Annotated in this window: 47 protein-coding genes, 1 pseudogene and 1 riboswitch (2 of these 49 only partly in view); of the genes and pseudogenes, 28 read left to right on the top strand and 20 right to left on the bottom strand. The window is 69.7% G+C overall.

Annotated features, from left to right (window positions below; genetic code table 11):
* The 3 genes from gyrB to dnaA form a co-directional block, all read right to left on the bottom strand.
* Window positions 1-577: the beginning of a DNA topoisomerase (ATP-hydrolyzing) subunit B gene (gene gyrB, locus WG923_RS04080; protein ID WP_340349658.1), read on the bottom strand. Its footprint begins 2,048 nt before the window's first position; 577 of the gene's 2,625 nt are visible here — the first part of the coding sequence; the start codon lies at window positions 575-577; its stop codon lies beyond the left edge, outside the window.
* Window positions 578-764: 187 nt separating this feature from the next.
* Window positions 765-1,871, bottom strand: a complete 1,107-nt coding sequence (dnaN, locus tag WG923_RS04085; protein WP_340349659.1) for a DNA polymerase III subunit beta — start codon at window positions 1,869-1,871, stop codon at window positions 765-767.
* A 233-nt stretch (window positions 1,872-2,104) separates the two neighbouring features.
* Window positions 2,105-3,520, bottom strand: a complete 1,416-nt coding sequence (gene dnaA, locus WG923_RS04090; protein WP_340349660.1) for a chromosomal replication initiator protein DnaA — start codon at window positions 3,518-3,520, stop codon at window positions 2,105-2,107.
* A 182-nt stretch (window positions 3,521-3,702) separates the two neighbouring features.
* On the opposite strand from dnaA, the gene rpmH reads away from it, so the two are divergent.
* The 4 genes from rpmH to yidC are packed head-to-tail and all read left to right on the top strand — an operon-like array spanning window position 3,703 to window position 6,351.
* The gene (gene rpmH, locus WG923_RS04095; RefSeq protein ID WP_027101598.1) at window positions 3,703-3,837 is read left to right on the top strand and encodes a 50S ribosomal protein L34; all 135 of its coding nucleotides are present in this window, start codon (window positions 3,703-3,705) and stop codon (window positions 3,835-3,837) included.
* Window positions 3,838-3,881: 44 nt separating this feature from the next.
* Window positions 3,882-4,394: a ribonuclease P protein component gene (locus WG923_RS04100; RefSeq protein WP_340349661.1), complete on the top strand. Its 513-nt coding sequence runs from the start codon at window positions 3,882-3,884 to the stop codon at window positions 4,392-4,394.
* Window positions 4,395-4,396: 2 nt separating this feature from the next.
* Entirely contained in the window at window positions 4,397-4,657 is a 261-nt protein-coding gene (gene yidD / locus WG923_RS04105) for a membrane protein insertion efficiency factor YidD (RefSeq protein WP_340349782.1), read from the top strand.
* Window positions 4,654-6,351 (top strand): membrane protein insertase YidC, encoded by a 1,698-nt coding sequence (gene yidC, locus WG923_RS04110; RefSeq protein WP_340349662.1) that lies wholly within the window; start codon window positions 4,654-4,656, stop codon window positions 6,349-6,351. Before yidD ends, yidC begins: the two co-directional genes overlap by 4 nt.
* A 77-nt stretch (window positions 6,352-6,428) precedes the next feature.
* Here yidC and WG923_RS04115 read toward each other — a convergent pair whose 3' ends face one another.
* A complete protein-coding gene (locus WG923_RS04115) occupies window positions 6,429-8,234 on the bottom strand; it encodes a PKD domain-containing protein (RefSeq protein WP_340349663.1) in 1,806 nt (601 codons plus the stop codon).
* A gap of 206 nt (window positions 8,235-8,440) precedes the next feature.
* Here WG923_RS04115 and mnmE point away from each other — a divergent pair, with 206 nt between their 5' ends.
* A complete protein-coding gene (mnmE, locus tag WG923_RS04120) occupies window positions 8,441-9,937 on the top strand; it encodes a tRNA uridine-5-carboxymethylaminomethyl(34) synthesis GTPase MnmE (protein WP_340349664.1) in 1,497 nt (498 codons plus the stop codon).
* Between the two features lie 235 nt (window positions 9,938-10,172).
* Here the strand turns inward: mnmE and WG923_RS04125 are convergent, their stop codons facing one another.
* Complete coding sequence (locus WG923_RS04125) at window positions 10,173-11,264, bottom strand: hypothetical protein (protein ID WP_340349665.1); 1,092 nt, start codon at window positions 11,262-11,264, stop codon at window positions 10,173-10,175.
* Window positions 11,265-11,700: 436 nt separating this feature from the next.
* On the opposite strand from WG923_RS04125, the gene WG923_RS04130 reads away from it, so the two are divergent.
* The 3 genes from WG923_RS04130 (at window position 11,701) to WG923_RS04140 (ending at window position 15,679) form a co-directional block, all read left to right on the top strand.
* A complete protein-coding gene (locus WG923_RS04130) occupies window positions 11,701-13,920 on the top strand; it encodes a hypothetical protein (protein ID WP_340349666.1) in 2,220 nt (739 codons plus the stop codon).
* Between the two features lie 204 nt (window positions 13,921-14,124).
* Complete coding sequence (locus tag WG923_RS04135) at window positions 14,125-14,616, top strand: Crp/Fnr family transcriptional regulator (RefSeq protein ID WP_340349667.1); 492 nt, start codon at window positions 14,125-14,127, stop codon at window positions 14,614-14,616.
* A gap of 172 nt (window positions 14,617-14,788) precedes the next feature.
* Entirely contained in the window at window positions 14,789-15,679 is an 891-nt protein-coding gene (locus tag WG923_RS04140; protein WP_340349668.1) for a hypothetical protein, read from the top strand.
* A 13-nt stretch (window positions 15,680-15,692) separates the two neighbouring features.
* Here WG923_RS04140 and WG923_RS04145 read toward each other — a convergent pair whose 3' ends face one another.
* Complete coding sequence (locus tag WG923_RS04145; RefSeq protein WP_340349669.1) at window positions 15,693-16,247, bottom strand: adenine phosphoribosyltransferase; 555 nt, start codon at window positions 16,245-16,247, stop codon at window positions 15,693-15,695.
* Window positions 16,248-16,249: 2 nt separating this feature from the next.
* A complete protein-coding gene (locus WG923_RS04150) occupies window positions 16,250-18,238 on the bottom strand; it encodes a cation:proton antiporter domain-containing protein (protein ID WP_340349670.1) in 1,989 nt (662 codons plus the stop codon).
* A 46-nt stretch (window positions 18,239-18,284) separates the two neighbouring features.
* Here WG923_RS04150 and WG923_RS04155 point away from each other — a divergent pair, with 46 nt between their 5' ends.
* The 4 genes from WG923_RS04155 (at window position 18,285) to WG923_RS04170 (ending at window position 21,319) form a co-directional block, all read left to right on the top strand.
* On the top strand, window positions 18,285-19,298 hold the full coding sequence (locus tag WG923_RS04155; protein ID WP_340349671.1) for a KpsF/GutQ family sugar-phosphate isomerase: 1,014 nt from the start codon (window positions 18,285-18,287) through the stop codon (window positions 19,296-19,298).
* A gap of 1 nt (window position 19,299) precedes the next feature.
* Window positions 19,300-19,845, top strand: coding sequence for a KdsC family phosphatase (locus tag WG923_RS04160; protein WP_340349672.1), 546 nt, complete (start codon window positions 19,300-19,302; stop codon window positions 19,843-19,845).
* Window positions 19,842-20,471, top strand: a complete 630-nt coding sequence (gene lptC / locus WG923_RS04165; RefSeq protein WP_340349673.1) for an LPS export ABC transporter periplasmic protein LptC — start codon at window positions 19,842-19,844, stop codon at window positions 20,469-20,471. The genes WG923_RS04160 and lptC overlap by 4 nt, the downstream gene beginning before the upstream one ends.
* Window positions 20,472-20,545: 74 nt before the next feature.
* Window positions 20,546-21,319: an SDR family oxidoreductase gene (locus tag WG923_RS04170; RefSeq protein WP_340349674.1), complete on the top strand. Its 774-nt coding sequence runs from the start codon at window positions 20,546-20,548 to the stop codon at window positions 21,317-21,319.
* Window positions 21,320-21,460: 141 nt separating this feature from the next.
* On the opposite strand, the gene WG923_RS04175 is transcribed toward WG923_RS04170, so the two are convergent.
* The 3 genes from WG923_RS04175 to WG923_RS04185 all read right to left on the bottom strand — a co-directional run bounded on the left by WG923_RS04175 (window position 21,461) and on the right by WG923_RS04185 (window position 24,120).
* A complete protein-coding gene (locus tag WG923_RS04175) occupies window positions 21,461-21,994 on the bottom strand; it encodes an RNA recognition motif domain-containing protein (RefSeq protein WP_340349675.1) in 534 nt (177 codons plus the stop codon).
* Window positions 21,995-22,267: 273 nt separating this feature from the next.
* A complete protein-coding gene (locus WG923_RS04180; protein ID WP_340349676.1) occupies window positions 22,268-22,687 on the bottom strand; it encodes an RNA recognition motif domain-containing protein in 420 nt (139 codons plus the stop codon).
* Between the two features lie 230 nt (window positions 22,688-22,917).
* Window positions 22,918-24,120 (bottom strand): ammonium transporter, encoded by a 1,203-nt coding sequence (locus WG923_RS04185; RefSeq protein WP_340349677.1) that lies wholly within the window; start codon window positions 24,118-24,120, stop codon window positions 22,918-22,920.
* Window positions 24,121-24,240: 120 nt separating this feature from the next.
* Window positions 24,241-24,384, top strand: a riboswitch (yybP-ykoY riboswitch).
* An 89-nt stretch (window positions 24,385-24,473) separates the two neighbouring features.
* Here WG923_RS04185 and WG923_RS04190 point away from each other — a divergent pair.
* The gene (locus WG923_RS04190) at window positions 24,474-25,031 is read left to right on the top strand and encodes a TMEM165/GDT1 family protein (protein WP_340349678.1); all 558 of its coding nucleotides are present in this window, start codon (window positions 24,474-24,476) and stop codon (window positions 25,029-25,031) included.
* Here WG923_RS04190 and WG923_RS04195 read toward each other — a convergent pair.
* The gene (locus tag WG923_RS04195; protein ID WP_340349679.1) at window positions 25,005-25,901 is read right to left on the bottom strand and encodes a formate/nitrite transporter family protein; all 897 of its coding nucleotides are present in this window, start codon (window positions 25,899-25,901) and stop codon (window positions 25,005-25,007) included. The genes WG923_RS04190 and WG923_RS04195 overlap by 27 nt on opposite strands.
* Before the next feature lie 128 nt (window positions 25,902-26,029).
* On the opposite strand from WG923_RS04195, the gene metX reads away from it, so the two are divergent.
* The 6 genes from metX to otnI all read left to right on the top strand — a co-directional run bounded on the left by metX (window position 26,030) and on the right by otnI (window position 31,730).
* Window positions 26,030-27,199: a homoserine O-succinyltransferase MetX gene (gene metX / locus WG923_RS04200; RefSeq protein ID WP_340349680.1), complete on the top strand. Its 1,170-nt coding sequence runs from the start codon at window positions 26,030-26,032 to the stop codon at window positions 27,197-27,199.
* Window positions 27,200-27,278: 79 nt separating this feature from the next.
* The gene (gene metW / locus WG923_RS04205; protein WP_340349681.1) at window positions 27,279-27,863 is read left to right on the top strand and encodes a methionine biosynthesis protein MetW; all 585 of its coding nucleotides are present in this window, start codon (window positions 27,279-27,281) and stop codon (window positions 27,861-27,863) included.
* Between the two features lie 82 nt (window positions 27,864-27,945).
* Window positions 27,946-28,464, top strand: a complete 519-nt coding sequence (locus WG923_RS04210) for a chromate resistance protein ChrB domain-containing protein (RefSeq protein ID WP_340349682.1) — start codon at window positions 27,946-27,948, stop codon at window positions 28,462-28,464.
* The gene (chrA, locus tag WG923_RS04215) at window positions 28,461-29,855 is read left to right on the top strand and encodes a chromate efflux transporter (RefSeq protein WP_340349683.1); all 1,395 of its coding nucleotides are present in this window, start codon (window positions 28,461-28,463) and stop codon (window positions 29,853-29,855) included. Before WG923_RS04210 ends, chrA begins: the two co-directional genes overlap by 4 nt.
* A gap of 43 nt (window positions 29,856-29,898) precedes the next feature.
* Window positions 29,899-30,909, top strand: a complete 1,011-nt coding sequence (denD, locus tag WG923_RS04220) for a D-erythronate dehydrogenase (protein WP_340349684.1) — start codon at window positions 29,899-29,901, stop codon at window positions 30,907-30,909.
* 14 nt (window positions 30,910-30,923) lie between these two features.
* The gene (otnI, locus tag WG923_RS04225) at window positions 30,924-31,730 is read left to right on the top strand and encodes a 2-oxo-tetronate isomerase (protein WP_340349685.1); all 807 of its coding nucleotides are present in this window, start codon (window positions 30,924-30,926) and stop codon (window positions 31,728-31,730) included.
* Window positions 31,731-31,809: 79 nt separating this feature from the next.
* Here the strand turns inward: otnI and WG923_RS04230 are convergent, their stop codons facing one another.
* Window positions 31,810-32,268, bottom strand: coding sequence for a DUF421 domain-containing protein (locus tag WG923_RS04230; RefSeq protein WP_340349686.1), 459 nt, complete (start codon window positions 32,266-32,268; stop codon window positions 31,810-31,812).
* Window positions 32,269-32,379: 111 nt separating this feature from the next.
* On the opposite strand from WG923_RS04230, the gene WG923_RS04235 reads away from it, so the two are divergent.
* Complete coding sequence (locus WG923_RS04235; protein WP_340349687.1) at window positions 32,380-32,973, top strand: IMPACT family protein; 594 nt, start codon at window positions 32,380-32,382, stop codon at window positions 32,971-32,973.
* 130 nt (window positions 32,974-33,103) lie between these two features.
* Here the strand turns inward: WG923_RS04235 and WG923_RS04240 are convergent, their stop codons facing one another.
* A complete protein-coding gene (locus WG923_RS04240; protein ID WP_340349688.1) occupies window positions 33,104-33,874 on the bottom strand; it encodes a DUF72 domain-containing protein in 771 nt (256 codons plus the stop codon).
* Window positions 33,875-33,996: 122 nt separating this feature from the next.
* On the opposite strand from WG923_RS04240, the gene WG923_RS04245 reads away from it, so the two are divergent.
* On the top strand, window positions 33,997-35,463 hold the full coding sequence (locus WG923_RS04245) for a M20 family metallopeptidase (RefSeq protein ID WP_340349689.1): 1,467 nt from the start codon (window positions 33,997-33,999) through the stop codon (window positions 35,461-35,463).
* A gap of 70 nt (window positions 35,464-35,533) precedes the next feature.
* Complete coding sequence (locus WG923_RS04250; RefSeq protein WP_340349690.1) at window positions 35,534-36,382, top strand: alpha/beta hydrolase; 849 nt, start codon at window positions 35,534-35,536, stop codon at window positions 36,380-36,382.
* Here the strand turns inward: WG923_RS04250 and WG923_RS04255 are convergent.
* Together WG923_RS04255 and WG923_RS04260 are read right to left on the bottom strand one after the other, a co-directional pair.
* Window positions 36,345-37,523, bottom strand: coding sequence for an MFS transporter (locus WG923_RS04255; protein WP_340349691.1), 1,179 nt, complete (start codon window positions 37,521-37,523; stop codon window positions 36,345-36,347). The genes WG923_RS04250 and WG923_RS04255 overlap by 38 nt on opposite strands.
* 17 nt (window positions 37,524-37,540) lie before the next feature.
* On the bottom strand, window positions 37,541-38,524 hold the full coding sequence (locus WG923_RS04260; RefSeq protein ID WP_340349692.1) for a LysR substrate-binding domain-containing protein: 984 nt from the start codon (window positions 38,522-38,524) through the stop codon (window positions 37,541-37,543).
* 439 nt (window positions 38,525-38,963) lie between these two features.
* Here WG923_RS04260 and WG923_RS04265 point away from each other — a divergent pair, with 439 nt between their 5' ends.
* Window positions 38,964-42,302, top strand: coding sequence for an HAD-IC family P-type ATPase (locus tag WG923_RS04265; protein WP_340349693.1), 3,339 nt, complete (start codon window positions 38,964-38,966; stop codon window positions 42,300-42,302).
* Between the two features lie 49 nt (window positions 42,303-42,351).
* Entirely contained in the window at window positions 42,352-42,852 is a 501-nt protein-coding gene (locus WG923_RS04270) for a universal stress protein (protein ID WP_340349694.1), read from the top strand.
* 184 nt (window positions 42,853-43,036) lie between these two features.
* Here the strand turns inward: WG923_RS04270 and WG923_RS04275 are convergent, their stop codons facing one another.
* A complete protein-coding gene (locus WG923_RS04275) occupies window positions 43,037-43,744 on the bottom strand; it encodes a 16S rRNA (uracil(1498)-N(3))-methyltransferase (RefSeq protein WP_340349695.1) in 708 nt (235 codons plus the stop codon).
* 4 nt (window positions 43,745-43,748) lie between these two features.
* On the bottom strand, window positions 43,749-44,825 hold the full coding sequence (locus tag WG923_RS04280) for an aminoglycoside phosphotransferase family protein (RefSeq protein WP_340349696.1): 1,077 nt from the start codon (window positions 44,823-44,825) through the stop codon (window positions 43,749-43,751).
* 65 nt (window positions 44,826-44,890) lie between these two features.
* Here WG923_RS04280 and WG923_RS04285 point away from each other — a divergent pair, with 65 nt between their 5' ends.
* Genes WG923_RS04285 through rsmA form a run of 3 tightly spaced genes read left to right on the top strand, consistent with a single transcriptional unit; the run spans window position 44,891 to window position 49,500 of the window.
* A complete protein-coding gene (locus WG923_RS04285) occupies window positions 44,891-47,311 on the top strand; it encodes an LPS-assembly protein LptD (protein WP_340349697.1) in 2,421 nt (806 codons plus the stop codon).
* A gap of 9 nt (window positions 47,312-47,320) precedes the next feature.
* A complete protein-coding gene (locus WG923_RS04290; RefSeq protein ID WP_340349698.1) occupies window positions 47,321-48,685 on the top strand; it encodes a peptidylprolyl isomerase in 1,365 nt (454 codons plus the stop codon).
* Between the two features lie 35 nt (window positions 48,686-48,720).
* A complete protein-coding gene (rsmA, locus tag WG923_RS04295) occupies window positions 48,721-49,500 on the top strand; it encodes a 16S rRNA (adenine(1518)-N(6)/adenine(1519)-N(6))-dimethyltransferase RsmA (protein WP_340349699.1) in 780 nt (259 codons plus the stop codon).
* Between the two features lie 438 nt (window positions 49,501-49,938).
* On the opposite strand, the pseudogene WG923_RS04300 reads toward rsmA, so the two are convergent.
* The 3 genes and pseudogenes from WG923_RS04300 to WG923_RS04310 all read right to left on the bottom strand — a co-directional run.
* Window positions 49,939-50,361: pseudogene (locus WG923_RS04300) on the bottom strand (barstar family protein); the annotation flags it as partial.
* A gap of 37 nt (window positions 50,362-50,398) precedes the next feature.
* A complete protein-coding gene (locus WG923_RS04305) occupies window positions 50,399-50,812 on the bottom strand; it encodes a ribonuclease (protein WP_340349700.1) in 414 nt (137 codons plus the stop codon).
* Window positions 50,813-51,031: 219 nt separating this feature from the next.
* On the bottom strand, window positions 51,032-53,341 hold the full coding sequence (locus tag WG923_RS04310; protein WP_340349701.1) for an NADP-dependent malic enzyme: 2,310 nt from the start codon (window positions 53,339-53,341) through the stop codon (window positions 51,032-51,034).
* A 261-nt stretch (window positions 53,342-53,602) separates the two neighbouring features.
* Here WG923_RS04310 and WG923_RS04315 point away from each other — a divergent pair, with 261 nt between their 5' ends.
* Window positions 53,603-56,781, top strand: the 5' portion of a protein-coding gene (locus tag WG923_RS04315; RefSeq protein WP_340349702.1) for an NAD-glutamate dehydrogenase. It continues 1,636 nt past the right edge of the window; the window shows 3,179 of its 4,815 coding nt (coding positions 1-3,179); it begins with the start codon at window positions 53,603-53,605; the stop codon falls past the right edge of the window.

Genomic DNA, 56,781 nt, shown 5'->3' on the forward strand with positions numbered 1-56,781 from the left:
GGTCCTTCTCCTCGTGCACCTCGCCGCTCAGCGTGGGCACGCCGCGGCAGAACTCCAGCACGTGCACCTTGCCGTCGCGGCGCACCGTCACGCGCAGCATCTTGGACAGCGCGTTCACGCAGCTCACGCCCACGCCGTGCAGCCCGCCGGAGACCTTGTAGCTGTTCTGGTTGAACTTGCCGCCGGCGTGCAGCTCGGTCAGCGCGATCTCGGTGGCGCTGCGCTTGGGCTCGTGCTTGTCGTCCCACTTGATGCCGGTGGGGATGCCGCGGCCGTTGTCGGTGACGCTGATCGAGTTGTCGGTGTGGATGGTGACGACGATGTCGTCGCAGTGCCCGGCCAGCGCCTCGTCGATGGAGTTGTCGACGACCTCGAACACCAGGTGGTGCAGGCCCGTGCCGTCGGAGGTGTCGCCGATGTACATGCCCGGGCGCTTGCGCACCGCTTCCAGGCCTTCGAGGATCTGGATGGAGCTCGCGCCATAGGCGTCGCCGCTGGGCACCGGCGCGCCGGTTGCCGTGAACTTCGGGGCTTCACCGTCGTCCTGGGGGGCGGGGGTGGGAGTGTCTTGGGCCATAACCTGCTTTTCAAAAACTCTTCGGGCGCGCGTTCCGCGCCGGGGATCCGTAGGCTGCCGGTGAGCTGCGCGAACCCCAGCGCCTGCGCGCATCGCTGGGGTTCGGCGCTTCGCGCGCTCACCGCCAGCCTGCGGGATGCCAGCCCCCGCGAAACGCCATCGACGCCGGGCGCCGGTGCCGATGGAATCAGATGCGCATCGGCATCACCACATACTTGAAGCTCTGGTTCTCGGGGATCGTGAACAGCGCGCTGCTGTTCGCGTCCGCCAGTTCCATCTTCACCATGTCCTGGTCCATGTTCGCCAGGGCGTCGATCAGGTAGGTGACGTTGAAGCCGATCTCGATGGCGTCGCCGGCGTAGTCGATGTCGAGTTCGTCCACCGCTTCTTCCTGCTCCGCGTTGTTGCTCGCCACGCGCAGCGTGCCGCCATCGAGGTTCAGGCGCACGCCCTTGAACTTCTCGCTGGTCAGGATCGCGGTGCGCTGCAGGCTCGCCAGCAGCGGCGCGCGGCCCAGGGTGACGGCGTTCTTGTGGTTCTTCGGGATCACGCGGTTGTAGTCGGGGAACTTGCCCTCGACCAGCTTGGTCACGAATTCCATGCCGCCGAAGGCGAACTTGGCCTGGTTGCTGGCGAACTGCATCTCGATGGCGCCCTCGGCATCCGACAGCAGGCGCTGCAGCTCCAGCACCGTCTTGCGCGGCAGGATCACTTCCTGGCGGGGCACTTCCACATCGAGCGTGGCGCTGGCGTAGGCGAGGCGGTGGCCGTCCGTGGCCACCAGCGAGAGCTGCTTGCCCTCGGCCACGAACAGGATGCCATTGAGGTAGTAGCGGATGTCGTGCACCGCCATGGCGAAGGAGACCTGGTTCAGCAGGTCCTTCAGCGTCTTCTGCGGCACGCTGAACTGCGGGCCGAAGCTGGGGGCTTCCTGCACCAGCGGGAAGTCTTCGGCCGGCAGCGTCTGCAGCGTGAACTTGCTCTTGCCGCCCTTCAGGACGACCTTGTTCTGCTGCGACTCGATGGTGACCGTCTGGTCGCTGGGCATGGTGCGCAGGATGTCGATCAGCTTGCGCGCGCCGATGGTGGTGGTGTAGCTGCCGGCGTCGCCGTCGAGGTCCGCCGTCGTGCGGATCTGGATCTCGAGGTCGCTCGTCGTGAACTGGAGGTCGCGGCCGGTCTTGCGCACGAGGACGTTGGCGAGGATGGGCAACGTGTGCCGTTTCTCCACGATGCCGGCCACCGACTGCAGCACCGAGAGCAGTTTTTCTTGCGTTGCCTTCAGGACAATCATGTCTTCCTCTGTTCGTGATTCGGTTTTGGTCTTCGGCGGTGGCCGGAATTACGTATTTTCGCCTGTTTTGACGGGGGGTTACCGAGGCTGGGCAGGGGGCGTGGAGCGCTGGGGTTCGCGCGCTTCGCGGCTCACCGCCAGCCTACGAAAACCTTCAACACTGGGGGATCCCGTAGGCTGGTGGTGAGCCGCGCCAGCGCGCGAACCCCAGCGCTTCTTCTCCCCCACCCGACTCATCCCTTCAGCGTCTGCTCCAGCACATGCAGCTGCTGGTTCAATTCCGTCAGCTGCTGCCGCTCCGCCGAAATCTTGCGCACCGCGTGCAGCACCGTCGTGTGGTCGCGGCCGCCGAACAGCTCGCCGATCTCGGGCAGGCTCTTCTGCGTCAATTCCTTGGCCAGGTACATCGCGATCTGGCGCGGGCGGGCGATCGAGGCCGGGCGCTTCTTCGAGTACATGTCGGCGACCTTGATCTTGTAATAGTCGGCCACCGTCTTCTGGATGTTTTCCACGCCGATCTGCCGGTTCTGGATCGACAGCAGGTCGCGCAGGGCCTCGCGCGCCAGGGCGATCGAGATCTCCTTCTGGTTGAAGCGCGAATAGGCCAGGATCTTGCGCAGCGCCCCCTCGAGCTCGCGGACGTTGGAACGCACGTTCTTGGCCACGAAGAAGGCGACTTCCTCGGGCATCTCGGCGTTTTCCTGCCGGGCCTTGTTGATCAGGATGGCCACGCGCATTTCCAGCTCGGGCGGCTCGATCGCGACCGTGAGGCCGGAATCGAAGCGGGAGATCAGGCGCTCGTGGATGTCCGCCAGGCCCTTCGGATAGGTGTCCGACGTCATCACGATATGGCTCTTCTTGGCCAGCAGGGCCTCGAAGGCGTTGAAGAATTCCTCCTGCGTGCGGTCCTTGTTGGCGAAGAACTGCACGTCATCTATCAACAGGAGATCGAGCGAATGATATTTGTCCTTGAATTCGTCGAAGGTCTTGCGCTGGTAGGCCTTGACGACATCCGAAACGAACTGCTCCGCGTGGATGTAGAGCACCTTCGCCTGGGGCCTGTCGGCCAGCAGCCGGTTGCCCACGGCATGCACCAGGTGGGTCTTGCCCAGGCCCACGCCGCCATAGATGAACAGCGGGTTGTAGAGCTGCCCGGGGGTGCCGGCCACGTGCATCGCGGCCGCGCGGGCCATGCGGTTGGCGGTGCCTTCGACCAGGCTGTCGAACGTCAGGGCGGTGTTCAGGCGGGTCTTGAAGGCCGACGAGGCGGCGTCTTCCTCGCTGTCCGTCGGCTCCGCGACGGGCGCGTTGGCCGCCACCACCGAGGGCGTGGGATAAGCCCTGGTGCTGTTTTCGCGCTGAGTGATCGCTAACTCAAGCTGGACCGGCTGGCCATAGAGCTTTTCCAGCACGGCGCTGATGCGGCCGGCGTACTGGGCCCGGATCCAGTCGAGCTTGAACCGGTTGGCCACGTGCAGCGTGACCTTGGAGAAATCCTCCGTGACCTGGGCCGCGAGCGGCTTGATCCAGGTGTTGAACTGCTGTTCCGGGAGGTCTTGCGCCAGCTGCTCGACGCATGCCTGCCAGAGGCTGTCTCCTGCCTCCAGGCTGGGTGCGGCCGCCAGCCTGCCGTGTTGCCCCTCGCTCATGTTGCCCCGTCGCTCCTGTGGATTAGTTTTCGCGCACGAAACAGCGCATTCTATGCGTCTACACCTTATCCACAAAGCCGCGCGCGCATGGCCCGACAGCCGTCGTGAAGGGTCTTGACATCGCGTTTGATTGCCGGGGCTGCCCGTTTCTGCGAGAATGCCGGGTTTTCCCGAGAACCAACATGAAACGCACCTACCAGCCTTCCAAAGTGCGCCGCGCGCGAACCCACGGTTTCCTCGTTCGCATGAAGACGCGTGGCGGCCGTGCCGTCATCAACGCCCGCCGCGCCAAGGGGCGCAAGCGCCTGGCCGTCTGAGCGGCATCCGCGAAGCAGAGCGCCAGAGCCTGCGCCTGCCGACCGTGCAGCGGCTGAAGACCCGGGCACAGTACGAGGCAGCGATGGCAGGCGGCACAGTCTCCCGGACGCCGCATTTCGTGCTGCACCGCGCGCCCCTGGCCGCGTCGTCGTCCGAATCCTCCGAGGCCCCCGCTTCCTCCACCGGCGCCGCAGGCGCCGTTGCCGTGCCTGGGGCCAAGGGCCGCCGCGCGAAAGTGCTGTTCCCGGTCGTCGACGACGCCTGGATCGGCGCGGTCGTGCCGAAGCGCTGGGCCAAACGCGCGGTCACCCGCAACGGCATCCGGCGGCAGATCTACAACGTGAGCGAAACCTTCGCGTCGCGCCTGCCCGCAGCCGCCCACGTGGTGCGCCTGCGGACGGACTTCGCACGCGCGCAATTCCCGAGCGCCTGGTCCGACGCATTGAAGGTCGCCGTGCGCGGGGAGCTGCTGCAGCTGTTCGAACGGGCGAAGACCGTCCCGCCCGCGCCCCATTCCGTCACCCCCGCGCAGGCGGGGGCCCAGGGGCGCCCATGAACATCGCCCAGCGCGCCCTGATCGGTATGGTGAAAGCCTACCGCCTCGTCCTCTCCCCCTGGATCGGCTCGTCCTGCCGCTTCACGCCCACCTGTTCCGCCTATTCCCTGCAGGCGCTGCAGGAGCACGGCGCGGCGGCGGGCACGTACCTCACCCTGGCCCGCATCGCCCGCTGCAACCCCCTGTGCGCGGGCGGCCACGATCCGGTCCCGCAAGCGAAGCCGAGAATCTTCGCCTTCCTCCATCAGAAGAAACTTCCATGACCGACATCCGCCGCACCATCCTCTGGGTGATCTTCGGCTTCTCCCTCGTCATGCTGTGGGACCAGTGGCAGGTCTACAACGGCAAGCCGGCGACCTTCTTCCCCTCGGCCAAGCAGACCGCCACGGCGCCCAAGGGGCCGGCCAGCGCCGTGCCCGCGCCGCCGACGGCGGGCGCCTCCGCCGTGCCCGGCACCAGCGTCGCGACGTCGCCGTCGGCCGTGCCCGGCACCAGCGGGCCCGCGCCCGCCGCGCCGCGCCAGCAGGTCACGGTCAAGACCGACCTGATGGACGTCGTCTTCGACACCGAAGGCGCGACCATCGTGCGCACGGACTTCCCCAAGCTCGCGGGCGAAAAGCCGGGCGTGCCCTTCACGCTGCTGGAGCAGGACCCCGAGCGCGTGTACGTGGCGCAGAGCGGCCTGATCGGCGGCGACTTCCCGACGCACAAGACGGTGATGACCGCGGTGCCGGGCGATCGCGTGATGAAGGAGGGGCAGAACGACCTGTCCATCCGCTTCGAGTCGCCCGTGCAGGGCGGCGTGAAGCTGGCCAAGACCTATACCTTCCACCGCGGCCAGTACGACGTCGACGTGAAGCACGAAGTGGTGAATGCCGGCACCGCGCCGGTGTCGCCGCAGCTGTATGTGCAGCTGGTGCGCGACGGCAACAAGCTGCCCGGCCAGTCGTCCTTCTATTCCACCTTCACGGGCCCCGCGGTCTACACCGAGGAGAAGAAGTTCCAGAAGGTGGAGTTCAGCGACATCGAAAAGGGCAAGGCCGATTTCGAGAAGGCCTCCAGCAACGGCTACGTGGCGATGGTGCAGCACTACTTCGCCAGCGCGTGGATCCTGCCGGATGGCACCAAGCGCGACCTGTTCATGCGCAAGGTGGACAACAACCTGTACGCCGCCGGCATGATCACCGCCCTGCCCGCGATCCCGCCCGGCATGGAGCAGGTGGTGAACGCGCGCTTCTTCGCCGGCCCGCAGGAAGAGAAGATGCTGGAGAAGGTCTACCCGGGCCTGGACCTGGTGAAGGACTACGGCTGGCTCACCATCCTGGCCAAGCCGCTGTACTGGCTGCTGTCGAAGCTGCACTCGTTCATCGGCAACTGGGGCTTCTCGATCATGGCGCTGGTGCTGCTGATCAAGATCGCCTTCTACTGGCTGCAGGCCAAGGGCTACGAGAGCATGGCCAAGATGAAGGCCATCAACCCCAAGGTGATGCAGCTGCGCGAGCGCTACAAGGACAACCCGCAGCAGATGCAGCAGGAGATGATGCGCATCTACCGCGAGGAGAAGGTCAACCCGCTGGGCGGCTGCCTGCCGATCTTCATCCAGATCCCGGTGTTCATCGCGCTGTACTGGGTGCTGCTGTCCTCGGTGGAGATGCGCGGCGCGCCCTGGATCGGCTGGATCCACGACCTGGCGCAGCCCGACCCGTTCTTCATCCTGCCGGTGGTGATGACGCTGTCGACGCTGCTGCAGACGGCGCTGAACCCGGTGCCGCCGGACCCGATGCAGGCCAAGATGATGTGGTTCATGCCGCTGATCTTCTCGGTGATGTTCTTCTTCTTCCCGGCCGGCCTGGTGCTGTACTGGATCACGAACAACGTGCTGTCGATCGCGCAGCAATGGCTGATCAACGTGCGCATGGGCGTGCCGCCGGAGTTCAACCTGCCGAAGTTCAAGTAAGGCAGGTGCGTCGTCCCCCGCGCAGGCGGGGGACCCGGAAAAAAGGGCCGCTCTGCGGCCCTTCCTTTTTGCCCGCCTCAACGCAGCACGGTGAACGTCACCTTCTTCGAAGCGCTCAGGCCGCTGTTGTCGGTCACCTGCAGCGTCACCGACTGCTTGCCGGCCTTGGCGAAGGTCCTCGTGAACACGGCCCGGGTGGACCACACGGTGCCGTTGTTCTCGGTCCAGCGGTAGGCCGCGATGCTGCCGTCCGGGTCGTAGGAACCGGTGGCGGCGAAGCTGCAGGTCCGCCCCGCCGTGCACGTCACGGCGGCAACGGCGACCGGTGCCACCCCCGGGGCCGGCGCCGGGCCCGGATCCGGTCCCGGACCGGTGGTCGCGACAGGAATCGCGAAGTCGCTGAGCGTGCCCCGGGTGCGGTCGAAGATGCGCGTGCCCAGCGCGGCGTTCTCGAGGAGGAAGGCGACGGCGCCGACGCCGCACGGCCCCTTGTAGCTCCAGCTCACGACGCCGGAGGCGTCGGTGGTGCCGGTGACCTGCCGGTTGGTCCAGTAGTCGTCGAGGAAACGGCCGCTCACCAGCGCGTTGGCGAGCGGCGTGCCCGTCTCGCTGGCGATCGTGGCCGACACGGTGGTCAGGTTGTACATCTTCCCGCCCTGCGCGCAGATGCCGGGCAACGCAGGGTCCTGCACGAACTGGCTGGTCACGACGAGCGAGCGGCTTACGAGGCAGTCCGACGTGCACGCCGTCGCCGGCGTCAACTTCACCAGCCGGTGGCTGCGGCCGATCATCACCCGCGCGAGGATCTGCCCGGAGGCGTTGATCGGGCCCGCGGTGCCGACCGTGGCGCCCGGGTAGGCCGGCGAGAGGCGATCGGCCAGGGGCTCGCCCACGCCGGCCGGGCCCGGCGCGACGAAGCCGGTGCCCAGCGCCGTGAAGGTGACATCCTGCCCCGCGCTGATCGATCCCATGCCGGAAGCCGACAGCTGGCCCGTCGGACCGGCGATCTGCTGCCAGGTGCCGCGGGCGGAAAGGCGGAACGGGTAGACGAGGTTCTTCGAGGTGGCGATGGAAACCAGGAAGTGGGCCTGGTCGCCGAAGTCGTTGATCGCGCTGCCATTGGAGCCGGCGCCGCGGAAGCCCGCCGGCAGCGGCGGCAACGGCACGACGCTGCTGCGGTCACCGAGCTGGTACCAGGAGCCCCAGGTCACCACCTTGCCGCCGGGGCTCATCGCCGCCGGGCGCTCGTTCGGGTAACCCAATGCCCGCAGGTCCACCATGCCCGTGGCAGGCGACCACATGACGGGCAACGCGATCGTCGGGATCGCACCCCCCAGGGTGGACCAGCCGACCAGGCGATCCTGGTCGTCCAGGCCGAAGACGTCGACGCTGGACGTGCCCGGATAGACGCCGAGATCCTGGGCGACGTAGCCGCTGCCCTCCGGCCGCCACAGCGTCGCGCGCGTGCTGCTGCCGATCGTGCCCGTGATACCGGCGATCGTGCCGAGGTTGTTGATGAACAGGGGGTACTGGCCGCCGGCGGCCGCGCCGGCCACGGGCGGCAGCACGATGCGCTGGCCGTCCTTCCAAACCACCGTGTCCTCGGGCGGCAGGCAGAAGGGCCCGCAGCCAGGGTCGGCACGGGACCTGCCGATCACGTCGCCATCGTCGTTGAGGTCGGCGCCGGTCGCCGCCGGGGCGATGAAATCCAGCGCGTACATGGGAGCCACCACGCTGTCGGCGAGCACGGCGGCGCTGCGCACCGGCAGCGTCTCGGCCGCTGCATCGAAGGTGGGGCTGTCGCCGCCGCCGCCGCAAGCGGCAAGGAGGCTGGCGAGGAACAGGGGTGTGAGTGGGAGATGTCGGAGTCGGAGGTATTTCATGGTTTCTTGCTCGCTGGTCGAGCAAGCGCAAGGGACTGCGGCGGCTCGCCTGGACGAAGCAAGTTCAGGCTAGTCCGCGAGCGCGCGTACCGTGTTTGACGGCGGACAAGTTTGGCCGGAGCGAATTCGTCGTGCGACGGCTCATACATGCGCTTACGCGCTCATCTGTCGCGGAGACCTTGCTCATGCACTGAGACAATGGGGGCATGCTCGCCCGCCTCGACCAGCCCATCGCCGCCATCGCCACCGCGCCCGGACGCGGCGCCGTGGGCATCGTGCGGGTGTCGGCCAAGAGCGTGCAGGCGATCGTCGAGGCAGTCTGCGGCCGCGCGTTGAAACCGCGCGAGGCCACCTACCTTGCCTTCCGCGCGGGGGATGGCAGCGCGATCGACCAGGGCCTCGCGATCCACTTCCCCGCCCCGCATTCCTACACCGGCGAGGACGTGCTCGAACTGCAGGCGCACGGCGGCCCGGTGGTGCTGCAGCTGCTGCTGGCGCGCTGCCTCGAAGCGGGCGCGGCGATCAACCTGCGCGTGGCGGAGCCGGGCGAGTTCACGCAGCGCGCCTTCCTCAATGGCAAGCTCGATCTCGCGCAGGCCGAGGCGATTGCGGACCTGATCGACGCCAGCACGGAAGCCGCCGCCCGCAGCGCGACGCGTTCGCTGGCCGGCGAGTTCTCGCGCGAGATCCATGCGCTGCGCGATGCGCTGATCGACCTGCGCATGCTGGTGGAGGCGACGCTCGACTTCCCCGAGGAGGAGATCGACTTCCTCCGCAAGGCCGACGCGCAGGGCCAGCTCGATCGCCTGCAGGCGAACCTCGCGCGCGTGATGCAGCGCGCGCACCAGGGCGCGCTGCTGCGCGAGGGCATCAACGTGGTGATCGCGGGGCAGCCGAACGCGGGCAAGAGTTCGCTGCTCAATGCGCTGGCGGGCGCGGAGCTCGCGATCGTGACGCCGATTCCCGGCACCACGCGCGACGTGGTGCGGCAGACGATCCAGATCGAGGGCGTGCCGCTGCACGTGGTGGACACCGCCGGCCTTCGCGAAGGCGCGGAGGAGGTCGAGCAGATCGGCATCGAGCGCGCGTGGGGGCAGATCGAGAAGGCGGACGCGGTGGTGTTCCTGCACGACCTGACGCGCGCCGAGTCGCCGGAGTACCGCGAGGCGGACGCGGCGATCGCGGCGAAGCTGCCGGGCGATGTGCCGATCGTGGATGTGTGGAACAAGAGCGATGCGGTGGACGCAGCGCGGAGCGTCCCCACCCCGGCCCTCCCCCAAAGGGGGAGGGAGGAAGGCAGCACTGCTTCCTCGACCCTCGCCCAGGCGGGGAGGGAACAAGGGAGCGCTCCCTCCCCCTCTGGGGGAGGGCTGGGGTGGGGGCGCTCCGGCGCCGAAATCCGCCTCTCCGCCAAGACTGGCCAAGGCCTCGATCGCCTGCGCCGATCCCTCCTCGACCTCGCCGGCTGGCAATCCGCCCCCGAAGGCGTCTTCATCGCCCGCGAGCGCCACCTGCACGCGCTGCGCCGCGTCGACGCGCACCTCATGGAAGCCGCCGCGCACCTCGCGCGCGAAGCGCAGGCCCTCGACCTGCTCGCGGAGGAACTGCGCCTGGCGCAGAACGCGCTGTCGGAGATCACCGGCGAGTTCACCGCCGACGACCTGCTCGGGGTGATCTTCAGCCGGTTCTGCATCGGCAAGTAGCGAAGCTCGGCGCGGCACGGGCTTGCCGTGCCCCGTTTGCGGTGACGGGCTCCCACGTGAGCGGTGCGGGTCCGCCGACGATGACGGTCGATGCAGCGGACCGACCTCGTGATCGTGGCGATCCTCCAAGGCACGTCGCTGCTGTTCCTCACGACCGATGGCCTCTTCCTGCCGTTGACGAAGACTTGAAGTCGGGCCCGGACGCCGGGGGATCGCGGCCGTGGCGGGCCTGCGCTCAGAACGGCAGCGGCCGGCTGTAAGCCACGCCCAGCACGCGCGAGTGCACGCCGTCCAGCCGGTCCGCGCCGACGTATACGCGCCAGCCGCCCCAGCGGGCATCGAGCACGAGCCGCTGCTCGTGGAACTGCCAGGTGGCGCCGGTTTCCAACTGGCCGAAGCGCTGCGTCCAGCCCACCGAGGGCAGGGCCCCGAAACCGCGGAACCAGCGCGCGCCCGCCTGCAGGCTGCCGCGCTCCGTCGCCTGCCAGCCGGCCGAGACCTGCGCGCGCCACGGCGCGCTGCGCGTGAGCCCCGACTGCGTATTGCGCCCCTGCAGCAGCGGCCGGAACACGACGAAGCCTCCCGCGTCGATCGCGCGCGTGCTGGTCGACAAGGTGAAGTCCTGCTGCGGCACGCCCCGCCAGTGCAGCAGGCCGACGTCGCGCAGCGCGGCGCGCGCCGACCACGGGCCGCGGCCCCACGCCAGGTCGCCGCCGAACAGCAGGCCGGCGCCGGCCGCGCCCTGCGGCTGCTGGAACGGGAACTGCAGCCGGTCGTTCAGCTCCGATGAACGCAGGTCGAAGGTGTAGGTGGAGGTCGCGCCGACGAAATCGGCCGCGCCACGGATCTCGCGCTCGCGCCAGCGGGTGAGCGCCAGCGCCTGCACGAGGAGCGCGCCGCTCCACTGCGGCTCCAGCACGAAGCCGCGCTCCACTTCCACGCCGGCGCCGGCGAAGCCGCGCAGGTGTGCGTGCACGTCGAAGTGCCGGTCGCTGGCGTCGCGGCCGAGGCCGCGGCTGTGCCGCAGGGCTTCGATCGCATCGCGGTTGCCCACCAGCGTCGCGCTGCTGCGTCCGAGCAGGGAGAGGCTCCACGCGCCCTCGCGGCGCTGCAGTCGCACTTCCTCCTGCACATAGGCGAGATTGCGGCCGAAGCGGGCGCGGTAGCCGGCCGCGTTGTCGTCCCGCAGGTCGTCGATCGAACTGAAGTCGCTGTGCCGGTCGCTTTCCAGCGTCAGCTCCCATGGCGCGGCGGACGCGGCCAGGGGCAGCAAGGCCGCGAGGACGAGGGCGGCGAATCGACGGAAGCGGAGCGGGGTACGGCGCACGGTCACTGGCTTGTGGTTCTTGTCGGCCGCGCAGGATAAGCGCCAGTGTTTCCCGCTTCAACGATTGCACACGTTTGCGGCCACTGTGTGTCGACGCGGGGCGACACACCTTCGCACTACAGTGCTTCGCGTCTTAGGTGGAAAGAATTTTTCCCTCCTGCCGAATGAATCGGAACGTAGCAACACGCCGCGTCGCACTCCACGGTTCACCCCAAGAGTCGATTGTTACGAGGCGCCGCAAATCGTAATCTCGCCGCCGGCGTTGGCGCAGGAGGCGCCTTCGCCGTCAACAAACCAGCAGGACCAAGAAGGAAGAACAAGCGTGAGATTTGCAATCGCAGCAATCGCGAGCGCCGTGTTGCTCGCAGCGTGTGGAGGCGGAGGTGGAAGCGGGGACGACGCCACGCCGGCGCCTGCGCCGCAGGCGTCGGTCGAAGTGAGCGGCGTCGCCGCCAAGGGTGTGCTGGCGGGCGGCATCGTGACCGCCCACGCTGTGCGGGCCGACGGCACGATCAGCGCCGAGGCGCTGGCCACCGCCTCGGCACCGACGGACGCTTCGGGGCGCTACACCGTGCGCTTCGTGGGGGTGCCGGCCCAGCCCTATGTGATCAAGGTAACGGTGCCGCAGGGCGGCGCCACCCACCGCGACGAGGCCACCGGCCAGACGCAGTCGCTGCCGCCCGGCTTCGCCATGCGCGCAGTGGTCGTTCCGGCCACGGCGACGATCACGGCGAACGTGACACCCTTCAGCGAAATGGCGGCCGAGGCCGCGGAAGACGCGGGCATCACCGCCGACAGCGCGCGACAGGCCAACCACACGATCAAGTCCATGCTGGGCATCACCGCGGCCGAGGACCTGACCGCCGTGCCCGTGAAGTCCACCGCGGACGCAAGCAGCGCCGACGAACAGCGTCTTGCCGTGATGCTGACCGCCGTTTCGCAGATGGCCCTCGACGCCGCCGCAGGCTGCAGCGGCGACGCCGGCGCGCGTGCGCAATGCGTGGTCGAGACGCTCGCGAACGCCACGACGTCCACCAGCAGCTACGCGCTGTCCGGTGCTGCCGCCGGCGCGCTGGGCACCGCGCTGCGGACCGTGCTGGCCACGCCCACCCTCGTCGGCAACGTTCCGCCGGCCGTGCTGGCTCCGGCCGTCGCCGCGCTGGAATGCGAAGGCGTCGCGTGCAACGCGCCCGCGCCCGCCGCCGCGCTCGATGCGGACGGCGCCATCGGTGCCACCAAGACCCTCTTCACCGAGATCCGCAGCGACGTCGCTGCGCTGTTCGGCGGTGCCGACGCCACCCAGCCCGGCGCGTTGAACCTGGAGCAGAACAAGTTCGGCGCCGCGATGTCGGGCGTGCAGGTTCCCGCGCAGCTGCTGCAGACGGACCTCGACGTCCTGATGACCGGCTTCGACCTGTACTCCGACTTCAAGACCGGCCGATCACAGTCGACGTACGCCTATTCGGGCCCGGGCTACTGCTACGTCCTGAAGGACTCGCAGGGCACGCTGCCGACCGCGGCCGCTGACGCGAACGTACTCCAGTGCTCGGCGTACATGGGGACGCAGTTCGTCAACAACGTGCCTGTCGATACGATGCACCAGTTCGTGATCCAACCTGCCGTGACCGGTGACACCTGGACCTACACGGCGCGTGCGCAGAAGATCACGTACAACCCGAACGCCACCCAGCCTACCGTCACCCAGGTCGGCCAGGTGCGCAACGGAACGATCACGGCGACCAGGAACGCGAACGGCCAGACCACCGACTTTGCGGTGGGCGGCGAAGTGCCCGCGACCTTTCGCAGCACCGGCCAGGTCGATGCCGACCACAGCGCCTGGAACATCAGGGGCACCCGCGCCATCGACGCGGCGAACCCCTCGCTGAAGTCGATCAGCGCCCAGGGCTCCATCGTGTCGAAGAACGCCGGCGGCGACACGCTCGGCACGCTGCAGATCAAGTCGGCGACCTTCGACCAGATCCCAGTGGCGATCGACGGCAATGGCCGCAAGGTTGCGCCGAGCGCAGCGCGTCCCGCGACCGCCGGCGACCTCGCCAACGCGTCGCTCGACGTGCAGTGGACGGTAACGGGCGCCGAGTTCGAGGGCACCTTCGCGGCCACGGGCTCCACCTGGGACAAGAGCGGCACGAAGCACATCCCGACGCAACTGATGCTGCAGGGCCGCCTCGCCAACATCGCGTCCGGCGTAAAAACCGACTTCTTCCAGGGCAAGCTGTCCGTAGTGGCGGCCGGCTATGAGCAGCAGGAAGCGCAGAAGCCCGTCTCGGAGACGAACTTCTACACGCTGAACGCGACGCTCAGCGCGCAGGTCACCGCCCCGAACCGTCCGCTGCTGGCCGTGAGCTTCGGCACCAGCCTCAGGAGCTTCGAGGACGCGCCGAAGTCCGCCACGCTGGCCTATCGCAGCTTCGCAGGCGGGACGCCGCGCATGGCGATCACCGTCGACGCGACGCGCGATGCTCAGGGCGTGGCCACCGTCACGCTGGCCGAAACCACCAAGGGCATCTCGATGAGCGTGCGCGAGGACGCAGCGTCGGCGGACGTGATGCTGCGCGGCGCGACGAAGATCGGCGTGCTCGATGTGGACACCGGCGTGATGACCTTCACCGACGGCAGCTTCGTGTCGGCCTTCTGACCTGAGGGCGTAGTACGAAGTTCGACAGGGGCCGGTTCGCCGCCCCTGTCATTTCTGACACTTCCAACCGTTCATTCGCGCCCGCGCACCGCCTGTCCGCGCCAGCCACGGGACCCGCGTTACAGGGAGGGGCCGCGCCGTATCTCGTGTAATGCACAGTTAACAGCGCTGTTCATTCAGGGCGCGGGCGTTTACCTTGACGGCATGAATGCGCCACTCCCGACCCCCATCCACTTCGACGTGCAAGGCCTCGTGCAGGCGATCGCGCGCAACCAGTCCGCGGATGCCTTCCGGCCGCAGCTGCATCCGAAGCAGTGGGAGATGCTGGGCACCTACCTGCAGCCGTTCGCCGTGCGCCAGGGCCAGGTGCTGATCGAGCAGAACGCGACCGACCGCACCGTGTACCTGGTCGAGACCGGCTCGCTCACCGTGCACTACGAGGACGACAAGGGCCGGCTGCGGCTCGCGAGCGTGGAAGGCGGATCGGCCGTCGGCGAAGGCGCCTTCTTCACCCGCAACCCGCGCAGCGCCACCGTGCAGGCCGCGAGCGCGTGCAAGCTGTGGTCGCTGTCGCCGATCCGCTTCACCGAGCTCACCAACCGGCAACCGGAGCTGGCGCTGGAAGTCGCGATGGCGCTCGGCTCGCTGGTGTCCCGGCGGCTCGCCAATCGCCCGAAGCGCGTGGCGGTCACCTGAAGGCAGCGCACCGGCCGTCTCCGCCGCCTGTCTGTTTCCCTGCGACGCCCGTCCTCCGCCGCGTGCGGTGGGGGCGGGCGTGACAAATGCCCCAACACGCCGCGCGCAGTGTCCCTACACTGGGATCGCGGCCCGTCGAACCCACCCCTCAAGCAGCCGCAGGAAGTCCGTCATGTCCCTCTTCAGCTGGTTCTCTCCCGTCCGCAAGAGCAGGCACGAGGCGCGTGCCTCGATGCTGCCCGATTCGGGTTTCTCGCGCATGGACTCCACCAAGCCCGTGAACGGGGTGCACCACAACCACCCCGCGCCGCAGCCGGCCCCGGGCCACGGCACCCGCAAGCAGGAGCGCCTGGTGCACCGCGAGCAGCTCTATGCGGTGGTGCGCGAGGCGATGGTGCGCGCCGGCGTGCTGTCCTCCAGCTACAAGTTCAAGGTGCTGTCGCTCGACACGCACGGCAAGCAGTTCATGGTGATGGTCGACCTCGCGCAGGGCGCGGTGAACCACACGCCGCGGATGGCCGAGATCGAGGCGATGATCGCGCAGTCGGCCCGCGCCAAGCACGACATCCTCGTGCCCGCCGTGTACTGGCGCGCCAGCGAGCACGTCGCCGTCGGCGACCCCCAGCAGCGCATGCCCGCGGTGTCGCAGCCCGCGGCCCTGATGCCCGAGCCGCCGCAGCGCCGCGTGCCATCGCGCCCCGCGCCGCTCGAACCGGTTTCGCGTCCCACGCCGCTCGAACGGGCGGCGCGCGCCGCCCCTCTTGCAGCGGCGTCGCGGCCCGCCCCGGTGTCGCAGCCGGCGCCGCTTGCAGCGGTCCCGCAGCCCGCGCCGGCGCTCGCGACGGCGTCGCAGCCCGCGCCGCTGGAGCCGCTGCAGGCCGATGAAGTGGCCGCCTTCCGCAAGGCGCTCGATGCCGGGCTGCGCGGCGAGAAGGCGCTGGCCGCGGTGAACGCCGGCCGCACGCAGAACTACACGCTGCTGACCGGCTTCGAGGACACCGAGATGGCGCCGGAGGCAACGGACCAGGAGTTGAGCGGCACGCAGTACGGCGCGCTGCGCTGAACGGATTCCACCCTCAGTGCCCTTCGAAGTGCACGAGGGTGAACAGCTGCAGCCCGCCTTCGCGCAGCTTCTGCGAACCCCCCAGCTCCGGCAGGTCCACGATCGCGGCGCCTTCGATCACGGTGCCGCCCAGTTTCTCCAGCAGCTTCTTGCCGGCCATCATGGTGCCGCCGGTGGCGATCAGGTCGTCGATCAGCAGCACGCGCTGGCCCGGCTTGACGGCGTCGGTGTGCAGTTCCACCGTGGCGCTTCCGTATTCCAGCTCGTACGTCTCCTCCACCGTGGTGAAGGGCAGCTTGCCCTTCTTGCGGATCGGCACGAACCCCACGCCCAGCTCGTAGGCGATCACCGAGCCGAGGATGAAGCCGCGCGCGTCGAGCCCCGCCACCACGTCGGGGCGGCGGTCCATGTAGCGGTGCACGAAGGCGTCGATCAGCACGCGGAAGACTTTCGGGTCCTGCAGCAGCGGCGTGATGTCGCGGAACTGCACGCCCGGGGCCGGCCAGTCGGGCACCGTGCGGATGTGGCTGCGCAGGTAGTCCCCGACGCCGAACGGAATCTGTTGCATCTCTATCCCTTGAGCAGGATCTCTTCGGCCAGCGCCAGCGTATCCGGGCGGCCCGACAGGACGAGAGTATCGCCGTCCGCGAGCGGCGGATCCGAGGCGGGGTCCACCACCCGCCCGTTGCTGCGGCGCAGGCTCACCACGCGCACGCCCTGGCCGCCCAGCGCCAGCTGGCTGAGCGCGCGGCCCAGCGCCTCGGCCTCCGGCGGCAGCGTCACCGTGGCCAGGCGCTCCTGCTCGAAGTCCTGCGCGCCGGCGTCGTCGTCGGCGCCGTGGAAGTAGCCGCGCAGCAGGCTGTAGCGCGCATCGCGCTGGTCCCGCACGATGCGGATCACGTGCCGCATCGGCACGCCCACCAGGGCCAGCGCATGGCTGGCCAGCATCAGCGAGCCCTCGAGCGTCTCCGGCACGACTTCGGTGGCGCCGGCCTTCTGCAGCTTCTCCAGGTCGCGGTCGTCCTTGGTGCGCACGATCACCGGCACCTGCGGCGCGTGCTGGCGCGCCGCCCCGAGCAGCTTGATCGCGCCGGGCACGTCGAGGTAGGTGATGACCACCGCGCTGGCCCGCCCCAGGCCGGCGGCGATCAGCGCCTGCAGCCGCGAGGCGTCGCCGAAGACGACCGAGTCGCCCGCCGCGGTGGCCTGGCGCACCCGGTCGGGGTCGAGGTCCAGCGCGATGTAGGGGATGCCTTCCTGCGCCAGCATGCGCGCCACGTTCTGCCCGCAGCGCCCGTAGCCGCAGATGATGATGTGCCTGTTGGCGTTGATGGAGCGGCGCGCGATCTGCGTCATCTGCAGCGACTGCATCAGCCATTCGCTGGCCACCAGCTTCATCACGATGCGGTTGCTCCACTGGATGATGAAGGGCGTGGCGATCATCGACAGCACCATGCTGGCGAGGATCGGGTTGAGCATCTCCGGCGGCACCAGGGCGTTCTGCTGCGCGAGCGCCAGCAGCACGAAGCCGAATTCGCCCGCCTGCGCCAGATACAGGCCCGTGCGCAGCGACACGCCCGCGGTGGCGCCGAACAGCTTGGCCAGGCCGGTCACCAGCAGCAGCTTGAACAGCACCGGCACCGTGAGCAGCAGCAACACGAGCCGCCAGTGCTCCGCCACCGGCCGCCAGTCCAGCAGCATGCCGATGGTGATGAAGAACAGGCCCAGCAGCACGTCGTGGAAGGGCCGGATGTCCGCCTCGACCATCACCTTGTATTCGGTCTCGGAGATCAGGATGCCGGCGATGAAGGCGCCCAGCGCCAGCGACAGGCCCGCGAGTTCGGTGAGCCACGCCAGGCCCAGCGTCACCAGCAGCATGTTCAGCACGAACAGCTCGTCGCTCTTGCGGCGCGCCACCAGCGTGAGCCACCAGCGCATCAGGCGCTGGCCGCCGGCGAGCAGCAGCGCGATCAGCACGGCCGCCTTCACCGCCGCGATGGCGACCTCGCGCAGCAGCACTTCGGGCGGGCTGCCCAGCGCGGGGATCAGCACCAGCAGCGGCACCACCGCGAGGTCCTGGAACAGCAGCACGCCGATCACGCGCTTGCCGTGCTCGCTCTCCAGCTCGAGCCGGTCGGACATCATCTTGACCACGATCGCGGTGCTGCTCATGGCCAGCGCGCCGGACAGGGCCAGCGCGCTCTGCCATCCCATCGGCGCGAACCTGGGCAGGTAGTACGTCAGCGCGAAGGTGCCGATGGTCGCCGGGATCACCGTCATGAGCACCTGCGACAGGCCCAGCCCGAACACGTGCGTGCGCATGGCGCGCAGCTTGCCGAGGTTGAACTCCAGCCCGATCACGAACATCAGGAACACCACGCCGAACTCGCCGAGGTGGCGCACGCTGTCCGAGTCGTCGGCCAGCGCCAGCGCGTTGGGCCCGATCACCACCCCCACCACGAGGTAGCCGAGCATGGGCGGCAGCCGCGCCAGCCGGCACACCACCACCCCCAGCACGGCGGCCAGCAGGTACAGGAGCGTCAGCTCGAGCGAGGTCATGTGGGGATGCTAGCTGACGGCAATCCGGTCCCCCTAGAATCCGTGGATGACGGTCGCAGCCACTTCCTTACCTGAGCAGCAGGCTTCCTTCGAGCCCGCGCGGGTGATGCGGTTGGCCCGGGAAACCCTGCAGATCGAATCGGCGGCGCTGCTCGGCCTGGAATCGCGCCTGGGCGAGAGCTTCGTGCAGGCCGTGCAGGCCATGCTCACCGTGCGCGGCCGCGTGGTCGTGATGGGCATGGGCAAGAGCGGCCACATCGGCCGCAAGATCGCCGCCACCCTCGCCTCCACCGGCACGGCGGCGATGTTCGTGCATCCGGCCGAGGCGAGCCACGGCGACTTGGGCATGATCAAGCCGGTCGACCTGGTGCTGGCCATCTCCAACGGCGGCGAGAGCGACGAGCTCACGGCGATCCTGCCCGTGCTCAAGCGCCTGGGCGTGCCGCTGGTCGCGATGACGGGCAAGGCGACTTCGACGCTGGCGCGCCACGCGGACATCGTGCTCGACAGCGGCGTGGAAAAGGAAGCCTGCCCCCTGAACCTGGCGCCCACGGCCAGCACCACCGCGCAGCTGGCGCTGGGCGATGCGCTGGCGGTGGCCCTGCTCGACGCGCGCGGCTTCCGGCCCGAGGATTTCGCCCGCTCGCATCCGGGCGGCGCGCTCGGCCGCAAGCTGCTGACGCACCTGACCGACGTGATGCGCACCGGCGAGTCCGTGCCCGCCGTGCTGCCCGAAGCGGGCTTCACGCAACTGATGCGCGAGATGAGCGCCAAGGGCCTGGGCGCCTCCGCGATCGTCGACGAGGCCGGCCGCGTGCTGGGCATCTTCACCGACGGCGACCTGCGCCGCCTGATCGAGAAGGGCGCGGACCTGCGCCAGGTGAAGGCGCGCGAGGTGATGCACCCGAACCCGCGGACGATCTCGGTGGACGCCCTGGCGGCCGAGGCCGCGCAGATGATGGAGGCGCACCGCATCACCAGCGTGCTGGTCGTCGACGGCGACGGCATCCTCGTGGGCGCCGTCAACAGCAACGACCTGATGCGCGCGAAGGTCATCTGAAGTGACCACCCCGGCGCTCACCTTCGCCCCCGAACTGCTGCTGGCCGCGCAGGGCATCCGCGTCGCCTTCTTCGACGTCGACGGCGTGATGACCGATGGCGGCCTGCTCCTGTCCGACGAAGGCGAGACGCTCAAGCGCTTCCACATCCTCGACGGGCTCGGCCTGAAGCTGCTGCAGCGCGCCGGCATCACGCCGGTGGTGATCACCGGCCGTGATTCGCGGCCCTTGCGGCGGCGCCTGGAGGCGCTGGCCGTGCAGCACGTGCACTACGGCACGGAGGACAAGCTGCCGGCGGCGCAGAAGACGCTGGCGGAACTCGGCTTCGACTGGCCGCAGGCCGCCGCGATGGGCGACGACTGGCCCGACCTGCCGGTGCTGCGGCGCTGCGCCTTCCCCGTGGCGCCGCCGCATGCGCACATCGAGGTGCGGGCCTGCGCCCGCTACGTCACGCAGGCTGCGGCCGGCCAGGGCGCGGCGCGCGAGTTCTGCGACCTGCTGCTGGTCGCCAGCGGCCGGTACGCGCAGCTGCTGGAGGCCTACGGGTGACGCCGCTGCGCGGTTTCGGCCGTGCCTGGGACCGGATCACGATCTACCTGCCGATCATCCTGATGGGCCTGCTGGCGCTGGGCACCTACTGGCTCGCGCGCACCACGCCGGTGTTCGCGCCGAGCGCGCCCGAAGCGCCGCCCACCCACGACCCCGACTACTTCCTGCGCGGCTTCTCGGTCAAGTCCTTCGATGCGGCGGGGCGCCTGAAGAGCGAGATCCGCGGCATCGAGGCGCGCCACTACGCCGACACCGACACGCTGGAGATCGACGAGCCGCGCATCCGTTCGTTCAGCGAGGAAGGCGCGGTGGTGGTCGCGACCGCCAAGCGCGGCGTCAGCAACGCGGACGGCTCGCAGGTGCAGCTGATCGGCGATGCGGTGGTCACCCGCGAGGCGCCGCCGGCGCGCCGCGCGGCCGAGGCGAAGCTGGAGATCCGCGGCGAGTTCCTGCATGCCTTCATGGAGCAGGAGCGGGTGATGTCCAACAAGCCGGTGACGCTGCTGCGCGGCGCCGACGTGTTCCAGGGCAACAGCCTGGAGTACGACAACCAGAAGCGTGTGCTGGAGCTGCACGGGGCCGTGCGCGGCACGCTGCAGCCGAAGGCTCCGGCCGCCGCCCCCTAGACATGGGCTCCCACGGTCGTTCACTGCGTGTCACTCCCTGCCTCCAGGGGGACCCGTCAGCTGGCGGACGCTGAATGGCACCGCTCGCGTTCATCACCGGCGCGTCCAGCGGCATCGGCCAGGCGCTGGCCGCGCGCTACGCGCAGGCCGGCTGGCGGCTGGCGCTGGTGGCGCGGCGCGGCGCCGAGATGGCCGAGTGGGCGCGCGCGCAGGGGCTGCCGCCCGAGCGCTGGCGCGTGTACGCCGCCGACGTGGCCGAGATCGACAGCATCGTGGCCGCGGGCCAGGCCTGCCTGGCGGAGCTGGGCGTGCCGGACGTCGTGATCGCCAATGCCGGCATCAGCCTGGGCGTGGACACCTCGCTGCGCGAGGACCTGGGGGTGCTGGCGCGGATTCTCGCGGTCAACAACGTGGGGCTGGCGGCGACCTTCCAGCCCTTCATCGCGCCGATGCGGCAGCGGGGCAGCGGCCGGCTCGTGGGGATCGCGAGCGTGGCGGGCATCCGCGGGCTGCCCGGTCATGCCGCCTACTGTGCCAGCAAGGCCGGCGTGATCGGCTATTGCGAGAGCCTGCGCGGCGAGCTGCGCGGCACGGGCGTGCGGGTGGTGACGATCGCGCCGGGCTACATCGACACGCCGCTCACGCGGCAGAACCGCTACGGGATGCCGTTCCTGATGCGGGCGGAGGATTTCGCGGCCAGCGCGATGCGCGTGATCGAGGCGGGCAGGAGTTACCGCGTGATCCCCTGGCAGATGGGCGTGGTGGCGAAGATCCTGCGCGCGCTGCCGGATCCGGTGTTCGACCGGCTGCTGGTCGGCCGGGCGCGCAAGCAGCGGCATACGGACTGAGGAAGGGGGCGCTCCGGCGCTTCGCGCCCGCGCAGCGCTGGGGTTCACGCCTTCGGCGTTCACCGCCAGCCTACGGGGAGGACGCTCCGCCACAAGCAAAAGGCTCCCGAAGGAGCCTTGCATCATCGCGCAGCGACGCGATCAGTAGCTGTTGCCGCCACCGCCGTACCCGCCGCCACCGCCACCACCCGAGCGGCCACCGCCACGCGGGCCGGCGCCGTACGGGCTGCGGAAGCCGCCATCCTGGCCGCCGCCGCCACCACCGCTGCCGCGGCGATCGCCGCCACCGCCGCCGTAGCCGCCGCCGCCGCCGGAGCGGCCACCGCCGCCGCCGCCGTAACCACCGCCGCCGCCGCCGTAACCGCCGCCGCCACCACCGCCGTAGCCGCCGCTACCGCCGCCGCCAAAGCCGCGCGGACGGTTGTTTTCCATCGGGCGCGCCTCGTTCACGACGATGCTGCGGCCGCCCATGGGCTGGCCGTTCATGCCGGTGATGGCCGCCTGGGCTTCCGCCTCGCTGGCCATCTCGACGAAACCGAAGCCCTTGGAACGGCCGGTCTCGCGTTCCATCATCACCTTCGCGCTGGTGACCTGGCCGAACTGGCTGAAGGCTTGTTCGAGGTCGCTGTCGCGCATCTGGTAGGGCAGGTTGCCTACGTACAGTTTATTGCCCATTCAATGGGACTCCCCACAAAAAACAATTGAACCGATTAGCGATGGAGTCCCGAAAACGCATTCAACCGACTGACGCGAAAGGCACCTGTCCAACGCAACCCGCGTGTAAAGCTCAGTCCACGCCAAGCCATTATGGAGCACACCGCCGGGAGGGTGGCAAGGGGGCGAAACCGGGGGCGCGGCAAAAAAGGAACGATGGTGCCGCAGGCGCGCCACCATGCAAAAAGGGCCCGTAGGCCCTTTGTTGGATTGCGAGGACTCGCGTCCGTGCGTTCAGTAACGGTCGCGGCCACCGCCGCCGCCGCCGTAGCCGCCACCACCGCCGCCGCCTTCACGGCGACCGCCGCCGAAGCCGCCACCGCCGCCGCCACCACCGAAGCCGCCGCCACCGCCGCCCGAACGGCCACCGCCGCCGAAACCGCCGCCGCCGCCACCGGAGCGGGGCTCCATCGGACGGGCTTCGTTCACCACGAGGCCACGGCCGCCGATCTGCTGGCCGTTCATGCCCTGGATCGCGGCTTGCGCCTCGGCGGCGCTGCCCATTTCGACAAAGCCGAAGCCCTTGGAACGGCCGGTGTCGCGCTCCATCATGACCTTGGCGCTGGAGACCGCGCCGTACTGGCTGAAGGCCTGCTGGAGGTCGTCATCGCGGTAGGAATAGGGGAGGTTCCCCACGTAAAGCTTGTTGCCCATTCAAGGACTCCTGAGAAAAGAAACGCTGCAAAGCGATGGAGTCCGCAAACGCAATCAACAACCACGCGAGACCGACAAACACCGCATACTCGTGCGCCCATTCGCGGACGCACGGCGGCCATTATGCGCTGGGTTTGGCTTTGTGTGCTTCGGGGATGCCCCGGAAGCCCCGCCGCCGTGTCACCTGCGGCGCCCGCGCGACACCTGAGGCACCCTTTCCCCCCCCAGCGTCACCAGTTCGGCTCGCGCTCGGGCGTCGAGCCGATCTTGTGGATCGCGAGGTCGGCGCCCTGGAATTCCTCTTCGGGCGACAGCCGCAGGCCCATCACGGCCTTGAGGAGGCCGTACAGGACGAAGCTGGCGACCAGCGCCCACGCCACGCCGATGAGGCTGCCGATCAACTGCGCTCCCAGGTTCACGCCGCCGAGCCCGGCAAAGGCCTTGGTGCCGAAGATGCCGCAGGCGATGCCGCCCCACAGCCCGCACAGGCCGTGCAGCGGCCACACACCGAGCACGTCGTCGATCTTCCAGCGGTTCTGGGTCAGCGTGAACATGCCGACGAAGATGGCGCCCGCGATGCCGCCGACCGCGAGCGCACCGAGCGGATGCATCACGTCGCTGCCGGCGCACACGGCCACCAGCCCCGCCAGCGGGCCGTTGTGCACGAAGCCGGGGTCGTTGCGCCCCAGCAGCAGGGCGGCCAGCGTGCCACCCACCATGGCCAGCAGCGAATTGACGGCGACCAGGCCGGACACCTTGTCGATCGTCTGCGCGCTCATGACGTTGAAGCCGAACCAGCCCACCGTGAGCACCCAGGCGCCGAGCGCCAGGAAGGGAATGTTCGAGGGCGGATGCGCCGAGATCCCGCCGTCCTTGCGGTAGCGGTTGGCGCGCGCGCCCAGCAGGATCACCGCCGGCAGGGCCAGCCAGCCGCCCACGGCGTGCACGACGATCGAGCCGGCGAAGTCGTGGAATTCCTGCCCGGTGAGCGACTTGATCCAGCCCTGGACGCCGAAGCGCTGGTTCCAGGCGATGCCCTCGAACACCGGGTAGATCACGCCCACGATCACGGCGGTGGCGATCAGCTGCGGGCCGAAGCGCGCGCGCTCGGCGATGCCGCCGGAGATGATCGCGGGGATGGCCGCGGCGAAGGTGAGCAGGAAGAAGAACTTCACCAGCTCGTAGCCGCTCCTGGCCACCAGCTCGTCGGCGCCGACCAGGAAGCTGGTGCCGTAGGCGATGACGTAGCCCACCAGGAAATACGCGATCGTCGAGACGGAGAAGTCGACCAGGATCTTGACCAGCGCATTGACCTGGTTCTTCTTGCGCACGGTGCCCAGCTCGAGGAAGGCGAACCCCGAATGCATCGCGAGAACCAGGATGGCGCCCAGCAGGATGAACAGGACGTCCGAGCCCTGTTTTAGTGCTTCCATTGTTTCCTCTTTGGATGAAATGCTTCGTTGTGGTGCGTTTTGGCCTGTTCTTCGGCCTGTGCACCAAACTAAAGCAATAACTGAGCCATCCACGTGCATGAGCAGATGCACGTACAATGCGCACCAGTCATTGGGGAGTAGCCTCCCTTCATCCTCGAAAGGGGCTGGCGTCAACAGACTTGGAACCCCGCGTTCCATGGCGCCCGCGATCCGAGAGGGCACCCCGCAAAAGGGCTGAAGCCTTTTCCCGGGGACCCCGCATTTGGCGAGACCTTTGACTGCGCAGCCTCCGTTTTGGCCGGGGATGCCGCGCAGTCAATGGTGCGTGTTCGCCGGCCGGAGCCTCTTCTCGCATGGAAGCCTTCCTCGTCTCCACCGGTATCGTCGCGCTCGCTGAAATGGGCGACAAGACGCAGCTGCTCTCGCTCGTCCTCGCCGCCCGCTTCCGCAAGCCCTGGCCCATCGTGCTGGGCATCTTCGTCGCCACCATCGTCAACCATGCGCTGGCCGGCGCGCTGGGCAGCTGGGTCACGACGGCGCTCGGCCCCGACGTGCTGCGCTGGGTGCTGGGCGGCTCCTTCATCGCCATGGCGCTCTGGATGCTGATTCCCGACAAGCTCGACGACGACGCGGCCGACAGCGCGCCGAAGTACGGCGTGTTCGTGACGACCGTCGTCGCCTTCTTCCTGGCGGAGATGGGCGACAAGACGCAGGTCGCCACGGTGATGCTGGCCGCTCGCTTCGACGCCTGGGCCGCGGTGGTGGCCGGCACCACGCTGGGCATGATCCTCGCCAACGCGCCGGTGGTGTGGTTCGGCGACGCGATCACCCGCAAGGTCCCGATCCGCGCCGTGCACGTGGTCGGCGCGATCGTGTTCCTGGTGCTAGGGGTGCTGGCCCTCCTGCGCTGACCCGTCTTCCTCCCTCCCCCTGCGGGGGAGGGCCGGGGTGGGGGCGCTCCCCGCGCCCTGCCCCTCCGCCGCGCGCCGATAGATGACGTGATACACGAGCCCCACCAGCACGCTCCCGCCCACCAGGTTCCCCGCGATCACCACGCCGAGGTTCGCCACCATCCCCGCCCACGTCACCGCCGGCGCCGCCCCGGTCTCCTGCACCAGCATCGCCAGCGGCATCAGGTACATGTTGGCGATGCTGTGCTCGAAGCCCGCGGCCACGAAGGCCATCACCGGGAAGATCACCGCCACCGTCTTGTCGACCACGCTGCGGCCGGCCATCGCCATCCACACGGCCATGCACACCAGCACGTTGCACAGCATGCCGCGCAGGAAGGCCTCGTGCACCGGCAGTTGCTGCTTGGCCAGCGCAATGCGCACGACGGTGCGGCCGATGGCGCCCGCGCCCATCGCCGTGTGCCCGCTCGCGTAAACCACCAGCGCCAGTCCCGCGGCGCCGACGAAATTCGCGCAGCACACCAGCACCCAGTTGCGCAGCACCTCGGGCGTGCCGATGCGGCCGTCGGCCCAGGCCATGGCCAGCAGGTTGTTGCCGGTGAACAGTTCCGCGCCGGCGACGGTGACGAGCACCAGCCCGAGCGAGAAGACGAGGCCGCCGACGACCTGCGAGGCGGCCAGGCCCAAGGTGGCATCGGCGCGCACGATCACGTACAGCATCGAGCCCAGGCCGATGAAGGCGCCGGCCAGCACGCCGAGCATCAGCAGCGGCAGCGTCGCCATGCGCGCCTTGGCGACGCCGACCGTCTCGACCCGGCGGGCGATCTCGGCGGGCGCATAGGCGTCGAAGCCATGCAGTTCGGTCGGCATCGCGCGTCCTCCCCGTGCACCGTATACTAGGCAAGCGCCGATTTGCCTCGCTTGCGGGCGCTCAATAAATGCCGCTAAAGAAGGCCGGAACCCGGCCCGCTTCAGCGGGGCCGGGTTTTTCGTTTGCAATGTCCTTCATCGCCACGCCCCAGTCCATGCAGTTCGAAGCGCCGCTTGCGCTGCAAAGCGGCGCCTCGATCCGCGGCTACTCGCTCGCCTACGAGACCTACGGCACGCTCAACGCCGAGCGCAGCAACGCCGTCCTGATCTGCCACGCGCTCAATGCCTCGCACCATGTCGCGGGCGTGTACGCGGGCCAGGAGAAATCGGAAGGCTGGTGGGACACCATGATCGGCCCCGGCAAGCCCGTGGACACCGACCGCTTCTTCGTGATCGGCGTGAACAACCTCGGCTCCTGCTTCGGCTCCACCGGCCCGATGCACGTGAACCCCGACACGGGGCGGGTCTACGGCGCCGACTTCCCCGTGGTGACGGTGGAGGACTGGGTCGACGCGCAGGCGCGCCTGCTCGATCGCCTGGGCATCCGCAGGCTGGCGGCCGTGATGGGCGGCAGCCTCGGCGGCATGCAGGCGCTGTCGTGGACGCTGCAGTTCCCCGAGCGCGTGCGGCACGCCGTGGTGGTGGCGAGCGCGCCCAACCTCACGGCGGAGAACATCGCCTTCAACGAGGTGGCACGGCGCGCCATCGTCACCGACCCCGACTTCCACGGCGGCCACTTCTACGAGCACGGCGTGATCCCCAAGAGGGGCTTGCGCATCGCCCGCATGATCGGCCACATCACGTACCTCTCCGACGACGTGATGAACGAGAAGTTCGGCCGCCAGCTGCGCGAGGGCATGGACCTGCGCTACACCACGCAGGACATCGAGTTCCAGATCGAGAGCTACCTGCGCTACCAGGGCGACAAGTTCAGCGAGTACTTCGACGCCAACACCTACCTGCTGATCACGCGCGCGCTGGATTACTTCGATCCGGCCAAGCGCACCAACGGCAACCTGACCAAGGCGCTGGCCGTGGCGCGCGCGAAGTTCCTGCTCGTGAGCTTCAGCACCGACTGGCGCTTCTCGCCGGCCCGCAGCCGCGAGATGGTCAAGGCGCTGCTGGACAACCGGCGCGACGTGAGCTACGCCGAGATCGAGGCGCCGCACGGGCACGATGCCTTCCTGCTGGAAGACGCGAAGTACCTGTCCGTCGTGCGTTCCTATTTCGACCGCATCGCGGCGGAACCGGTGGAGCTGGACGCGCCCGCCGACCAGCCTGCGGGAGCCGTGCTGTGAGCGCCGCACGGCCGCCCGAAGGCGCGAAGGCCCCCTCGGGGGGCAGCGCCGTCCACGAAGTGACAAGCGTGGGGGCAGCATGACCGACAAGGCGACTCTGCGAACGATCGCGAAGCTGGTCCCGCCCGGCTCGCGCGTGCTGGACCTGGGCTGCGGCGACGGCGCCCTGCTCGACTACCTGCAGCGCGAGCGCGGCTGCTGCGGCTACGGCATCGAGATCGACGATGCCAACGTGCTGGCGTGCGTGAAGCGCGGCGTCAACGTGATCCAGCTGAACCTCGACCAGGGCCTGACGGTCTTCGAGGACGGCTCCTTCGACGTCGTGCTGCAGATCGACACGCTGCAGCACCTGCGCAATGCCGAATGGATGCTGCGCGAGACGGTGCGCGTGGGCAAGCTGGGCATCGTCGCCTTCCCGAACTTCGCCCACTGGCCCAACCGCCTCTCCATCGTGCGGGGCCGCATGCCGGTGACCAAGCGCCTGCCCTACCAGTGGTACGACACGCCCAACATCCGGGTCGGCACGTACAAGGACTTCGAGGTGCTGGCGACCAAGAACCGCCTCACCATCCTCGACGCCTTCGGGCTGCAGGACGGCGAGGAGCGGCGCCTGCTGCCGAATCTCACCGCCAGCACCGCGGTCTTCAAGTTCGAACGCGGATAGGCTAGGATTCCCGCATCGGGAAACGCAGCCTCCCGGTCCCCTCGGAAAGACGGTGTCCCGTCCAAGCGCTGGCATCTTCGTCATGGAGCGAAACACCGTGGACACCGCCCTGCCTTCCCTTGCCCCGTCCCGTCCTTCCCGCTGGATCACGCGCGCGCGGCCGAAGATCGACCGCATCGCCTGCCCCTGGCTGATCCTGCGCTTCATCGATCCGCGGGCGGAGTTCTTCTACGTGCCGCGGGACGAGGTCTTCCCGCGCGCCGAGGAACTGCACGCGGTGCCGTACGACATCGATGGCGCACCCGTCACGCACGAAGGCGAGCGCTGCAGCTTCGACGCGCTGCTGCGCGCCTACGATCTGCGCGATCCGGCGCTGGCGCGGCTGGCCACCATCGTGCGCGGCGCCGACACCGACAGGCTGCAGCTGGCGCCCCAATCGGCCGGCCTGCTGGCGATCTCGCTCGGGATGTCGCAGCTGCACGCCGACGATCACGCGATGCTGCAGGCGGCGCTGCCGGTGTACGACGCGCTCTATGCCTGGTGCGGCTCGCGCCCCGACGAGACACACGGGGCGGGCGCGCGCGCGGAGCCCGCGGCGTGAGCGTGGTGCCGCTGCCCGCCGTGGAGGAGCCCCCGCGCACGGCGGTGCCCTTCGGCGAGGCGCTGAAGTTCTGGCTGAAACTCGGCTTCATCAGCTTCGGCGGCCCCGCGGGGCAGATCGCGATCATGCACCGCGAGCTGGTGGAGCAGAAACGCTGGATCTCGGAGCGGCGCTTCCTGCACGCCCTCAACTACTGCATGGTGCTGCCGGGGCCCGAGGCGCAGCAGCTGGCTACCTACATCGGCTGGCTGATGCACCGCACCTGGGGCGGCATCGTGGCCGGCGGGCTGTTCGTGCTGCCCTCGCTGTTCATCCTCGTGGCCCTCAGCTGGGTGTACGTCGTGTTCGGCGAGGTCGACTGGGTGGCGGGGCTGTTCTACGGCATCAAGCCCGCGGTGGCCGCGATCGTGCTGCACGCGGTCTGGCGCATCGGCAGCCGCACCCTGAAGAGCCCGCGCAAGGTGCCGCTGCTGTGGGCGGTGGCGCTGGCGAGCTTCGCGTGCATCGCGTGGCTGAAGGTGCCGTTTCCGATCGTGGTCGGCGCGGCGGCCTTGATCGGGGCGGCAGGCGGGCGCTACGCGCCGGGGCAGTTCGCGGCGGGCGGCGCGCATGGAAGCGCAAGCGCAGGGGCTCCCGCAGGCCACCGCAGCCTGCGGGCGCTGATCGACGACGACACGCCGACGCCCGAGCACGCCTTGTTCCGCAAGGCGCGCCTGGCGCAGGTGGCGGTGGTCGGTGCGGCCCTGTGGATCGCGCCGATGGCCCTGCTGGCGACGACGCACGGCCTGCACGGCACGCTGGCGCAAATGGGCTGGTTCTTCACCAAGGCCGCCCTGCTCACGTTCGGCGGCGCCTATGCCGTGCTGCCCTACGTGTACCAGGGCGCGGTGGAGCAGTTCCAGTGGCTCACGGGGGCGCAGATGATCGACGGGCTGGCCCTGGGCGAAACCACGCCCGGCCCGCTGATCATGATCGTGGCTTTCGTGGGCTTCGTCGGCGGCTGGACGAAGCAGGTGCTCGGGCCGGACGCGCTGTTCGCGGGCGCCGCGCTGGCGGCGACGGTGGTCACCTGGTTCACCTTCCTGCCTTCGTTCCTGTTCATCCTGGCCGGCGGGCCGCTGGTGGAATCCACGCACGGCGACCTGCGCTTCACGGCGCCGCTGACGGCAATCACGGCCGCGGTGGTGGGGGTCATCGCCAGCCTGGCGCTGTTCTTCCTCGTGCACATCGCGCTGGCTCGGCATCCCCTCGGGCTGCCGGTCGACGCGGTGGCGCTCGCGCTCGCGCTCGCCGCGGCGGTCGCGCTGCTGCGTTTCAAGGCCGGCGTGATCCCCGTGATCGCCAGCTGCGCATTGGTGGGCATGGTGCTGCGGCTGGCCGGCCCAGCCTGAGCCCGCGTATGCTTGCCGCATACGACATGGAGACATTCGCGTCATGAACATCCTGATCACCGGAGGCAGCGGCTTCCTCGGCGCGCGGCTGGCGCGCACCCTGCTGGCCAAGGGCTCGCTCGCGCCGGGCGGAGGCGCCAGCCAGCGCATCACGTCCATCACCCTGACCGACCGCGCACCGCCGCCGCCGGACCTGCAGGCCGACGCGCGCGTGCGCTTCGTGGGCGGCGACCTGAACGAGCTGCTGGCCGGCGGCCAGCTGCCGCAGGCCGGCACCGACTGCGTGTTCCACCTCGCGGCCGCCGTGAGCGGCGAATGCGAGGCCGATTTCGACCTGGGCATGCGCAGCAACTTCGAGGCCACGCGCGCGCTGCTGGCCAACTGCCGCGCACTGGGCACCCGGCCCACCGTGGTCTTCGCCAGCTCGCTGGCCGTGTTCGGCAAGCTGCCGGATCGCCCCATGCCCACCGGCATCGACGACTTCACCTTGCCCACGCCGCAAAGCAGCTACGGGATCCAGAAGCTGATCGGCGAGCAGCTCATGGCGGACTACGGCCGCAAGGGCTTCATCCGCGCGCGCAGCGTGCGGCTGATGACGGTGAGCGTGCGCCCGGGCCGCCCGAACGGCGCGGCCTCCGGCTTCCTCTCGGGCATGCTGCGCGAGCCGCTGGCGGGCGTGCGCGCGCAGGTTCCGGTCGCGGCGGAAACGGTGGTGGCGCTGGCTTCGCCCGGCCGAACGATCGAAGGCATCGTCCGCGCGGCGGAAGCCTCGGATGCGGAGTGGGGCCCGCTGACGGCGATCAACCTGCCGGCCCTGCGCACCACGGTGGGCGAGATGGCCGCGGCGCTGGAGCGCGTGGCCGGCACCGACGCGACCGGTCTCCTGGACTGGACGCCCGACCCCGCCATCGAGCGCCTCGTGAGCACCTGGCCGGGCGACGTGAAGTCCACGCGCGCGCGCGGCCTGGGCCTGCAGCCCGATGCGGATTTCGAAAGCATCGTGCGCGAGTACGTGCGCGAGAACCCGCAGGCCGTCAAGCTGCCGGTGCGCTGAAGGACGGAACCGCCATGCCTCGCTTCGCCGCCAACCTGTCGATGCTCTATCCGGAGCATGCCTTCCTGGACCGCTTCGAGGCCGCCGCGCGCGACGGCTTCCGGGCGGTCGAATACCTGTTCCCCTACGACTTCGATGCGAAGGAGCTGGCCGCGCGCCTGAAGGCCCACGGCCTGCAGCAGGTGCTGTTCAACGCCCCGCCCGGCAAGTGGGACGCGGGCGAGCGCGGGCTCGCCTGCCTGCCCGGGCGCGAGCAGGAGTTCCGCGAGGGCATCGTGCGCGCGCTGCAGTACGCGCAGGCGCTGGCGTGCCCGCGCGTGCACGTCATGGCCGGCCTCGTGCCCGGGGGCGAGGACCGCAGCGCGCTGCGCCCCACCTACATCGAGAACCTGCGCTGGGCCGCGCGCGAGGCCGCGCAGCAGGGCGTGAACCTGCTGCTGGAGCCGATCAACACGCGCGACATCCCCGGCTTCTTCCTCAATCGCCAGGACGAGGCGCACCAGCTCCTGTCGGAGATCTCGGCGCTGAACGTGCAGGTGCAGATGGACCTGTACCACTGCCAGATCGTCGAGGGCGATGTCGCGATGAAGATCCGGCAGTACCTGCCGACGGGCCGCGTGGGCCACTTCCAGCTCGCCGGCGTGCCGATGCGGCACGAGCCGGACCTGGGCGAGCTGAACTACGACTACCTGTTCTCGGTGATCGACGAGGTCTCGGCTGCCTGCGGCTGGGACGGCTGGGTGGGCTGCGAGTACCGGCCCGCGCGCGGCGCGCAGCCGGGCGGCACGTCCGCCGGACTGGGCTGGATGCGGAAATCGTAGGCTGGCGCTGAGCCGCGCCAGCGCGCGAAGCCCAGCGCTTCGCGCATCGCTGGGCTTGCGCTATCGCTCCAGCGCCAGCCTACTTTCGCATGATGTTGATGTTGCCGTCCGCCTCGAGGATGGCCATGCGCATGTCCTCGATCTCGCAGTCGGCGTCGCGCAGGGCCTTGTCGATGTCGCTGCGCGGCACCCGCTGGCTCCTGAGCACGTCGTCGTAGATCACGCCGTCGCGGCCGACCAGCACGGGCTTGCCCTGCATCGCGGCGTCGAAGCGGCGGCTGCGCGAGCTGCCGACGGCGATCAGCATGTCCAGCGCGATCAGGGTGGCGGCGGCGATGAGGCCGCCGGGCAGCGAGGCGTCCTGGCCGTTGATCGAGCCGCTGACGGCTTCGGACAGCAGCATCACCACGACGAGGTCGAAGGGCGTGAACTGGCCCACGGTGCGCTTGCCGCTGATGCGGACCATCGCCAGCAGGACGAGGTAGACCACGCCGGCGCGCACGATGAACTCCCACCAGGGCAGGTCCATGTCGAACATCTGTCGTTCTCCGCTGTGTGACGTTTGCCCGAGTGGAGCAGGCGGCATGGCTCAGCCATGTCGGACGGCAGCGCCCGCGGGTGTGCGGCAATGCTGCGTTACGCTCGGCCGATGGCCCTGACCCTGGCGCGCCCCGTCCACAGCGAGCTCGTGATCAAGAAGAGCCGCTTCATCGGCTGCGTGCAGCCGGTGGCGGGGCGCCCCGAGGCGCAGCAGGTGGTGGAGGCGCTGCGCGCGCAGCACCCGGGCGCCGCGCATGTGTGCTGGGCGCTGCTGGCGGGCGGCCAGTCCGCGGCCAACGACGACGGCGAGCCCGGCGGCACGGCGGGCCGGCCGATGCTGGAGGTGCTGCGGCACCAGCAGCTCGAAGGCGTGCTGGCGACCGTGGTGCGCTATTTCGGCGGCGTGAAGCTCGGGGCCGGCGGACTGGTGCGGGCGTACACCGATGCAGTGGCCCAGGCCCTGCTGAATGCGGAGAAGCTGCCGCTGCGGCGGACGCTGCAGTTCGCCTGTTGCGTGCCGTACTCGATGGAGGGCATGGTGCGACGGGAACTGCAGGAGGCCGGCGCCACGCTGGGCGAGGTGCGGCACGAGCAGGCGGTGCGGATCGCGTTCGGGGTGACGGAGGATGCGGCGGCCGGACTGCGTGCGCGCCTGAACGAATCGGGGCAGGGGCAGCTGCAGTGGCTGGAGGCGGACGCGTAGGCTGGCGGTGAGCCTGCGAACCCCAGCGAACAAGCGAGCGCAGCGAAGCGCCGGGGTTCCGGCGCTGACCGACGCTACCGGGTCGGACTACGCGCTGCCTTGCAGCGCTCGCACGCGCGTCACCACCAGCCTACGAAGCCGGCGCCTCGTCGTCGCTTCGCAGCTGCCGCAGGAACTCCATCGCCGCCGCCGGATTCCGCTCCTTGGCGGCGCTGATGAAGAACACGAACACTTCCTTGCCCTCGCCCATCTCCACCCACTCCCGCGCCGCGCGCACCCACGGCGTGATGCGCTCCGGCGCATAGCCGGTGGGGCAGTCCGGGGTGCTGCGCATCAGCCGCAGGTACGCCAGGTCGCTGCGCGCATGCGGGATTTCCGGGAACTTGTCCGAGTCGGTGTAGACCGTGGTGCAGCCGTGCCGCGCCAGCAAGTCCAGGTATTCCTCGCAGGCAAAGCTCGGATGCCGCACATCGAGCACGTGGCGCAGCGGCCGGCCCTGCACGTCCCCGGGCAGCAGGCGCAGGAACTGCTCCAGGTCGTCCGGCCGGAACGGGGTGGTGGGCATCAGCTGCCAGAGGATCGGGCCGAGCTTGTCGCCCAGTTCCGCGATGCCGCTGCCGATGAAGCGCGCGATGCCCTCGCCCGCGCCGGCCAGTTCGCGCCGGTGGGTGGTGAAGCGATGCGCCTTGAGCGAGAAGACGAAGCCCTCCGGCGTCTCGTCGCGCCATTTCGCGAAGGTCGACGGCTGGAAGGTGCTGTAGAAGGTGCCGTTCACCTCGACCGCCGTGAGCTGGCGGCTGGCGTAGTGCAGCTCCTTGCTGTGCGCGAGGCCCGCCGGGTAGAAGTTGTTGCGCCAGGGCTCGAAGGTCCAGCCGCCGACGCCGACGTGGATTCTTTCCATAAGGGGCTAGGGAGTACGGGCTGGGGGCCAGGGGAATATTGGCGCATCCTAGCCCAGCGGCCCCGCCCCGCGTACAGTTCCATTCCGGCCGTTTCCCTGGCCCCTACTTCCACGCCCTCCCCATGAACAAGCCCCGCGACCTCCCCTCCACGCTTCTCGACAGCGCCCGTGCCCTGGACCAGGTCACGCGCCAGTGGGACGGCGACATCGTGCGCCAGCTCACCGAGTACATCGCGATCCCGGCCAAGTCGCCGGGGTTCGACCCGCAGTGGGAGCAGCACGGCTACATCGAGACGGTGCTGCGCAACGCGGCGCAATGGGTGGAGGCGCAGAAGGTCGAGGGGCTGAAACTGGAGATCGTCCGGCTGCCCGGGCGCACGCCGATCCTGTTCTTCGAGATCGAAGCCACCCGGGCGGGCGCCGCGCAGACCATCCTGATGTACGGCCACCTGGACAAGCAGCCCGAATTCACCGGCTGGCGCTCCGACCTCGGCCCCTGGACGCCCAGGTACGAGGACGGCAAGCTCTATGGCCGCGGCGGCGCCGACGACGGCTACGCCGTCTACGCCAGCATCGCGGCGGTGCAGGCGCTCAAGGCGCAGGGCCAGCCGCATGCGCGCATCGTGGGGATCATCGAGACCTGCGAGGAATCGGGGTCGTACGACCTGCTGCCCTATGTCGACGCGCTGCGCACGCGGCTGGGCGACGTCGGCCTGGTGATCTGCCTCGACTCGGGCGCCGGCAACTACGACCAGCTGTGGCTCACGACCTCGCTGCGCGGCCTGGCCGGCGGCACCCTGAAGGTGCAGGTCCTCACCGAGGGCATCCACTCGGGCGACGCCTCGGGCCTGGTGCCTTCGAGCTTCCGCATCATGCGCCAGGTGCTCGACCGGCTGGAAGACAGCAAGACCGGCCGCCTGCTGCCGCAAAGCTTCCACTGCGAGGTGCCGGCGGATCGCCTCGCCCAGGCACAGGCCACCGCTGCCATCCTCGGCGAGGAGGTCTACAAGCGTTTCCCCTGGGCCCACGCCGACTGCGGCGGCTCCACCACCTTCGCGCTGCCGACCACCACCGATCCGGTGGAAGCGCTGATGAACCGCACCTGGAAGCCCACGCTGTCGGTGACCGGCGCCGAAGGGTTCCCTGCGCTGCAGGACGCCGGCAACGTGCTGCGGCCCTACACCGCCTTCAAGCTGTCGCTGCGCCTGCCGCCCCTGGTCGATGCCGCGCAGGCGGTGCAGGAACTCAAGACGCTGCTGGAGGACAACGCGCCCTACCAGGCGGTCGTCACCTTCGAGGCCGGGAGCGCCGCCTCCGGCTGGAACGCCCCCACCGCCACGCCTTGGTTCGAACAGGCCCTGAACACGGCCTCGCTGGCGCACTTCGGCGCGCCGGTGGGCTACATCGGGCAGGGCGGCACCATCCCGCTGATGAACATGCTGTCTCAGGGTTTCCCCCAGGCGCAGATGATGGTCTGCGGCGTGCTGGGGCCGCGCAGCAACGCGCATGGGCCCAACGAGTTCCTGCACGTCCCCTACGCCAGGCGCCTGACGGCCGCCGTGGCCGAGGTGATGGCGCAGATGCCCTGATTATTCCCGGCCAGGCCCCCCTCCAAAGGGGGCATTGACACGCGGGACGGCCCCGCCATGATGCCTGCGGATGAGTCAAGAAGCGCCAGAGTCGACGCTCTCCACCTACACCGCCAGCGACGGAGACAACCTGGCGGTGCAGGACTGGAACCTGCCGGGCAACGTGCGCCCGCGCGCCACGGTGCTGCTGGTGCACGGCCTGGGGGAGCACGCCGGCCGCTATGACGGCCTGGCGCGACTGCTCAATCACTGGGGTTTCACCGTCCGCGGCTACGACCATTACGGCCACGGGCAGTCCGGCGGCGCGCGCGGCGCCCTGCCGCAGCAGCACCGCCTGCTCGACGACCTGGCGGACCTGGTGGAAAGCACCCGCAACCGCTCGCCGGAACTCCCGCTCGTCCTGCTGGGGCACAGCCTGGGCGGGCTGGTGGCGGCGGGCTTCGTCGCCCGCGGCATCATCCCGGTCGATGGCCTGGTGCTGTCCTCGCCCGCCCTGGCCACGCGCCTGAGCGCCGTGCAGAAGATGCTGCTGGCGATCGTGCCGCGCGTGGCGCCCAACCTCACCGTCAGCAACGGGCTGGACCCGCAGTACCTCTCGCGCGATCCGGGCGTGGTGCAGGCCTACCGCAAGGATCCGCTGGTGCACGACCGCGTCTCCGGGCGGCTGGCGCGCTTCATTGCGGAGGAGGCCGAGGTGGTGCGCTCCTGCGCGCCGCGCTGGCTGGTGCCCACGCTGCTGATGTACGGCGGCGGCGACCGCATCGTCGATCCCAGGGGCAGCGAGAGTTTCGCGGCGGCGGCGCCGCGCGACGTGGTGAGCGCCTGCCGCTTCGACGGCTACTACCACGAGATCTTCAACGAGCCGCGCGCGCAGCCCGTGTTCACGCACCTGCGGCAGTGGCTGGACGCGCGCTTCTGATCGCCAGCCAGCCCAGGCCGGCGGCGATCGCCGCCATCGGCAGCAGCGAGCCCAGGTTCAGCCAGGTCCAGCCCTGCGTGGTGACCAGCACGCCGGAGGCGAACGAGGTCACGGCCAGGGTGGCGAAGAGGATGAAATTCAGCACCGCCTGGGCGCGGTCCTTTTCCTCCGGCGCGTAGGCCGTCAGTGCCAGGGTGGTGCTGCCGGTGAAGAGGAAGTTCCAGCCCACCCCCAGCAGGAACAGGGAGAGCACGAACTGCTGCAGCTCGATGCCGGACAGCGCGATGGCGATGCACAGCAGGTTCAGCGCCGCCCCGGCGCCCATCACCTTGAGCGTGCCGAAGCGCTGGATCAGGTGCCCGGTGAAGAAACCGGGCGCGAACATGCCGATCACGTGCCACTGCAGCACGAGGGCGGCGTCGCCGAAGGGCAGCCCGCATTGCTGCATGGCCAGCGGCGTGGCGGCCATCAGCAGGTTCATCACGCCGTAGCCCAGGGCGCCCGCGAAGGCGGCCACCAGGAAGGTCGGTTCGGCCAGCAGCTGCCGCACCGTGCGCCCCGCCTTCACCGCCGCGCGCGCGGCCACCGGGGGAAAGCGCATGAAGGCCAGCATCGCGAGCGCCAGCAGCGCCACGCCTGCCAGCGCCAGGTAGGCGCCCACGAAGGGCGCGGCCGCCCAGTCGCGGGTGCCGGCCGCCAGGCGCGGGCCGATCACGGCGCCGATCAGGCCGCCGGCCATTACCAGCGAGACGGCCTTTTCCTTGAAGGAGGGCGCGGCCAGCTCCGCGGAGGCGAAGCGGTACAGGCTGGCGTTGGCGGCGTAGTAGCCGGCCAGCAGGGTGCTGGCGCACAGCAGCCAGAACTGGCGGGTGCTGGCCGCGTAGGCGCACAGCAGGCAGGAGGCGATCGCCACCGCCAGCCCCAGCTGGAAGCCGCGCTGTCGTCCCAGCCGCGCCTGCGTGCCGGCGACCAGGCCGGTGAAGAGCGCGCTGCCCACCACGTAGCCCATGACGGGCAGCGTGGCCATCCAGCCGAAAGGCGCGAGCGACAGCCCCACCAGGCCGTTGATGGCGATGAAGGTGACGTTGTTGGTGAGGAACAGTCCCTGCAGGATCGCCAGCAGCCAGAGGTTGCGGTTCATCCCGCCACTGTAGCGCCTCAGGTGTACTGCAGCTCCAGTGCCTGCGCTGGCGCCTGCACCGGCTGCTGCGCGCTGCGCAGCAGCCCCTGGCCGTGCACACGTGCGAAGTCCATGAAGGCGCGTGCCGCCGGCGGCAGCCGCTTGCCGATCGGATAGGCGAACTGCCACACGCTCTCGCGCGGGAAGCCTTCCACGTCCAGGCAGACGAGGCCCGGCGGCTCGGGCTGCACGCCCAGCAGGTGGCGCGGCAGCACGGCGACGCCGGCGCCGGCGAGGATCGCTTCCCGGATCGCCTCGTTGCTTCCCAGCTCCATGCGGATGCGCGGCGCCAGGCCGCGGGCCGCGAACACGGCCAGGGCGGCCGCCCGGGTGCCGGAGCCCGGCTCGCGCACCAGGAAAGGCTCGCCCGCGAGGCGCGCCAGCGGGATGCGGCTGCAGCCGGCCAGGGGATGGCCGGCCCGGGCGAACACCACCAGCGGATTGGCCAGCACGGTCTGCACGACCAGCTCGCGCTCGCGCGGCGCGTCGGCGAACAGGTAGAGGTCGTCCTCGTTGCGCGCGAGCCGCTCCAGCAGGCCCGCGTGGTTGTGGATGTGGAGGCACGTCGCTATCGCCGGATGCCGCTGCACGAAGGCACCCAGCAGCCGCGGCAGGAAGTGGCGCGCCGTGGTGCAGGCCGCGATGCGCAGCTGCCCGGCGCCCAGCCCGCGCAGCTCGCCCAGCGTTTCCTCGAAGGCGGCCAGCGCGCGGAACACGTCGTCGCAGCTGTCGTGCAGGCGCCGGCCCGTCTCGGTCGGGTAGATGCGCCGGCCCACCTGCTCGAACAGCGGCGCGCCGACGGTGTCCGTCAGCTTGCGGATCTGCGCCGAGACGGTGGGCGGCGCCATGTGCAGTTCCTCGGCGGCGCGGGCGAAGCAGCCCAGGCGCACGCTCGCCTCGAACACGCGCAGTTGCGGCAGGGTGCCGTGCTTCAGGTAACGACCGATGCTCACGGGACGCATGGCGAGCCTCCTCGAGTCCGATGCCGTGGCCGCCGCGCCCCCAAAGCGCAGCGGCCCACACCCGGGTGCAGGCCGCAACGACGTGCCAGACGCCAGTGGACCTTCACCCGGCCGGGCAAAGGTCTCGCTCGCCACCGCTGGCTGCGGCGGCTGCCGTGACCGGGGCGCTGGGCCCGTATTGACGATCGCGGCACGGCGGCCTGTCGCAGGCCGCCGAAGCTACTCCCCTTTGTGGGGTGCCCCGCACGCGGCGGGACGCCTTCTTTGTAGCAAAGGATCCGGGGCGCGTCAAACCCGCCGACCCTTCACGAAACGTGAAGGCAGCCTGTCGCATTCGTCCGGACGCTTCACCGTTTCGTGAAGGCTCGCGTCGCAAGGTTCGAATTTTCTTTCCGCCCGCCCTCGCCCATGCTGGAGGAACCCGGAACAGGAGATGGCCATGCACGACAAGCACGCCCATGCGAGGGGGATCGCCGAGGTGGTGGATGCGCTGCGCACGCACCTCGAGCGCGGCCTCGGACAGGAGGAAGCGCAGCAGAGGTTGCGCGAACTCGGCCCCAATGCGCTGCAGGAGAGGCCGCGCCCCGGCTTCCTGGCGCTGCTGGCGGCGCAGTTCAACAACTACCTGGTGATCATCCTGATCGGGGCGGCCGTGGTCTCCGGCCTGCTGGGCGAGTACGTCGACGCCCTCGCGATCGTCTTCATCGTGCTGCTCAACGCGGTGGTGGGCGTGGTGCAGGAGTCCAAGGCCGAACAGGCGCTGGCGGCGCTGCAGAAGATGGCCGCGCCCAATGCGCAGGTGCTGCGCGACGGCCACCAGGTGACCGTCAAGGGCAGCGACATCGTGCCGGGCGACATCGTCCTGCTGGAGGCCGGCAACTACGTGCCGGCGGACCTGCGACTCGTCGAGGGCTTCAACCTGAAGATCGAGGAGGCGTCGCTCACGGGCGAGTCGCTGCCGGTGGACAAGCAGGCCGGCGTGGTGCTCGATCGCGAGATCCCGGTGGGCGACCGCTGCAACAGCGCCTTCATGGGCACGCTGATCACCTACGGCCGCGGCAAGGGCCTGGTGACCGCCACCGGCATGCACACGCAGATCGGCCTGATCGCCGAGATGCTGCAGAACTTCGAGACGGAGGACACGCCGCTGCAGCGCAAGCTGGCGCACCTGGGCAAGGTGCTGGGCACCGCCTGCCTGGCGATCTGCGTGATCGTGTTCGTCTACGGGTTGTTCCGCGACACCAAGCTCGCCGCCGCGGCCGGCGGCGACTTCCTGGCCTACCTGCAAGGCGAGAAGACGGTGATCGTCACCCTCTTCATGACGGCGGTGAGCCTGGCGATCGCCGCGGTGCCCGAGGGGCTGCCGGCGATCGTGACGATCTGCCTGGCCATCGGCATGCAGCGCATGATCCGCCACCACGCGCTGATCCGCCGCCTGCCCGCGGTCGAGACGCTCGGCTGCGCCACGGTGATCTGCTCCGACAAGACCGGCACCCTGACGCAGAACGCGATGACCGTGGTGCAGGCCTTCAGCGGCGGCAAGGCGCTGCGCCTGACCGGCGAGGGCTACAACCCGGCCGGCCAGTTCTTCCGCGACGCGCATCCCTTCGACGCCCGCGCCGACGCCGATGCCACGCTGCTGCTGCAGGGCGCCCTGCTGTGCAACGACGCGCGGCTGGAGGAAAGCTGCGACGAAGCAGGCAAGCCCTCGTGGCAGATCATCGGCGACCCGACCGAGGCGGCGCTCGCCGTCGCCGCGGCCAAGGCCGGCTGGCAGCGCGACGCGCTGGCGCCGCAGTGGCCGCGCGTGCAGGAGATCCCGTTCGACTCCGACCGCAAGCGCATGACCACCATCCACCGCACGCCGGCGCAGGAGGTGATCGCCTTCGTCAAGGGCGCGCCGGACGTGATCCTGGAGCTGTGCACGCGGCAGCTGCAGGACGGCAGCCCCGTGCCCGTCACGCCGCTAATGCGCGAGGAGATCCTGCGGCACAACCGCGCGATGGCCGCCGACGCGCTGCGCGTGCTGGCGGTGGCGTACCGGCCCCTGCCCGAGGTGCCCGCGCAGGTCACCCCGGAGGCGATCGAGCAGGATCTGGTGTTCGTCGGGCTGCTGGGCATGATCGACCCGCCGCGCCCCGAGGTGGTGGAGGCCCTGAAGGTGGCGCGCGGCGCCGGCCTCAAGAGCGTGATGGTCACCGGCGACTACAAGGAAACGGCCGAAGCGATCGCGCGCGACATCGGCCTGCTCACGCCGGGCGGGCTGGTGCTCACGGGCGCCGAGATGGACAGGCTCTCCGACGAGGAGCTGGCCGCCAGGGTCGAACGGCTGGACGTCTGCTGCCGCGTCTCGCCGCAGCACAAGACGCGCATCGTCGATGCGCTCAAGGCGCGCGGCCACGTGGTGGCGATGACGGGCGACGGCGTCAACGACGCGCCGGCGCTCAAGCGCGCCAACATCGGCGTGGCCATGGGCATCACCGGCACCGACGTCGCCAAGCAGACCGCCGACATGGTGCTGACCGACGACAACTACGCCAGCATCGTGGCGGCGATCGAGCAGGGCCGCATCATCTACTCGAACATCCGCAAGTTCGTCTACTTCCTGCTCGCGTGCAACGTGGGCGAGATCCTGATCGTGTTCGGCGCCATGCTGGTGGGCCTGCCGATCCCCCTGCGCCCGGTGCAGCTGCTGTGGCTGAACCTCGTGAGCGACGGCGCGCCGGCGCTGGCGCTGGGCATGGAAAAGGGCGACCCCGACATCATGAAGCAGGCGCCGCGCTCGCCGAAGGAGCACGTGATCAACCGCGACATGGCCATCGGCATCGGCGTGGTGGGGCTGGTGGACGCGATCGCGATCCTGGCGGTGTTCTTCCTCGCGCTGCAGCGGCACCCCGGCCACCTGGAAGCGGCGCAGACCATCGCCTTCGTGACCCTGTGCTGCTCGGAACTGCTGCGCGCCTTCACCGCGCGCTCGGAGGTCCACAGCGTGCTGGCGATCGGGCCCTTCTCCAACCGCTGGATGGTGTGGGCGGTGGCGGCCTCCTTCCTGCTTGTCATGCTGGTGGTCTACGTGCCCTTCCTGCAGCCCTTCTTCGACACGGTGGCGCTCGGTGCGGACGACTGGCTGCTGATGGCCCCCTTCGTCCTCGTTTCCCCCCTCGCGATGGAACTGCTCAAGCTGCACTTCCGCCGCCGCGCCGCCCCCGTGGCCCCGCGCGCGCCGGCCGCCGCCGACGCGACCATCGCCCCCGTCAATGGAGGTACCGGCATGGACACGATCCTCGTTCCCGTCCGCGGTTCGGCCAACTGCGACGCCGCGATCCAGCATGCGATCCGGCTGTTCATGAACAACACCGCGCTGCAGATCCACCTGCTGAACGTGCAGCCGCCGTTCAGCAGCGACGTGGCGCGCTTCGTGCGTAAGCGCGACCGCGACAGCTTCTACCGCGAGCAGGCCGCCCAGGCGCTGCGGGCCTCGCGCGAGCGGCTCGACCGCTTCGGCATTCCCTACGCAGTGCACGTGCAGGTGGGCGACAGCGCCCGCTGCATCACGCAGACGGCCCGGCGGCTGCGCTGCGACCACATCCTGATGGCGACCGCGCGCAAGAACACTCTGACGCGGCTGGTGGAGGACTCCGTGACCAACCGCGTGCTGGAGCTCACGACCGTCCCGGTCGAGGTGATCGCGGGCGAGGGCGTGTCGAACTGGGAGCGCTACGGCATCCCGGCGGCGATCGGCGCGGCGCTGGCGCTGTTCCTGGCGGCGGCCGAGTGAGGAACCCGGAGGGCGGCGGATCCGCGCCGCTTTCGGTATGCTGTGGAGCATGCACAAGATCCTCGTTCCCGTCGCGGGGTCGCCGAATGACGACGCCGTCATCCGGCACGTGGTCCGCGAGGGCCTGCGCGGCGGCCCGCTGGACATCCACCTGCTGAACGTGCAGGTGCCGTTCCGCTGGCACGTGGCGCGCTTCATCCCGCGGCGCGAGCGCGCCAGCTTCTACGCGGAGCAGGCGCGCGCGGCGCTCGCGCCCTGCCGCGCGCGGCTCGACCGGGCGGGGGTCGCCTACACGGTCCACACGGCGGTGGGCGACAGCGCCGTGTGCATCACCGAACTGGCGCACCGGCTGCGCTGCGACCGCATCCTGATGGGGACGGCGCGCAAGGACTCGCTGGTGCGGCTGGTGGAGGACTGCGTGGTGAACCGGGTGCTGGAGCTCACGACCGTGCCGGTGGAAGTGATCGCCGCAACCGAAGTGTCGAAGTGGGAGCGCTACGGAATTCCGGCGGCGGTGGGGGCCTTGCTGGCGGTGGCGCTGGCGGACTGAGCGCCGGCGTTCGCACGGCGGGGCGGCTTGCCACGCCCCACCTGTTGCTGGCGCGGTTCGCACGCCCCACCTCTTGCTGGCGCGGCTTTCGTAGGCTGGCGGTGAGTGCCGTCAGGCCGAACCCCAGCGCTTCGCGCATCGCTGGGGTTTCGCGTTCGCTCCACCACCAGCCTACGGCCGGCTTTCACGCGACGAGCGTCAACACTGCCAGCGCCGCGATCGGCGCCGTCTCCGCCCGCAGCACCCGTGGACCGAGGTCCACCGGGCGCCAGCCGCGCGCCAGCGCCGCATCTTCCTCCGCCGGCGACAGCCCGCCCTCCGGCCCGCTGAGAAGCGTGACCTGAGCCAGTCCCGCAGCCGCGGGCATCAACGGCTGCGTCGCCTCCCGCAGGGACAGAACGAATCCTGCCTGCGCCGACGCGAGCCAGGCCTGCAGCGGCTGCACCGCATGCACCACCGGCACCCGGTTGCGCCCGCACTGCTCGCAGGCGGCGATCGCCACCCCCTGCCAGTGCGCCTGCTTCTTCTGCGCCCGCTCGCCCGCGAGCCGCAGCACGCTGCGCTCGGCCAGCAGCGGCTGGATCGAGGCGACCCCCAGCTCCGTCGCCTTCTCCACCAGCCAGTCCATGCGCTCGTTGGCCGGCATGCCGACGGCCAGGTGCACGGCCACGCCGGCCTCGCATTCGACGGCTCGGTGCGCGCCGACTTCCACCCGCACCTCGCTGCGGCCCATGTGCTCGACGACGGCCTCGTATTCGCCGCCGCGGCCATCGAACAGGGTCAGTGGCGCACCGGGCTGCAGCCGCAGCACCTGCACGTGGCGGGCCGCGCCGGCGGGCAAGGCGATGCGCGCGCCGCTTGCCAGGGGCTCGTCGCAGTACAGGCGGGGCACGGGCCTAGATCCGGCCGAAGGCGTAGCCGCTCACCGCGGCGCTGCCTTCCACCTCGTCCACCAGCCGCGCCAGCGGCGCGAGCTCGCGGTAGCGGCCGGCGGTGGAGCGGATGTAGGCGATGAAGCGCGGCGCATCGGCCAGGTACTTCGGCTTGCCGTCGCGCAGCGTCAGGCGTGCGAAGATGCCGGCCACCTTCAGGTGCCGCTGCAGCCCCATCCACTCGACGGCGCGATAGAACTCGCCGAAGTCGTCGCCCACCGGCAGGCCGGCCCTGCGCGCCTTTTCCCAGTAGCGCACGGTGATGTCGAGCACGAACTCCTCGTCCCAGCTCAGGAACGCGTCGCGCATCAGGCAGGCGATGTCGTAGGTGATCGGCCCGTGCACGGCGTCCTGGAAATCGAGCACGCCCAGCCGCTGTTCGGTGGGATCGCGCGGGATCATCAGGTTGCGCGGCATGAAGTCGCGGTGCACGTAGACGCCGGGCGCCGCCAGGTTGCGCTGGATGATCAGCCTGAACTGGGCGTCCAGCGTGGCGCGCTGGGCGGCGGACAGTTCCAGCTGGCGGTGCTGCTGCAGGTACCAGTCGGGGAACAGCGCCAGTTCGCGCGCGAGCAGCGCCTCGTCGTAGGGGGGCAGCACGCCCGGCTTCGAGGCCAGCTGCCAGGCGATGAGCGCGTCCACCGCGCGCAGGTACAGAGGCTGGTTGGCCGGCGGGTCGGCCGCATCGACCACCTCGATCATGGTCTGCGTGCCCAGGTCGTCCAGCAGCATGAAGCCCAGCGGTGCGTCCCAGTCCAGCACGCGCGGCACGTTCAGCCCGGCCTGCGCCATGAGCTGCGCAATCTTTACAAACGGCTCGCAATTTTCGCGCTCGGGCGGGGCGTCCATCACGATGAAGCTCGCGCTGTCGCCGTCGATGCGCAGGTAGCGCCGGAAGCTGGCGTCCGCCGAGGCCGGCCGCAGGCTGGCGGGCCGCAGCCCGTGGGCCGGGGCGACGCGCGCGAGCCAGCCGTGGAAAGCGGCTTCGCGCCGGGGGTCGCTCCAGGCGACAGCGGAGGGGGGTGGCGCGGAATCGCTCATGGATAATCGATTCTACAAATCCAACGTGGCGCGCCGGCCAGCCGGCGGCTGGCTTCCCACCCCTGATGCATCACCCCAAGAACAAGGCCTGCGTGGCGCGCTTCGCGCTGAGCCCGGTGGCGCTGGTCGCCATCACGCTGCTGCAGCCGCTGGCCACGCAGGCGCAGGCGGACACCGAACCCGCGCCGCGGCTCAAGCCCGCGCCGAAGCTGCGCGAGGACATCCCGGCAGCGGTGCGCTCGCAGCTGCCCACCTTCGTCGAGGGCGACCAGGTGCGCGGCCGCCCGGACCTGGAGACGATCGTCGAGGGCGACGCCGAGCTGCGCCGCGGCGACACGGTCATCCGGGCCAAGCGCATCGAATACAACCAGGCCGACGACACCGCCCGCGCCAGCGGCGACGTGCACATCAACAAGGCCGGCAACATCTTCGAAGGCCCGCTGCTGGAGCTGAAGGTCGATGCCTTCGAGGGCTTCTTCAACGAGCCGCGCTACCGCTTCCTGCGCAACGACGCCTACGGCCAGGCCGAGCGCATCGACTTCGTGGACGACAAGCACACGGTGATCCGCAAGGCCACCTACACCACGTGCCAGCGCAAGCCCGGCCCGAGCTGGATGCCGGACTGGATCCTGCGCGCCGCCTCCATCAGCCTGGACCAGGAGGAGGAGGTCGGGCAGGCGAAGAACGCCGTGCTGAGCTTCATGGGCCTGCCGATCCTGCCGGTGCCCTCGCTGAGCTTCCCGCTGGGCGACGGGCGCAAGAGCGGCGTGCTGCCGCCGACCTTCGGCATCGACAACAAGAGCGGCGTGGAGCTGACGCTGCCCTACTACTGGAACATCGCGCCCAACCGCGACGCGACGCTCTATCCCACCCTGATGTCCAAGCGCGGCGTGGATCTCGGCGCCGAGTTCCGCTACCTGGAGCCGACGTACAGCGGCTTCCTGCGCGGCAACTACCTGCCCAACGACCGCCTGCGCGACAAGGACCGCTGGGGGCTCGCGACGCAGCACTCGCAGTCGGGCATCCGGCTGCCGGGGCTCGGGTCGAGCTCGCTGGCGCTGAACATCAACCGCGTCAGCGACGACGACTACTGGCGCGACTTCTCGCGCAACTCCGCCTCGCTCACGCAGCGGCTCCTGAGCAGCGACGGCACGCTCAACTGGTCCTGGAGCGACGTCAGCATGACGGCCCGCGTGCTGCGCTGGCAGACGCTGCAGGACCTCACGGCGCCGATCATTCCGCCTTACAACCGCTCGCCGCAGTTGACCGCGCGCCAGACCCGCACCGACCAGATCGGCGGACTCGACACCTACGTCGAGGCCGATTACACGCATTTCACGCATAGCATCAGCGACCCGCTGCGGGCGCTCTTCCCGAGCTTGCCCGACGTCACGCAGCCCAATGCGCACCGCAGCTTCGGGCTGCTGCAGGTGAGCCGCCCGTGGCAGGCGCCGGGCTGGTTCGTGATCCCCAAGGGGCAGCTGCACGCGCGCCACTACAACTTCGACAGCCCCACGCTGTCCGGGCAGGACAGCGCCAACGTCACCGTGCCCACCTTCAGCCTGGATTCGGGCCTGGTGTTCGAGCGCGCGACCAGCCTGTTCGGCCGCAGGTTCCTGCAGACGCTGGAGCCGCGCGCGTTCTACGTCTACACGCCGTTCCGCGACCAGAACCGGCTGCCCAACTACGACTCGGGCCTGAACGACTTCAACTTCGCCACGGTCTACACGGAGAACTCCTTCGGCGGCAACGACCGGATCGCGGACAACAACCTGCTGACGCTGGGCGCCGCGACCCGCCTGCTCGACCCCGACACGGGCGCCGAGGCAGCGCGCTTCGCCTTCGCGCAGCGCCTGCGCTTCAAGGACCAGCGCGTCACCCTGCCGGGGGGCACGCCCGTGAGCGAGCGCCTGTCGGACATCCTGTTCGGTGCCTCCGTGAACCTGGTGCCGCAGTGGAGCGCCGACACGACGATCCAGTTCAACCCGAAGACGCGCCAGTCGATCCGCGAGACGATCGGCGTGCGCTACAGCCCCGGCAACTACCACGTGATCACCGCCGCCTACCGGCTGCAGCGCGCCGTGATCGCGGGGCAGGAAGGCTCGGAGCAGGTCGACATCGGCTGGCAGTGGCCGCTGAACGACCTGTGGGGCGACAAGGGCCGCAACCTCGGGCCGGGCATGGGCGAGGGCGAAGGCCGCTGGTACAGCGTCGGGCGCCTCAACGTCAGCCTGAAGGACAAGCGCATCGTCGACGGACTGCTGGGCCTGGAGTACGACGCCGGCTGCTGGCTCGGGCGCATCGTCGTGGAGCGGCTGCAGGCGGGCACCAACAGTTCCAACAAGCGCATCCTGTTCCAGCTCGAATTCGTGGGCTTCAACCGCCTGGGCTCCAACGCGCTGCAGGCCCTCAAGGAAAATATCCCCCGCTACCAATACCTGCGCGAGCGCACGGTGGCGCCGAGCCGGTTCAGCAATTACGACTAGAGTACGCAGATGACCTCCCGTTTCCTGGCGCTGGCCCTGGCCGCCGCGCTGGCCGCTGGCCTTCCCGCGGCCGCCCAAGGCCTGCGCGCCACGCCGCAACTGGGCACCGGCCGCGCCGCCCCCGAGACCGGCCCGCGCGCCGCCGACTACATCGTGGCCGTGGTGAACTCCGAGCCGATCACCAACAACGAGGTGCGCACGCGCATGCTGCGCTACGAGCAGCAGCTCGCGCAGCAGGGCTCCGCGATGCCGCCGCGCGCGCAGCTCGCCCGCGAGGTGCTGGAGCGCCTGATCACCGAGAAGGCGCAGCTGCAGGTGGCGCGCGAAACCGGGGTGCGGGTGGACGAGAGCCTGGTGGACCAGGCCGAGCAGAACATCGCGCGCCAGAACGGCATCGCCGTGCCCGAACTGCGCCGCCGCATGGTGGCCGACGGCATCGACGCGCGCCAGTTCCGCGAGGACCTGCGCAACCAGATCCTGCTGCAGCGCCTGCGCGACCGCGAGCTGGAGCAGCGCGTGAAGGTCACGGACCTCGACATCGAGCAGTACCTGCACGACCAGGAGCAGGGCGGCGCCGGCGACCCGGCGCTGACGGAGCTGAACCTCGCGCACATCCTGGTCGCGGTGCCGGAGGACGCGCCCGCGGCGCAGGTGGCGCAGGCCGAGGCCAAGGCGCGCCAGCTGCTGCAGCGCGCCCGCGCCGGCGAGGATTTCTCCAGGCTTGCCCGAGAGAATTCGGATGCCACCGGCGCGGCGCAGAACAGCGGCGTGATCGGCGCGCGCACGGCGGACCGCCTGCCGCCCCTGTTCGTGGACGCCACCCGCGAGCTGCAGCCGGGCGGGATGACGGACGTGATCCGCTCCGCCGCCGGCTTCCACATCGTCAAGGTGCTGGAGAAGCGGCGGCTGGGCGGCGCCGGCGCCGCGGTGACGCAGAGCCATGCGCGCCACATCCTGCTGCGCCCGACCCCGCAGCTCAGCGAGGCGGCGGCACGCCAGAAGCTGGCCGACTTCAAGCGCCGCGTGGAAGCCGGCCAGGCCGACTTCGCGCAGCTGGCGCGCGAGAACTCGCAGGACGCCAGCGCCCGCAGCGGCGGCGACCTGGGCTGGGCCAGCCCCGGCATGTTCGTGCCGGAATTCGAGGAGGTGATCAATGCGCTGCAACCGGGCCAGATCGCCGACCCGATCGTCACCCGCTTCGGCGTGCACCTGATCCAGCTGCTGGAGCGGCGCGAGTCCCAGCTCACCCCGCGCGAGCAGCGCGAGGTGGTGCGCAACGTGGTGCGCGAACGCAAGCTCGACGAAGCCTACGTGCAGTGGGCGCAGGACGTGCGCGGCCGGGCGTACGTGGAGTACCGCGAGCCACCCCAGTAAATGGGGTCAGATTCCAATTTCCGGCGCGGCCGTCCATGAAGCACGTCGCCCGCAAGCGCTTCGGCCAGCACTTCCTGGCCGACGTGAGCGTGATCGATGCCATCGTGCGCGAGATCGACCCCCGGCCCGGGCAGGCGATGGTGGAGATCGGGCCCGGCCTGGCCGCGCTGACGCAGCCGCTGGTGGAGCGCATCGGCGCGCTCACGGTGGTGGAGCTCGATCGCGACCTCGCCGCCCGGCTGCGCGAACATCCGCACCTGCGGGTGATCGAGTCGGACGTGCTGAAGGTGGACTTCCGCGCCGTGGCCGAGGAGCTGGGCGCGCCCCGGCTGCGCGTGGTGGGCAACCTGCCCTACAACATCTCCACCCCCATCCTGTTCCACCTGCTGCGGTTCGTGGATCGCATCGCCGACCAGCACTTCATGCTGCAGAAGGAAGTGGTGGACCGCATGGTGGCCGCGCCGGCGACGGCGGACTACGGGCGCCTGTCGGTGATGCTGCAGTGGCGCTACGCGATGGAGAACTTGCTGTTCGTGCCGCCCGAGTCCTTCGAGCCGCCGCCGAAGGTGGACAGCGCGGTGGTGCGCATGGTGCCGCACGAACACCCGGTGGTCGTCGACGAGGGCCTGCTGTCGGAGCTGGTGCAGGTCGCCTTCTCGCAGCGCCGCAAATTGCTGCGCCACACGCTGGGCAAGTGGCTGGAGCAGAAGGGCTACGGGGGCAGTTTCGATGTGCAGCGGCGCGCGGAGCAGGTGCCGGTGCCGGAATACCTCGCGCTGGCGGTGGCGGTGAGCCGCGACAACGCGGGGTGGTGAAAGCCGCGGAACGTGTTGGCGGGGAGGCCGCGTTCGTTGGCGGGGAGCCCGGGTTCGCTGGCGGGAGCGCGCATTCGCAGGCTGGCGGTGAGCGCCGAAGGCCGAACCCCAGCGCTCTAACTAGCAACACGCCATCAGGGCTGGGGTTCGCGCAGCTCACCTTCCGCGGCTTCGCCGCGCCAGCCTACCAAGAGCCGCAGGCAACGCCCCCAACAAGAAAGCCGGACGCGAGGTCCGGCTCTCTTCATGCCGCCGCCAGGCTTACGCCGCGGCCAGCCAGTAGCCCGCGTTGAACGGGCTGCTCATGCGCAGCGCCAGCGGCGAGACGTCCAGCAGCTTGTCCGTCGGCATCTTCTCGCCGCCGTCGGCCACCGGCGGCTGCACCGCCTCGGGCACGCCTTCGTTGGCGGCCTGGCCCTGGGCCGAGCGCGCCACGGAGAAGGAGTAGAAGCAGCGGAACGGCACCTTGCGGTCCGCCCAGTAGTCGGCGGTGTCGCGGAAGATGTCGAGCAGCTGTTCGCGGGCTTCCTTGTCGAACTTGCCGTTGGCCGGGATGTGCTCCAGCACCACGATGAAGCCTGGCTGCGGGCCCGATTTGTGCAGCGGATCCGTCATGACGTCGTACAGCGCATCGAAGTTCTTGCCGAAATGCGCCGGGAAGGTGAACTGCTGGGCGATCATGTCCAGCACGTCCTGCTTGCTCTGGGCCGTGGCCAGGTTGGCGTACAGGAAGTGATGGCCCAGCTGCGTCGCCGTCTCCTGCAGCGTCTGCACCCGGAAGGCGCGGATCGACTGCACGATGTTGCTGCGCACGCCCTTGAGGGGCGTCTCGGAAATATCGGTACGAAGTGGCTTGTCCATCTCCGTTTCTTTCTCTGTAGTCAAAATTCTTCCCGCCTCATCTCGCGTCTTCCACGATCCTGCGAAAACTCGCGTAATGGTCGGCGGTGTAATAACAGGCGTGCGGTGCCCGGGGCGGGCCTCCGCACACGATGCGCCGGGCGCCCCGGTCGCGGGATCCTGGCGTCCGCACGGTGTATTCGCGGTAATACCCGCGCTTCTCGGTCGGGAGCTGCCGCTCCCGGTTGCCGAACACCGCACCGTCCTTGTCGTAGGGGAACGGTCCGCCCTGGCGGATCAGTTCATACGTTTCCCGGCCCTGCCGGGGCAGCTGGGTGACATGCACCGTCGCCGCATCGGCCTGGGCAGTTCCGTTGTTCCGGCTCCAGGCCTGGGCCTGGGAAAACCCGGTGAGCGCGAAGGCGACGATGCAACTGGAAAGGGCCAGCCGGGCTGTCGCGAATCGTGTCACCAACGGACCTTCCGGGGGGATCAAGGTCTAGGAACGCCACCGGTACCTTCCGGTACCGGCACTTCGTTTCATTCGGGTTAACCCGAAACTTCAAGCGTCGCTAGTGTGACGCATGTCCTCCCCAAAAGCAAGCCGCTGCCCAAAATTTGGGCAGCGGCCTGGGGGGATTGCGGGGCCGGGCGCGAACTTCAAAGTTAGCGCCAGCTGTCGGGAAACGCTTTAACGGGCCGCGTTGGCATCGGCGACCGTGAGGGCCGCCATGTTGACGATGCGGCGCACCGTGGTGCTCGCTGTCAGGATATGGACCGGCTTGGCCGCCCCTAGCAGCACCGGGCCGATGGCGATGTTGCCGCCGGCCGCCGTCTTCAGCAGGTTGTACGAAATATTGGCTGCATCGATGTTGGGCAGCACCAACAGGTTCGCCTCGCCGGACAGGGTGCTGTGCGGCATCAGCTGCTCGCGGCCGTGGGCGTCCAGGGCGATGTCGCCGTGCATTTCGCCGTCGACTTCCAGCCACGGCGCCTGCTCGCGCAGGAGCTCCAGCGTGTCGCGCATCTTGATCGCGCTGGGCTGGTTGCTGCTGCCGAAGTTGGAGTGCGACAGCAGCGCCACCTTCGGCTTCAGGCCGAAGCGCAGCATCTCCTCCGCCGCCATCCGGGTGATCTCGGCGAGCTGCTCCGCGCTCGGGTCGTAGTTGACGTGAGTGTCCACCAGGAAGACCTGGCGGTTCGGCAGCATCAGGCCGTTCATGGCGGCGTAGGTCTTCACGCCCGGGCGCTTGCCGATCACCTGGTCGATGTAGCGCAGGTGCAGGTCGGGCGTGCCCCAGGTGCCGCAGATCAGGCCGTCCACGTAGTCCTTCTGCAGCATCATCGCGCCGATCAGCGTCAGGCGCCGGCGCATCTCGATCTTCGCGACCTGCGCCGTGATGCCCTTCCGCTCGGTCATGCGGTGGTAGGTCTGCCAGAAGTCGCGATAGCGCTCGTCGAAGTCGGTGTTGACCACGTCGTAGTCGCGGCCTTCCTGCAGGCGCAGGCCGAACTTCTCGATGCGCTGCTTGATGATCTCGGGCCGGCCGATCAGCGTCGGGCGCGCCACGTGTTCGTCGGTGAGGACCTGCGCGGCGCGCAGGATGCGCTCTTCCTCGCCCTCGGCGAAGCACACCTTCTTCTTGGGCGCCGAGCGGGCCAGCGCGAAGATCGGCTTCATCGTCGTGCCGGAGGCATAGACGAAGGTCTGCAGCTTCTCGCGGTAGGCGTCCATGTCGGCGATCGGGCGCAGCGCCACGCCGCTCTCGGCCGCCGCCTTGGCCACCGCCGGCGCGATCTTGAGCATCAGCCGCGGATCGAAGGGCTTGGGGATCAGGTACTCGGGGCCGAAGGACAGCTGCTGGCCCGTATAGGCCGCCGCCACCACCTCGCTCTGCTCCGCCTGCGCCAGTTCGGCGATGGCGTGGACCGCGGCGATCTCCATTTCCAGGGTGATCGTGGTCGCGCCGCTATCGAGCGCGCCGCGGAAGATGTAGGGGAAGCACAGGACGTTGTTGACCTGGTTCGGGTAGTCCGTGCGGCCGGTGGCGATGATGCAGTCGGGGCGCGCGGCCTTGGCGGCTTCCGGGTCGATTTCCGGGTTCGGATTGGCCAGCGCCAGGATCAGCGGGTGGGCACCCATCTGCTTGACCATCTCGGGCTTGAGCACGCCGCCGGCCGACAGGCCCAGGAACACGTCGGCGTCCTTGATCACGTCCATGAGCGTGCGCGCGGAGGTCTCCTGCGCGAACTGCTCCTTGTCCGGGTCCATCAGTTCCTTGCGGCCCTTGTAGACGACGCCGGCCAGGTCGGTCACGTAGATGTTCTCGCGCGGCAGGCCCAGCTTGAGCAGCAGGCCCAGGCAGGCCAGCGCCGCGGCGCCGGCGCCGGAGGTCACCAGCTTGACCTTCCTGATGTCCTTGCCCACCACCTTCAGGCCGTTCATGATCGCCGCGCCCACCACGATGGCGGTGCCGTGCTGGTCGTCGTGGAAGACCGGGATCTTCATGCGCTCGCGCAGCTTGCGCTCGACGTAGAAGCAGTCCGGCGCCTTGATGTCCTCCAGGTTCACGCCGCCGAAGGTGGGCTCCAGCGCCGCGATCACGTCCACCAGCTTGTCGAGGTTGTCCTTCTCGGCGATCTCGATGTCGAAGACGTCGATGCCGGCGAACTTCTTGAACAGGACGCCCTTGCCTTCCATCACCGGCTTGGCCGCCAGCGGGCCGATGTCGCCCAGGCCCAGCACCGCGGTGCCGTTGGTGATCACCGCCACGAGGTTGCCGCGGCTGGTGTACTTGAAGGCGTTGTTCGGATCGCGGACGATCTCCTCGCAGGGGGCCGCGACACCGGGCGAATAGGCGAGCGCCAGGTCGTGCTGGTTGACCAGTTGCTTGGTCGCCGCGATCTGGATCTTTCCCGGGGTCGGGTGCTCGTGATAGTCGAGGGCGGCCAGGCGCAGCTCGGCTTGTTTGTCGGGCTTGGCCGGGGTGTCGTTGGGCATGGGATGGAGTCTCCTGGGCGGGGACGGCAAACCGGCGCCCGCGCTTGTTTTCGGTCGAAAAGCCTGCGATTGTAGTACCCGCAGCCGGGGAAAACCCTAGTACGCAGACTTGCGTAGTGGGACATCCGTCGTGGCCCGCGCCACATGGCCCCGGCCGGTGCCTCCCCATGCATGATTCGCATCAAGACGCGACACATCCACATTGGCGCTACCCGGCCCCCCGGGCCTACAGTGGATGCGGCCAAAGGAAAGAAAGAGAACATGGCTGCCACTCAGGAAACCCGGCGCGACGAACAGGTCGCCGCCGTCCTCGCCCTGGCCACCGCGCGCCAGGCCGCTCCCGCCGCCGGCACGCTCGACGGCTTCGCCCATGAATACTTCCAGCAGGTCGACGTGGAGGACCTGGAGGAGCGCACCCCCGAAGACCTGCTCGGCGCCCTGCTGTCGCACTGGCAGTTCGGCGCGCAGCGCCAGCCGGGGGTGCCGAAGGTCCGGGTGCTCAGTCCCTCCCCCGGCGAGGACGGATGGGGCTCGCGCCACACCGTGGTGGAGATCGTCAACGACGACATGCCCTTCCTGGTGGACTCGGTCTCGATGGAGATCAAGCGCCAGGGCCTCACCCTGCACCTGCTGGTGCACCCGGTGTACGCCGTGCAGCGCGACGCGAAGGGCCTGCTGCAATCGATCGCGCCCCGTGCCGGCGCGCCCGAGCTGCCGCGCGAATCGTGGATGTACATCGAGGTGGACCGGCTGGTGGACGCGCAGCAGCGCGCGGCCCTGTGCCAGGGCATCGAACGCGTGCTGGCGGACGTGCGTGCCGCGGTCGCCGACTGGAAGCCGATGCTGGCGCGCCTGCGCGAGGCCAGCGGCGAGCTCGCCAGGCCCGTGCCCGGCGTGAACCCCGAGGAGGCGGCGGAAAGCCGCGCCTTCCTCGACTGGCTGGCCGACGATCACTTCACGCTCCTGGGCTACCGGCAGCACGACCTGGTGGAGGAGGGCGGCAGCCTGGCCCTCAGGCTCGTGGCCGGCAGCGCGCTGGGCATGCTGCGCGAGAGCGCTGGCGCCGAACCTTCGGCCAGCTTCGCGGCCCTGCCGCCGGCGGCCCGCGCGCTCGCGCGCACGCCCTCGCCGGTGCTGGTGGTCACGAAGGCCAACACCCGCTCCACCGTCCACCGCGACGGCTACACCGATTACCTGGGCGTCAAGCGCTTCGACGCCCAGGGGCGGGTGATCGGCGAGCACCGCTTCATCGGCCTGTTCACCGCCACCATGTATTCCGCCCGCGTGACGGAAACGCCGCTGCTGCGCCGCAAGGTGGAAGCGGTGGCGCAGCGCGCCGGCTTCGCGCCGGCCGGCCACCTGGCCAAGGCGCTGCAGCACACGCTGCAGATCTTCCCGCGCGACGACCTGTTCCAGATCGCCGAGGGCGAGCTGTACGACATCGTGCTGGGCATCCTCGGCGTGGGCGAGCGGCACCGGCTGCGCCTGTTCATCTGGAAGGACCCGTTCGACCGCTTCGTCTCCTGCCTGGTCTACGTGCCGCGCGAGGCCTTCTCGACGCAGCTGCGCCTGAAGTTTCAGAAGATCCTGCTGAAGGAACTCAACGGCACCCACGTCGATTTCGACGTGCTGCTCTCGGGCATGCAGCTCGCGCGCATCCACTTCAACGTGCGCATCGCGCCCAATCCCGTCCCGCCCTTCGACCGCAAGGAGCTGGAACGCAAGCTCGCCGCCGCGGCGCGCCGCTGGGAAGACGAGCTGCGCGAGGCACTGGTGGAAAGCGAGGGCGAGGCGGTGGGCCTGGCGCTGGAGCGGCGCTGGGCCGGTGCCTTCCCGGTGGCGTACCGCGAGCACGTGCCGGGCCGCGCCGCGGTACACGACATCCGCAAGATCTCCGCGCTCACGCCCGAGGCGCCGTTCGCGCTGGCGCTGTACTGGCCGCTGGGCGCCGCGGAGGGGCGGCTGGGCCTGAAGGTGTACCGCCTGGGCGCGCCGGTGATCCTGTCGGACAGCCTGCCGATGCTGGAGCACATGGGCGTGCGCGTGCTGGCGGAAGACAACCACCGCATCCAGGACGGCGAGCACACGCAGCCGGTGTGGCTGCACGATTTCGCGCTGCAGGCGCAGCCCAACGCGGAGATCGACCCGCAGGCGCTGGCGCGACTGTTCGAGGACGCGTTCGCGCGGGTGTTCCGCGGCGAAGTCGAGAACGACGACTTCAACCGGCTGGTGCTGCTGGCGGCGCTGTCCGCCGAGGAAGTCGTGGTGCTGCGCGCCTATGCCAAGTACCTCAAGCAGGTCGGCTTCGCGCAGTCGCAGGCGACGATCGCGGCGACGCTCGCCGCGCATCCGCGCATCGCCCGCATGCTGGTGTCGCTGTTCCGCCTGCGCTTCGACCCGGTGGGCCACGACGAGCAGGGCGCCGCCTCGCAGGTCAACGCGCTGAACCAGGCGCTGGACAAGGTCAGCAACCTGTCGGAAGACCGCGTGCTGCGGCAGTTGCTGGCGCTGATCCAGGCCACGCTGCGCACCAACTACTGGCGCACGGGGGTGGGCGCGAGCGGCGCGCCCGGGCCGCGTCGCCCGTTCCTGAGCCTCAAGCTCGATTCGCGCAAGGTGCCCGGCCTGCCCGAGCCGCGGCCGCTGTACGAGATCTGGGTCTACTCCCCGCGCTTCGAGGGCATCCACCTGCGCGGCGGCAAGGTCGCGCGCGGCGGGCTGCGCTGGTCCGACCGGCCGGACGACTTCCGCACCGAGGTGCTGGGGCTGGTGAAGGCCCAGATGGTGAAGAACACCGTGATCGTGCCGGTGGGCTCCAAGGGCGGCTTCGTGCTGAAGAAGGCGCCGCCTTCGAGCGACCGCGAGGCCTTCATGAAGGAAGGCGTGGCCTGCTACCAGGACTACCTGCGCGGCCTGCTGGACCTCACCGACAACCTGGTCGCCGGCAAGGCGGTGCCGCCGCCGCAGGTGCTGCGCATCGACGGCGACGATCCCTACCTCGTGGTCGCGGCCGACAAGGGCACGGCCACCTTCTCCGACTACGCCAACGCGATCAGCATCGAGTACGGCCACTGGCTGGGCGACGCCTTCGCCTCCGGCGGCAGCCAGGGCTACGACCACAAGGAGATGGGCATCACGGCGCGCGGCGCCTGGGAAAGCGTCAAGCGCCATTTCCGCGAGCTGGGGCTGGACACGCAGTCCACCGACTTCACGGTGATCGGCGTCGGCGACATGTCGGGCGACGTGTTCGGCAACGGCATGCTGCTGTCCAAGCACATCCGGCTGCTGGCGGCCTTCGACCACCGGCACATCTTCATCGACCCCGAGCCGGATCCACAGGCTTCGTTCGCCGAGCGCGAGCGCCTGTTCCAGCTGCCGCGCTCCTCCTGGGCCGACTACGACGCCAAATTGATCTCGCAGGGCGGCGGCATCTGGGCGCG

Source organism: Ramlibacter sp. AN1133, assembly GCF_037890035.1.
GTDB lineage: Bacteria > Pseudomonadota > Gammaproteobacteria > Burkholderiales > Burkholderiaceae_C > Ramlibacter.

What these genes read in the sequence shown, in the direction of transcription:
- rpmH (WP_027101598.1), top strand. Translation starts at nt 3,703, where the DNA reads ATGAAACGCACCTACCAGCCTTCCAAAGTGCGCCGCGCGCGAACCCAC.
- dnaA (WP_340349660.1), bottom strand. Translation starts at nt 3,520, where the DNA reads ATGAGCGAGGGGCAACACGGCAGGCTGGCGGCCGCACCCAGCCTGGAG.
- WG923_RS04175 (WP_340349675.1), bottom strand. Translation starts at nt 21,994, where the DNA reads ATGGGCAATAAACTGTACGTAGGCAACCTGCCCTACCAGATGCGCGAC.
- WG923_RS04265 (WP_340349693.1), top strand. Translation starts at nt 38,964, where the DNA reads ATGCACGACAAGCACGCCCATGCGAGGGGGATCGCCGAGGTGGTGGAT.
- WG923_RS04260 (WP_340349692.1), bottom strand. Translation starts at nt 38,524, where the DNA reads ATGCGTCCCGTGAGCATCGGTCGTTACCTGAAGCACGGCACCCTGCCG.
- dnaN (WP_340349659.1), bottom strand. Translation starts at nt 1,871, where the DNA reads ATGATTGTCCTGAAGGCAACGCAAGAAAAACTGCTCTCGGTGCTGCAG.
- WG923_RS04185 (WP_340349677.1), bottom strand. Translation starts at nt 24,120, where the DNA reads ATGGAAGCACTAAAACAGGGCTCGGACGTCCTGTTCATCCTGCTGGGC.
- mnmE (WP_340349664.1), top strand. Translation starts at nt 8,441, where the DNA reads ATGCTCGCCCGCCTCGACCAGCCCATCGCCGCCATCGCCACCGCGCCC.
- WG923_RS04280 (WP_340349696.1), bottom strand. Translation starts at nt 44,825, where the DNA reads ATGAGCGATTCCGCGCCACCCCCCTCCGCTGTCGCCTGGAGCGACCCC.
- metX (WP_340349680.1), top strand. Translation starts at nt 26,030, where the DNA reads ATGTCCTTCATCGCCACGCCCCAGTCCATGCAGTTCGAAGCGCCGCTT.
- WG923_RS04285 (WP_340349697.1), top strand. Translation starts at nt 44,891, where the DNA reads ATGCATCACCCCAAGAACAAGGCCTGCGTGGCGCGCTTCGCGCTGAGC.
- WG923_RS04210 (WP_340349682.1), top strand. Translation starts at nt 27,946, where the DNA reads ATGGAGCGAAACACCGTGGACACCGCCCTGCCTTCCCTTGCCCCGTCC.
- WG923_RS04170 (WP_340349674.1), top strand. Translation starts at nt 20,546, where the DNA reads ATGGCACCGCTCGCGTTCATCACCGGCGCGTCCAGCGGCATCGGCCAG.
- yidC (WP_340349662.1), top strand. Translation starts at nt 4,654, where the DNA reads ATGACCGACATCCGCCGCACCATCCTCTGGGTGATCTTCGGCTTCTCC.
- WG923_RS04115 (WP_340349663.1), bottom strand. Translation starts at nt 8,234, where the DNA reads ATGAAATACCTCCGACTCCGACATCTCCCACTCACACCCCTGTTCCTC.
- WG923_RS04145 (WP_340349669.1), bottom strand. Translation starts at nt 16,247, where the DNA reads ATGCAACAGATTCCGTTCGGCGTCGGGGACTACCTGCGCAGCCACATC.
- WG923_RS04255 (WP_340349691.1), bottom strand. Translation starts at nt 37,523, where the DNA reads ATGAACCGCAACCTCTGGCTGCTGGCGATCCTGCAGGGACTGTTCCTC.
- rsmA (WP_340349699.1), top strand. Translation starts at nt 48,721, where the DNA reads ATGAAGCACGTCGCCCGCAAGCGCTTCGGCCAGCACTTCCTGGCCGAC.
- WG923_RS04310 (WP_340349701.1), bottom strand. Translation starts at nt 53,341, where the DNA reads ATGCCCAACGACACCCCGGCCAAGCCCGACAAACAAGCCGAGCTGCGC.
- WG923_RS04195 (WP_340349679.1), bottom strand. Translation starts at nt 25,901, where the DNA reads ATGCCGACCGAACTGCATGGCTTCGACGCCTATGCGCCCGCCGAGATC.
- WG923_RS04135 (WP_340349667.1), top strand. Translation starts at nt 14,125, where the DNA reads ATGAATGCGCCACTCCCGACCCCCATCCACTTCGACGTGCAAGGCCTC.
- WG923_RS04155 (WP_340349671.1), top strand. Translation starts at nt 18,285, where the DNA reads ATGACGGTCGCAGCCACTTCCTTACCTGAGCAGCAGGCTTCCTTCGAG.
- WG923_RS04245 (WP_340349689.1), top strand. Translation starts at nt 33,997, where the DNA reads ATGAACAAGCCCCGCGACCTCCCCTCCACGCTTCTCGACAGCGCCCGT.
- WG923_RS04250 (WP_340349690.1), top strand. Translation starts at nt 35,534, where the DNA reads ATGAGTCAAGAAGCGCCAGAGTCGACGCTCTCCACCTACACCGCCAGC.
- WG923_RS04150 (WP_340349670.1), bottom strand. Translation starts at nt 18,238, where the DNA reads ATGACCTCGCTCGAGCTGACGCTCCTGTACCTGCTGGCCGCCGTGCTG.
- WG923_RS04180 (WP_340349676.1), bottom strand. Translation starts at nt 22,687, where the DNA reads ATGGGCAACAAGCTTTACGTGGGGAACCTCCCCTATTCCTACCGCGAT.
- WG923_RS04230 (WP_340349686.1), bottom strand. Translation starts at nt 32,268, where the DNA reads ATGTTCGACATGGACCTGCCCTGGTGGGAGTTCATCGTGCGCGCCGGC.
- WG923_RS04190 (WP_340349678.1), top strand. Translation starts at nt 24,474, where the DNA reads ATGGAAGCCTTCCTCGTCTCCACCGGTATCGTCGCGCTCGCTGAAATG.
- otnI (WP_340349685.1), top strand. Translation starts at nt 30,924, where the DNA reads ATGCCTCGCTTCGCCGCCAACCTGTCGATGCTCTATCCGGAGCATGCC.
- WG923_RS04235 (WP_340349687.1), top strand. Translation starts at nt 32,380, where the DNA reads ATGGCCCTGACCCTGGCGCGCCCCGTCCACAGCGAGCTCGTGATCAAG.
- metW (WP_340349681.1), top strand. Translation starts at nt 27,279, where the DNA reads ATGACCGACAAGGCGACTCTGCGAACGATCGCGAAGCTGGTCCCGCCC.
- WG923_RS04140 (WP_340349668.1), top strand. Translation starts at nt 14,789, where the DNA reads ATGTCCCTCTTCAGCTGGTTCTCTCCCGTCCGCAAGAGCAGGCACGAG.
- WG923_RS04290 (WP_340349698.1), top strand. Translation starts at nt 47,321, where the DNA reads ATGACCTCCCGTTTCCTGGCGCTGGCCCTGGCCGCCGCGCTGGCCGCT.
- denD (WP_340349684.1), top strand. Translation starts at nt 29,899, where the DNA reads ATGAACATCCTGATCACCGGAGGCAGCGGCTTCCTCGGCGCGCGGCTG.
- WG923_RS04240 (WP_340349688.1), bottom strand. Translation starts at nt 33,874, where the DNA reads ATGGAAAGAATCCACGTCGGCGTCGGCGGCTGGACCTTCGAGCCCTGG.
- WG923_RS04270 (WP_340349694.1), top strand. Translation starts at nt 42,352, where the DNA reads ATGCACAAGATCCTCGTTCCCGTCGCGGGGTCGCCGAATGACGACGCC.